60 protein-coding genes (1 of these 60 only partly in view) are annotated in these 54,024 nt (G+C 65.2%); 22 read left to right on the forward strand and 38 right to left on the reverse strand.

Annotated features, from left to right (window positions below):
• Window positions 1-398: 398 nt before the first annotated feature.
• The 8 genes from Q0D31_RS21110 to sdhC form a co-directional block, all read right to left on the reverse strand.
• On the reverse strand, window positions 399-650 hold the full coding sequence (locus Q0D31_RS21110; RefSeq protein WP_291855574.1) for a hypothetical protein: 252 nt from the start codon (window positions 648-650) through the stop codon (window positions 399-401).
• Entirely contained in the window at window positions 647-1,132 is a 486-nt protein-coding gene (locus Q0D31_RS21115) for a pyridoxamine 5'-phosphate oxidase family protein (RefSeq protein WP_291855577.1), read from the reverse strand. Before Q0D31_RS21115 ends, Q0D31_RS21110 begins: the two co-directional genes overlap by 4 nt.
• A 142-nt stretch (window positions 1,133-1,274) precedes the next feature.
• Entirely contained in the window at window positions 1,275-2,102 is an 828-nt protein-coding gene (locus tag Q0D31_RS21120) for an FkbM family methyltransferase (protein WP_291855582.1), read from the reverse strand.
• A 110-nt stretch (window positions 2,103-2,212) separates the two neighbouring features.
• Entirely contained in the window at window positions 2,213-4,180 is a 1,968-nt protein-coding gene (locus Q0D31_RS21125; RefSeq protein ID WP_291855799.1) for an ABC transporter ATP-binding protein/permease, read from the reverse strand.
• A 174-nt stretch (window positions 4,181-4,354) separates the two neighbouring features.
• Window positions 4,355-5,137 (reverse strand): succinate dehydrogenase iron-sulfur subunit, encoded by a 783-nt coding sequence (locus Q0D31_RS21130; protein WP_291855585.1) that lies wholly within the window; start codon window positions 5,135-5,137, stop codon window positions 4,355-4,357.
• Window positions 5,138-5,249: 112 nt separating this feature from the next.
• Window positions 5,250-7,103 (reverse strand): succinate dehydrogenase flavoprotein subunit, encoded by a 1,854-nt coding sequence (sdhA, locus tag Q0D31_RS21135; protein ID WP_291855588.1) that lies wholly within the window; start codon window positions 7,101-7,103, stop codon window positions 5,250-5,252.
• A gap of 3 nt (window positions 7,104-7,106) precedes the next feature.
• Complete coding sequence (sdhD, locus tag Q0D31_RS21140) at window positions 7,107-7,481, reverse strand: succinate dehydrogenase, hydrophobic membrane anchor protein (RefSeq protein ID WP_291855802.1); 375 nt, start codon at window positions 7,479-7,481, stop codon at window positions 7,107-7,109.
• A gap of 32 nt (window positions 7,482-7,513) precedes the next feature.
• On the reverse strand, window positions 7,514-7,912 hold the full coding sequence (gene sdhC / locus Q0D31_RS21145; RefSeq protein ID WP_291855591.1) for a succinate dehydrogenase, cytochrome b556 subunit: 399 nt from the start codon (window positions 7,910-7,912) through the stop codon (window positions 7,514-7,516).
• A 259-nt stretch (window positions 7,913-8,171) separates the two neighbouring features.
• Here sdhC and Q0D31_RS21150 point away from each other — a divergent pair, with 259 nt between their 5' ends.
• The gene (locus tag Q0D31_RS21150) at window positions 8,172-9,026 is read left to right on the forward strand and encodes a sulfite exporter TauE/SafE family protein (protein WP_291855594.1); all 855 of its coding nucleotides are present in this window, start codon (window positions 8,172-8,174) and stop codon (window positions 9,024-9,026) included.
• Between the two features lie 59 nt (window positions 9,027-9,085).
• Here the strand turns inward: Q0D31_RS21150 and Q0D31_RS21155 are convergent, their stop codons facing one another.
• Window positions 9,086-10,612 carry a malonyl-CoA synthase gene (locus tag Q0D31_RS21155; protein ID WP_291855598.1) on the reverse strand — a complete coding sequence of 509 codons (1,527 nt, stop codon included), beginning with the start codon at window positions 10,610-10,612 and terminating at the stop codon, window positions 9,086-9,088.
• 84 nt (window positions 10,613-10,696) lie between these two features.
• On the opposite strand from Q0D31_RS21155, the gene Q0D31_RS21160 reads away from it, so the two are divergent.
• From Q0D31_RS21160 to Q0D31_RS21175, 4 genes are all read left to right on the forward strand, one after another.
• Window positions 10,697-11,458, forward strand: a complete 762-nt coding sequence (locus Q0D31_RS21160; RefSeq protein ID WP_291855601.1) for an SDR family oxidoreductase — start codon at window positions 10,697-10,699, stop codon at window positions 11,456-11,458.
• Window positions 11,459-11,647: 189 nt separating this feature from the next.
• Entirely contained in the window at window positions 11,648-12,202 is a 555-nt protein-coding gene (locus tag Q0D31_RS21165; RefSeq protein ID WP_291855604.1) for a fasciclin domain-containing protein, read from the forward strand.
• A gap of 172 nt (window positions 12,203-12,374) precedes the next feature.
• Window positions 12,375-13,004: a cytochrome b/b6 domain-containing protein gene (locus Q0D31_RS21170; protein WP_291855607.1), complete on the forward strand. Its 630-nt coding sequence runs from the start codon at window positions 12,375-12,377 to the stop codon at window positions 13,002-13,004.
• A 23-nt stretch (window positions 13,005-13,027) separates the two neighbouring features.
• Window positions 13,028-13,813: a molybdopterin-dependent oxidoreductase gene (locus Q0D31_RS21175; protein WP_291855609.1), complete on the forward strand. Its 786-nt coding sequence runs from the start codon at window positions 13,028-13,030 to the stop codon at window positions 13,811-13,813.
• Window positions 13,814-13,860: 47 nt separating this feature from the next.
• Here Q0D31_RS21175 and Q0D31_RS21180 read toward each other — a convergent pair whose 3' ends face one another.
• Window positions 13,861-15,063 carry a YbfB/YjiJ family MFS transporter gene (locus Q0D31_RS21180; RefSeq protein WP_291855613.1) on the reverse strand — a complete coding sequence of 401 codons (1,203 nt, stop codon included), beginning with the start codon at window positions 15,061-15,063 and terminating at the stop codon, window positions 13,861-13,863.
• 90 nt (window positions 15,064-15,153) lie between these two features.
• Window positions 15,154-16,017 (reverse strand): EamA family transporter, encoded by an 864-nt coding sequence (locus Q0D31_RS21185; RefSeq protein ID WP_291855616.1) that lies wholly within the window; start codon window positions 16,015-16,017, stop codon window positions 15,154-15,156.
• Window positions 16,018-16,266: 249 nt separating this feature from the next.
• Between Q0D31_RS21185 and leuB the strand changes: the two genes are divergently transcribed.
• On the forward strand, window positions 16,267-17,379 hold the full coding sequence (gene leuB, locus Q0D31_RS21190; protein ID WP_291855619.1) for a 3-isopropylmalate dehydrogenase: 1,113 nt from the start codon (window positions 16,267-16,269) through the stop codon (window positions 17,377-17,379).
• 70 nt (window positions 17,380-17,449) lie between these two features.
• Here leuB and Q0D31_RS21195 read toward each other — a convergent pair whose 3' ends face one another.
• Window positions 17,450-17,821 carry a hypothetical protein gene (locus Q0D31_RS21195; protein WP_291855622.1) on the reverse strand — a complete coding sequence of 124 codons (372 nt, stop codon included), beginning with the start codon at window positions 17,819-17,821 and terminating at the stop codon, window positions 17,450-17,452.
• A gap of 426 nt (window positions 17,822-18,247) precedes the next feature.
• Between Q0D31_RS21195 and Q0D31_RS21200 the strand changes: the two genes are divergently transcribed.
• The gene (locus Q0D31_RS21200) at window positions 18,248-19,282 is read left to right on the forward strand and encodes an aspartate-semialdehyde dehydrogenase (RefSeq protein WP_291855625.1); all 1,035 of its coding nucleotides are present in this window, start codon (window positions 18,248-18,250) and stop codon (window positions 19,280-19,282) included.
• Window positions 19,283-19,321: 39 nt separating this feature from the next.
• Window positions 19,322-19,864, forward strand: a complete 543-nt coding sequence (locus Q0D31_RS21205) for a TIGR00645 family protein (protein ID WP_291855803.1) — start codon at window positions 19,322-19,324, stop codon at window positions 19,862-19,864.
• A gap of 25 nt (window positions 19,865-19,889) precedes the next feature.
• On the opposite strand, the gene Q0D31_RS21210 is transcribed toward Q0D31_RS21205, so the two are convergent.
• Window positions 19,890-20,540 carry a carbonic anhydrase gene (locus tag Q0D31_RS21210; protein ID WP_291855628.1) on the reverse strand — a complete coding sequence of 217 codons (651 nt, stop codon included), beginning with the start codon at window positions 20,538-20,540 and terminating at the stop codon, window positions 19,890-19,892.
• Window positions 20,541-20,640: 100 nt separating this feature from the next.
• Between Q0D31_RS21210 and Q0D31_RS21215 the strand changes: the two genes are divergently transcribed.
• Window positions 20,641-21,519, forward strand: coding sequence for a CoA ester lyase (locus Q0D31_RS21215; protein ID WP_291855631.1), 879 nt, complete (start codon window positions 20,641-20,643; stop codon window positions 21,517-21,519).
• Here the strand turns inward: Q0D31_RS21215 and Q0D31_RS21220 are convergent.
• The 5 genes from Q0D31_RS21220 to Q0D31_RS21240 form a co-directional block, all read right to left on the reverse strand.
• On the reverse strand, window positions 21,516-21,869 hold the full coding sequence (locus Q0D31_RS21220; protein WP_291855634.1) for a cytochrome c: 354 nt from the start codon (window positions 21,867-21,869) through the stop codon (window positions 21,516-21,518). The genes Q0D31_RS21215 and Q0D31_RS21220 overlap by 4 nt on opposite strands.
• 34 nt (window positions 21,870-21,903) lie before the next feature.
• Complete coding sequence (locus Q0D31_RS21225; protein ID WP_291855636.1) at window positions 21,904-22,317, reverse strand: DUF6455 family protein; 414 nt, start codon at window positions 22,315-22,317, stop codon at window positions 21,904-21,906.
• Window positions 22,318-22,382: 65 nt separating this feature from the next.
• Entirely contained in the window at window positions 22,383-23,177 is a 795-nt protein-coding gene (locus tag Q0D31_RS21230) for a hypothetical protein (protein ID WP_291855639.1), read from the reverse strand.
• A gap of 59 nt (window positions 23,178-23,236) precedes the next feature.
• Window positions 23,237-23,842, reverse strand: coding sequence for a 3-isopropylmalate dehydratase small subunit (leuD, locus tag Q0D31_RS21235; RefSeq protein ID WP_291855642.1), 606 nt, complete (start codon window positions 23,840-23,842; stop codon window positions 23,237-23,239).
• A gap of 132 nt (window positions 23,843-23,974) precedes the next feature.
• Window positions 23,975-24,373, reverse strand: a complete 399-nt coding sequence (locus Q0D31_RS21240) for a metallopeptidase family protein (RefSeq protein ID WP_291855645.1) — start codon at window positions 24,371-24,373, stop codon at window positions 23,975-23,977.
• Window positions 24,374-24,544: 171 nt separating this feature from the next.
• Between Q0D31_RS21240 and Q0D31_RS21245 the strand changes: the two genes are divergently transcribed.
• From Q0D31_RS21245 to Q0D31_RS21260, 4 genes are all read left to right on the forward strand, one after another.
• On the forward strand, window positions 24,545-24,883 hold the full coding sequence (locus tag Q0D31_RS21245; protein WP_291855648.1) for a hypothetical protein: 339 nt from the start codon (window positions 24,545-24,547) through the stop codon (window positions 24,881-24,883).
• Between the two features lie 211 nt (window positions 24,884-25,094).
• Window positions 25,095-25,334, forward strand: coding sequence for a hypothetical protein (locus Q0D31_RS21250; RefSeq protein ID WP_291855651.1), 240 nt, complete (start codon window positions 25,095-25,097; stop codon window positions 25,332-25,334).
• A 131-nt stretch (window positions 25,335-25,465) separates the two neighbouring features.
• Complete coding sequence (locus Q0D31_RS21255; protein WP_291855655.1) at window positions 25,466-25,792, forward strand: hypothetical protein; 327 nt, start codon at window positions 25,466-25,468, stop codon at window positions 25,790-25,792.
• Window positions 25,793-25,954: 162 nt separating this feature from the next.
• On the forward strand, window positions 25,955-26,521 hold the full coding sequence (locus Q0D31_RS21260) for a hypothetical protein (protein ID WP_291855659.1): 567 nt from the start codon (window positions 25,955-25,957) through the stop codon (window positions 26,519-26,521).
• Between the two features lie 63 nt (window positions 26,522-26,584).
• Here the strand turns inward: Q0D31_RS21260 and Q0D31_RS21265 are convergent, their stop codons facing one another.
• The 7 genes from Q0D31_RS21265 to ffh all read right to left on the reverse strand — a co-directional run bounded on the left by Q0D31_RS21265 (window position 26,585) and on the right by ffh (window position 32,575).
• The gene (locus tag Q0D31_RS21265; protein ID WP_291855662.1) at window positions 26,585-26,791 is read right to left on the reverse strand and encodes a hypothetical protein; all 207 of its coding nucleotides are present in this window, start codon (window positions 26,789-26,791) and stop codon (window positions 26,585-26,587) included.
• Between the two features lie 105 nt (window positions 26,792-26,896).
• Window positions 26,897-28,303: a 3-isopropylmalate dehydratase large subunit gene (leuC, locus tag Q0D31_RS21270; protein ID WP_291855665.1), complete on the reverse strand. Its 1,407-nt coding sequence runs from the start codon at window positions 28,301-28,303 to the stop codon at window positions 26,897-26,899.
• A 331-nt stretch (window positions 28,304-28,634) separates the two neighbouring features.
• Window positions 28,635-29,015 (reverse strand): 50S ribosomal protein L19, encoded by a 381-nt coding sequence (rplS, locus tag Q0D31_RS21275; RefSeq protein ID WP_291855668.1) that lies wholly within the window; start codon window positions 29,013-29,015, stop codon window positions 28,635-28,637.
• A gap of 110 nt (window positions 29,016-29,125) precedes the next feature.
• Entirely contained in the window at window positions 29,126-29,848 is a 723-nt protein-coding gene (trmD, locus tag Q0D31_RS21280; RefSeq protein ID WP_291855671.1) for a tRNA (guanosine(37)-N1)-methyltransferase TrmD, read from the reverse strand.
• Between the two features lie 105 nt (window positions 29,849-29,953).
• A complete protein-coding gene (gene rimM, locus Q0D31_RS21285) occupies window positions 29,954-30,478 on the reverse strand; it encodes a ribosome maturation factor RimM (protein WP_291855674.1) in 525 nt (174 codons plus the stop codon).
• Between the two features lie 13 nt (window positions 30,479-30,491).
• Window positions 30,492-30,821 carry a 30S ribosomal protein S16 gene (gene rpsP, locus Q0D31_RS21290; RefSeq protein WP_291855677.1) on the reverse strand — a complete coding sequence of 110 codons (330 nt, stop codon included), beginning with the start codon at window positions 30,819-30,821 and terminating at the stop codon, window positions 30,492-30,494.
• Between the two features lie 218 nt (window positions 30,822-31,039).
• A complete protein-coding gene (gene ffh / locus Q0D31_RS21295) occupies window positions 31,040-32,575 on the reverse strand; it encodes a signal recognition particle protein (protein ID WP_291855681.1) in 1,536 nt (511 codons plus the stop codon).
• 497 nt (window positions 32,576-33,072) lie between these two features.
• Here ffh and Q0D31_RS21300 point away from each other — a divergent pair, with 497 nt between their 5' ends.
• On the forward strand, window positions 33,073-34,137 hold the full coding sequence (locus tag Q0D31_RS21300; RefSeq protein ID WP_291855683.1) for an MBL fold metallo-hydrolase: 1,065 nt from the start codon (window positions 33,073-33,075) through the stop codon (window positions 34,135-34,137).
• A gap of 3 nt (window positions 34,138-34,140) precedes the next feature.
• Here Q0D31_RS21300 and Q0D31_RS21305 read toward each other — a convergent pair whose 3' ends face one another.
• Together Q0D31_RS21305 and Q0D31_RS21310 are read right to left on the reverse strand one after the other, a co-directional pair.
• Complete coding sequence (locus Q0D31_RS21305) at window positions 34,141-34,848, reverse strand: SIMPL domain-containing protein (RefSeq protein WP_291855686.1); 708 nt, start codon at window positions 34,846-34,848, stop codon at window positions 34,141-34,143.
• Window positions 34,849-34,853: 5 nt separating this feature from the next.
• Window positions 34,854-35,561, reverse strand: coding sequence for a GyrI-like domain-containing protein (locus Q0D31_RS21310; protein ID WP_291855690.1), 708 nt, complete (start codon window positions 35,559-35,561; stop codon window positions 34,854-34,856).
• A 181-nt stretch (window positions 35,562-35,742) separates the two neighbouring features.
• Between Q0D31_RS21310 and dapF the strand changes: the two genes are divergently transcribed.
• Window positions 35,743-36,621, forward strand: a complete 879-nt coding sequence (gene dapF, locus Q0D31_RS21315; protein WP_291855696.1) for a diaminopimelate epimerase — start codon at window positions 35,743-35,745, stop codon at window positions 36,619-36,621.
• Entirely contained in the window at window positions 36,618-37,886 is a 1,269-nt protein-coding gene (mtaB, locus tag Q0D31_RS21320; RefSeq protein WP_291855699.1) for a tRNA (N(6)-L-threonylcarbamoyladenosine(37)-C(2))-methylthiotransferase MtaB, read from the forward strand. The genes dapF and mtaB overlap by 4 nt, the downstream gene beginning before the upstream one ends.
• Window positions 37,887-38,052: 166 nt before the next feature.
• Here the strand turns inward: mtaB and Q0D31_RS21325 are convergent, their stop codons facing one another.
• Window positions 38,053-38,688: an RluA family pseudouridine synthase gene (locus Q0D31_RS21325; protein ID WP_291855703.1), complete on the reverse strand. Its 636-nt coding sequence runs from the start codon at window positions 38,686-38,688 to the stop codon at window positions 38,053-38,055.
• A gap of 199 nt (window positions 38,689-38,887) precedes the next feature.
• On the opposite strand from Q0D31_RS21325, the gene ftsY reads away from it, so the two are divergent.
• Window positions 38,888-39,832, forward strand: a complete 945-nt coding sequence (gene ftsY / locus Q0D31_RS21330; RefSeq protein ID WP_291855705.1) for a signal recognition particle-docking protein FtsY — start codon at window positions 38,888-38,890, stop codon at window positions 39,830-39,832.
• Entirely contained in the window at window positions 39,832-40,434 is a 603-nt protein-coding gene (locus Q0D31_RS21335; RefSeq protein ID WP_291855708.1) for a septation protein A, read from the forward strand. The genes ftsY and Q0D31_RS21335 overlap by 1 nt, the downstream gene beginning before the upstream one ends.
• A 217-nt stretch (window positions 40,435-40,651) precedes the next feature.
• Here the strand turns inward: Q0D31_RS21335 and Q0D31_RS21340 are convergent, their stop codons facing one another.
• The 6 genes from Q0D31_RS21340 to ccmA form a co-directional block, all read right to left on the reverse strand.
• Window positions 40,652-41,017, reverse strand: a complete 366-nt coding sequence (locus Q0D31_RS21340; RefSeq protein ID WP_291855712.1) for a helix-hairpin-helix domain-containing protein — start codon at window positions 41,015-41,017, stop codon at window positions 40,652-40,654.
• A 243-nt stretch (window positions 41,018-41,260) separates the two neighbouring features.
• Window positions 41,261-41,848, reverse strand: a complete 588-nt coding sequence (locus Q0D31_RS21345) for a DsbE family thiol:disulfide interchange protein (RefSeq protein ID WP_291855715.1) — start codon at window positions 41,846-41,848, stop codon at window positions 41,261-41,263.
• Window positions 41,848-42,024 carry a heme exporter protein CcmD gene (gene ccmD / locus Q0D31_RS21350; protein ID WP_291855720.1) on the reverse strand — a complete coding sequence of 59 codons (177 nt, stop codon included), beginning with the start codon at window positions 42,022-42,024 and terminating at the stop codon, window positions 41,848-41,850. Before ccmD ends, Q0D31_RS21345 begins: the two co-directional genes overlap by 1 nt.
• Before the next feature lie 4 nt (window positions 42,025-42,028).
• Window positions 42,029-42,760, reverse strand: a complete 732-nt coding sequence (locus tag Q0D31_RS21355) for a heme ABC transporter permease (RefSeq protein ID WP_291855721.1) — start codon at window positions 42,758-42,760, stop codon at window positions 42,029-42,031.
• Window positions 42,761-42,863: 103 nt separating this feature from the next.
• The gene (gene ccmB / locus Q0D31_RS21360) at window positions 42,864-43,532 is read right to left on the reverse strand and encodes a heme exporter protein CcmB (protein ID WP_291855724.1); all 669 of its coding nucleotides are present in this window, start codon (window positions 43,530-43,532) and stop codon (window positions 42,864-42,866) included.
• Window positions 43,529-44,128 (reverse strand): heme ABC exporter ATP-binding protein CcmA, encoded by a 600-nt coding sequence (gene ccmA, locus Q0D31_RS21365; protein WP_291855727.1) that lies wholly within the window; start codon window positions 44,126-44,128, stop codon window positions 43,529-43,531. Before ccmA ends, ccmB begins: the two co-directional genes overlap by 4 nt.
• A gap of 221 nt (window positions 44,129-44,349) precedes the next feature.
• On the opposite strand from ccmA, the gene acnA reads away from it, so the two are divergent.
• From acnA to Q0D31_RS21380, 3 genes are all read left to right on the forward strand, one after another.
• A complete protein-coding gene (gene acnA, locus Q0D31_RS21370; RefSeq protein WP_291855730.1) occupies window positions 44,350-47,070 on the forward strand; it encodes an aconitate hydratase AcnA in 2,721 nt (906 codons plus the stop codon).
• A 149-nt stretch (window positions 47,071-47,219) separates the two neighbouring features.
• A complete protein-coding gene (locus Q0D31_RS21375) occupies window positions 47,220-47,975 on the forward strand; it encodes a thioredoxin family protein (protein ID WP_291855733.1) in 756 nt (251 codons plus the stop codon).
• Window positions 47,976-48,415: 440 nt separating this feature from the next.
• Window positions 48,416-48,787, forward strand: coding sequence for a DUF2794 domain-containing protein (locus Q0D31_RS21380; protein WP_291855736.1), 372 nt, complete (start codon window positions 48,416-48,418; stop codon window positions 48,785-48,787).
• A gap of 38 nt (window positions 48,788-48,825) precedes the next feature.
• Here the strand turns inward: Q0D31_RS21380 and Q0D31_RS21385 are convergent, their stop codons facing one another.
• The 4 genes from Q0D31_RS21385 to Q0D31_RS21400 form a co-directional block, all read right to left on the reverse strand.
• Entirely contained in the window at window positions 48,826-49,362 is a 537-nt protein-coding gene (locus Q0D31_RS21385; RefSeq protein WP_291855739.1) for a GNAT family N-acetyltransferase, read from the reverse strand.
• An 86-nt stretch (window positions 49,363-49,448) separates the two neighbouring features.
• Window positions 49,449-50,240 (reverse strand): Bax inhibitor-1/YccA family protein, encoded by a 792-nt coding sequence (locus tag Q0D31_RS21390; protein ID WP_291855743.1) that lies wholly within the window; start codon window positions 50,238-50,240, stop codon window positions 49,449-49,451.
• Window positions 50,241-50,515: 275 nt separating this feature from the next.
• Complete coding sequence (locus tag Q0D31_RS21395; protein WP_291855746.1) at window positions 50,516-53,086, reverse strand: ABC transporter permease; 2,571 nt, start codon at window positions 53,084-53,086, stop codon at window positions 50,516-50,518.
• Complete coding sequence (locus Q0D31_RS21400; RefSeq protein WP_291855749.1) at window positions 53,083-53,796, reverse strand: ABC transporter ATP-binding protein; 714 nt, start codon at window positions 53,794-53,796, stop codon at window positions 53,083-53,085. The genes Q0D31_RS21395 and Q0D31_RS21400 overlap by 4 nt, the downstream gene beginning before the upstream one ends.
• On the opposite strand from Q0D31_RS21400, the gene Q0D31_RS21405 reads away from it, so the two are divergent.
• Window positions 53,795-54,024 carry the start of an arylesterase gene (locus Q0D31_RS21405; RefSeq protein ID WP_291855752.1) on the forward strand. 475 nt of this gene lie beyond the right edge of the window, so only the first 230 of its 705 coding nucleotides appear in the window; the start codon lies at window positions 53,795-53,797; its stop codon lies beyond the right edge, outside the window. The two genes, Q0D31_RS21400 and Q0D31_RS21405, sit on opposite strands and share 2 nt — an antisense overlap.

Raw genomic sequence — 54,024 nt, forward strand, 5'->3', positions numbered from 1 at the left:
CGGTGCAGCGGCTGGAGGGGGTGGCGGGGGCGGAGCCGCAGGGCGCGCCGGCACAGCGGCGGGCGGCGCGCCAGGTGCGCCTGGCCGCGCCTTTGGCTTTCCATCCGAGTCAACCTCCTCCTTGGCCTGGGCCACGACGAGCGGCGCGGACTGGGCTTGCGGTGCGGAGGTCGCGAACTGCGCAACCGTCAAGGCGGTTGTGGCAAGTAGCATGATACGGAGGTGGGTCATGATGTATTTGGTCCCTCGAAAAAGCCTGGCAGCGGGATCGCTTTCATCGACTTATTTGCCGACAATCAACTGGTAATCATTAGGCCGGATTGTGGCCGCCTACAAACCGCCGATGGTTTTTATTTCATCGGCGCAACGGGTTGCATGCACCATTATTCACTGCGGGTTCAGGCTCGCACCGGCGCTCCCGCCGGTTGCTTTGCGATCGCCGGGTTGGGCGCACCGGGACCATCCGGCCCGCGCACCGGCACTTCTTCCGGAGCCTGGCCCGGCAATTCCTGCGGCTGCGGGGTGTCTCCAGGTTCGCGCATAGGGGGCGGTACCTCCGGACGCGGACTGCCCGGTGGCTGCTCCTGCGGCGGCTCGGTCGGTTGTCCCGGGGTTGCCGGCGGTATCTCCGGCGGATCAATCGGCGTCACATCGAGACCTTTCGGTTCTCGCCGATTTCCGGGCGCGTGCCGGTCGCCGCGGCCACGGCCATTTTTACATAACTGATGACGGTGCCCGGCGAATCCCAGAATTCCGCGTCGTCCGGGGTGATGGTCAACACCCTGATATTCGGATCATCTGCGCTATTCCACCAGGCCTTGGCCGGGGTCGAAAACAACTGCTTGATCTTGGCGCGGTCGTTGGAAACGGCGGCAGTACCGGTGACCGAAACATATTTCTGGCTGCCGGCATCGGCAAACGAAAGGTTGACGGCGGGATTGCGGGCGATTTCGTCGTCCTTGTGGTTTCGCGCGTCGGTCAGGAAGAAGATCGCGTTGCTGCCGCGCTCGACATGGGCGCTCATGGGACGCGCGCGAAGCTTGCCGCCGTCATAGGTTACCAGCATCGCGAAACCGATCTTCTCCATCAGCTGCCAAGCGTGCTCCTGGTGGCGCGCGTTGTCGTCGTTCATGTCAATCTCCCTGAACCTTGAGTTCCGGGAACGACAACGGCGGCCTTGGTGCGAAGTTCCCGCGACCGAGGGATGCGGCGGCCGGGACCGGCAAGGGAAAACGGCTAGAGGTTGAGACCGCCGGTTTGCAGGATCTGGCGGCTCAGCTGCGGACCAGCAGCGTGTTGCTGCGGGTCTTGCCGGTTTCAATGTAACCTCGGGCGCGCATGTCGGCCAGGCAATCGTGCAGCCATTCACCACGAGACAGATGCTCGATGACAACCGCGCCCGGCCACAGCGCTTGCGGGGCGTTGGAAAAGAAGCCGGTCAATACCCGATCCTCGAATCCTTCGACGTCGATCTTGAGTGCGTTAATGCGCGACGCGCCGGCGTTTTCGAGAATGCGCTGCAGCCGCAGCGCCTGAACCCTGATCGCCTTGCGATGGCTCGCTCCCGACACGATGTGGCTTGCGCCGAGATTCTCCCCGTCGGTTTCGATCATCAACTCGCCATCGACGGGGCCGGCGGCGGCTGCGACCAGCCTCACCTGGCCAAAGCCTGACGCCGCGGCGTTGAAGGCAAGGCGCGCATGGGTGACGGGATGCGGCTCGATCGCGATCACCTTGCCTTCAGGGCCGATATGGCGCGCCAGCGCCAGCGCGTAGGTGCCGACATTGGCGCCGACATCGACGAATACGCCGCCTGTCGGGGCATGCGCCCGCAGGAAATCCAGTTCCTCCAGATTATAGTCGGGATTGAACAGCGCGCCGCGCTCGGTTGCGCTGGCCTGATGGTAGAAGCGGAACGACGCGCCCTGATAATGCACGTCCACCGGCCCGGCGCGCAAAAGATTGACCAGCCGCGACAGCATTGGACGGAACGCCCCGCGCCTCAGCCGCGAGCGGTGCGCCAGCGAAATGACCGCGGCCTGCGCGGCGTTCGGGGCAAAGGCGCCGAACGGCGCGGGTGAGGGGTCATTGTCGGGTATCAAGCGGCGTTCCTATGCAGAGTGGCATGCATAGCCGGTTTTTCCGCGACGATACAACGCCAGATGCCGGTGCATTGCCGGACTGCTCTGCAGCCGGAGTATCATCTGCACCCTTACGCCAGCTTCGTTGTCACGTTGCGCTGGCGAAGGAAGCGGCCAAGCAGGCGGCGCTTGCCCGTGCGCGGGATCAGGGCGACGTCGCTGACAAGCCTGGCGCCGCCCTTGCGCCGCTCCAGCACGATCTTGCGGCTGTGGAACGCCTCCAACTCGACGCGGTGGGCGACGCTGACGATGGTGGCGTTCGGCAGCTCGTTGACGACGATCTCCATCATCTTGTCCTGGCTCTTTTCGTCGAGCGCGGACGTCGCCTCGTCGAGTACCACGATATCGGGCCTGTGCAGCAACAGCCGCGCAAAAGCCAGCCGCTGCTTCTCACCGCCGGACAGGGTCTGGTCCCACGGTCCTTCATCCGGAATCTTGTCCTTGAGATGTTCGAGGCCGACCTTTTGCAGGGCCTGGCCGATCTGTTCCATGTTCCAGTCCTCGGCTGCGCCGGGATAGGTAATCGCACGACGCAACGTGCCGAACGGGATGTAGGGCTTCTGCGGCAGCATGAAGAGCCGGCGGTCGGGATGGAAATTGACGGCGCCGCCGCCCCATGGCCACAGGCCGGCCAGTGCGCGAACCAGCGTGCTCTTGCCGGTGCCGGACTCGCCGGCCACCAGCAGGCGCTCACCGGGCCCGACTACCACCTCGGTTTCGCCGACGACCGCGGTGCCGTCGTCCAGCGTCACCGACAGGTCCTTGAGGCTCAACATGGCGCCGCCCTCGGTCACGCCGCGCTTGATGCGGCCGACGCCATCGCCTCGCTCGGCGCGTTCGAGGCCATCGAGCGACATCATCAGCGATGCGATGCGCCGCGCGCAGGCGTTCCAGTCGGCAAGCCGCGGATAATTGTCGACCAGCCAGCCGAACGCGGCCTGCACGATGGTGAAAGCGGACGCCGCCTGCATCACCTGGCCCAGGGACATGCTGCCGTCGAGGAACTTCGGCGCACACAACAACAGCGGCACCACGGGTGCGATCAGGCTGGACCCCTGCGACACCACGGTGGTTCGCATGTGCTGACCGGCGAGACGGGCCCATTGCCGCAGCACCTTGGTGAAGGTCTTGTCGATGCCGTCGCGTTCTTCCTGCTCTCCGCCCAGGAGCGCAATGCTTTCGCCGTTTTCCCGCACCCGCGTCAGCGCGTAGCGGTATTCGGCCTCGGCCTGGTTCTTGGCTTCGGACACCTGCACGAAGCTGCGTCCGATGGTCATGATCGAACCGGAGGCGATCGCCGCGTAGATCACGGCGGCAATCACCAGAAAGCCGGGGATCGTGATGGTCGAGCCGCCCAGCGTCAACGTCAGCGCGCCGCCGATGGTCCAGAGCACCACGATGAAGGTCGCGGCCGAAAGAAAGGCCGAGGTCACGCCAGCCATGAAATCGACCGGCGAGTCGGTCGATATCCGCAGATCCTCGGCAATGCGGTACTCCGGATTCTGATGGTCGCCGCCGACCAGATTGAGCTGGTAGTAGCGGCCGCTGGAAAGCCAGCGCGACACCACCGAATTGGTGAGCCAGGCGCGCCAGCGGCGCTGGATGCCCATGCGCGCGAACACCTGCGCGACGCCGAGCATTACGCTGCCGATCGCGAGCGGAAAGAACACGACAGCGAGATAGTACACGGTGGCGGAATCGCGCTTCTCGATGGCGTCGAAGATCGCGCGATTCCACAAGTTGATGCCGTATTGAACGCCGACATTGGTGATGATCAGGAGCAGAAGCCCGATCGAGAACGGCCATGCGAGCCGGTCGCCGTGCCTGCCCCAGTATCCCCGCGCGCTGATCCAGAATCGCGTCAGCAGATAGTTCTTGCGTGCCTGTTCGGCTTCTTCAGGCGACAATGCCGGGTCGGGTTCGACGACCTCCGGCGGAGGCGGTTCAACATGATCGCCGCTTTCGGCGATGACTTCGACGAACTCCGATTTCCCGTCGGAAGCCGACGTGCCCACGGGCGGGCCGGAATCTCGGGGCATCTCGACGGTTGCTTTGGCCATGCCGGCATAACGGGAGCCAAATCAAAAGGTTCCCTCCGGTTCCCGCGCGCCTGAAGATTTGGCGGAGCACGAAATCAGCGCCCGGGGGGCGCTGTCGTCGTGCGATCCGGTCAGGCCAACTGGTTCGAGGACACAATCGTTGCGGCGCTCCGTCTAGATCTGCCGCTCCACCATCTTCAGCTTGAGTTCGGCGATGGCTTGCGATGGATTGAGCCCCTTCGGACACGCCTTGGCGCAGTTCATGATGGTGTGGCAGCGGTAGAGCCGGAACGGGTCCTCGAGATTGTCGAGCCGCTCGCCGGTGGCCTCATCACGGGAATCCTTCACCCAGCGCGTCGCCTGCAGCAGCGCGGCCGGCCCGAGGAAGCGATCGCTGTTCCACCAGTAGCTCGGGCACGAGGTTGAGCAGCAGGCGCAGAGAATGCACTCGTAGAGGCCGTCGAGCTTCTCGCGGTCCTCGTGGCTCTGCTTCCATTCCTTTTGCGGCGTCGGCGTGGTGGTTTTCAGCCACGGCTCGATCGAGGCGTATTGGGCGTAGAAATTGGTGAGGTCAGGCACCAGGTCCTTGACCACCGGCTGGTGCGGCAGCGGGTTGACCTTCACCGCGCCGTCCTTCACGTCGTGCATCGACCTGGTGCAGGCCAGCGTGTTCTGGCCGTCGATGTTCATCGCGCAGGAGCCGCAGACGCCTTCGCGGCAGGAGCGGCGGAAGGTCAAGGTCGGATCGATGTTGTTCTTGATCCAGATCAGGCCGTCGAGCACCATCGGCCCGCATTCGGCGGTGTCGATGTAAAAGGTGTCGATGCTCGGGTTCTTGCCGTCATCGGGATTCCAGCGATACACCCGGAACTCGCGCGTCTCGGTCGCGGCCGGGGGCTTCGGCCAGGTCTTGCCGCCGGATATCCTTGAGTTCTTGGGAAGTGCGAATTCAACCATTATTCTAACCTTTCGTCATTCCGGGGCGAGGCGAAGCATCGAACCCGGAATCTCGAGATTCCGGGTCTGGTCCTGCGGACCATCCCGGAATGACGGGCTGCTGTAAGCACGCTCAATACACCCGCGCCTTGGGCGGGATGTACTGCACGTCGTTGGTCATGGTGTAATCATGCACCGGACGGTAATCGATCGCGGTCTGGCCGCGCCCGTCGATCCAGGCCAGCGTGTGCTTCATCCAGTTCTTGTCGTCACGCTCGGAAAAGTCCTCGCGCGCATGCGCGCCGCGGCTCTCGGTGCGGTTCGCCGCCGAATCCATGGTGACCACGGCCTGCACGATCAGATTGTCGAATTCGAGCGTCTCAATCAGGTCGGAATTCCACACCAGCGAGCGGTCGGTCGTGGCGAGGTCGCCGATGCCGCCATGCACCTTGTGGATCAGGTTCTGGCCTTCGTTCAGAATCTCGCCGGTGCGGAACACCGCGCAATTGTTCTGCATCACCTGCTGCATGCCCTCGCGCAGTTTTGCGGTCGGCGTGCCGCCGGAGGCATAACGGAAATGATCGAGCCGCCCGAGCGCCTTGTCGGCCGAGTCCGCCGGCAGTTCCGGCTGCTTGCCATTCGGGGTCAGCTTCTCGGCGCACCGCAGCGCCGCGGCGCGGCCGAACACCACGAGGTCGATCAGCGAGTTGGAGCCGAGGCGATTGGCGCCATGCACGGAGACGCAGGCGGCCTCGCCGAGCGCCATCAGGCCCGGCACGGTGGCGTTGTCGTCGCCGTTCTTCTTGGTCAGCACCTCGCCGTGATAATTCGTCGGGATGCCGCCCATGTTGTAATGCACGGTCGGCAGGATCGGGATCGGCTCGCGGGTGACGTCGACATTGGCGAAAATCTTCGCCGATTCGGAAATGCCCGGCAGCCGTTCATGCAGCACCTTGGGGTCGAGATGATCGAGGTGCAGGTAGATGTGGTCCTTCTTCTTGCCGACGCCGCGGCCTTCGCGGATCTCGATGGTCATCGAGCGCGAGACCACGTCGCGCGAGGCGAGGTCCTTGGCGGACGGCGCATAGCGCTCCATGAAGCGCTCGCCCTCGGAGTTGACGAGATAGCCGCCTTCGCCGCGGGCGCCCTCGGTGACGAGACAGCCCGAGCCGTAGATGCCGGTCGGGTGGAACTGAATGAATTCCATGTCCTGCAGCGGCAGTCCGGCGCGCAGCACCATGCCGCCGCCGTCGCCGGTGCAGGTATGCGCCGAGGTGCAGTTGGCGTAGGCGCGGCCGTAGCCGCCGGTGGCCAGGATCGTGGTCTGGGCGCGGAAACGATGCAGCGTGCCGTCGTCGAGCTTGAGCGCGATGACGCCGCGGCAGACGCCCTGGTCGTCCATGATCAGATCGATGGCGAAGAACTCGATGAAGAATTCCGCGGCGTGCCGCAGCGACTGGCCATACATCGTGTGCAGCATGGCGTGGCCGGTGCGGTCGGCGGCCGCACAAGTGCGCTGCGCCTGGCCCTTGCCGTAGTCCAGCGTCATGCCGCCGAACGGGCGCTGGTAGATCTTGCCGTCCTCGGTGCGCGAGAACGGCACGCCCCAATGTTCGAGTTCGTAGACCGCGTCGGGCGCGTTGCGTACCATGTACTCGATCGCGTCCTGGTCGCCGAGCCAGTCCGACCCCTTGACGGTGTCGTACATGTGCCAGCGCCAGTCGTCCGGATGCATGTTGCCGAGCGAGGCCGATATGCCGCCCTGTGCCGCGACCGTATGCGAGCGGGTCGGAAACACCTTGGTGATGCAGGCGGTGCGCAGGCCGGCCTCGCTGCAGCCGACCACCGCGCGCAGGCCGGCGCCGCCGGCGCCGACGACCACGACGTCGTAGGTGTGGTCCTCGATCGGGTAGGCTCTGGCGCCGGCCGGGCCGCTGCCGTTGGCGGCCTTGCCGTTGCCTTGAGCAGCCCTTTCCTGAGCGGCCATGGGCTAGACTCCCGATGACAGTTTGAGGATCGCGTAGATCGAGGCCAGCGCCACAGCTACGCAGAAGAAGTTGTTGGCCATCACGCTGGCGAGCTTCAGTTTCTCGTTATGGATATAGTCCTCGATCACCACCTGCATGCCGATCTTCATGTGCCAGGCGCTGGCGATGATGAAGAGAATCAGGATGATCGCGATCAGCGGCGCGCCCAGGATTTGCGCCGCGCCGGCCTGGTTGCGGCCGATCAGCATCAGCACGATCACGACGACCGGAGCGATCAGCAGCGCGGTCGCCACCGCCGTGAGGCGCTGGCGCCAGAAATCGGAGGTGCCCGAATGCGACGCGCCGAGATTGCGCACCCGCCCGAGCGGCGTGCGCATCGAAGTCTTTTGCATCGAAGCCTTGGGCGCGGTCATCGTCCGCCTCCGACCGTGTAGGCGACGATCCAGACCAACAAAGTGAGCGCGATGCCGCCGATCAGCGCACCCCAGCTCAGCGCCTCGCGCTCGCTGGCCTTGAAGCCATAGCCGAGATCCCAGACCAGGTGCCGAAGGCCGCTGAGCAGGTGATGCAGCAGCGCCCAGGTGTAGCCGAACACGATCAGCCTGCCGATGAAGCTACCGGTAAAGGCCTGCACATTGGCGTAGGCGCCGGGGCCCGAGGCGGCGGCGATCAGCCACCAGGCCAGCAGCAAGGTGCCGAAATACAGCGCCACGCCGGTCGCGCGGTGGATGATGGACAAGGCCATCGTCAGGGTCCAGCGATAAGTCTGCAAATGCGGCGAGAGCGGTCGTTCGATCCTGGTGGTCATCAGCGACTTTAACGGTTTGCGGGGCCAGGTGCGGCCCATCGGGGATCGCAGAATAGCAATTCTGTTTCCGAATCTATTTACGAAGTCGAAACAGCGAGCGCAACGGCCAAAACAGTCATTTGCGAATGCCAGTTCATAGCTACGGGGGAGGCCTGCAAACGCAGGCGTTGACAAACCATGGCGGCCGTCCGTGGGATAGCGCACCTGAAGCATGATTCAGAAAAAGCGCGGAACCGGCGCGGGACGAGGATAGTATCCGATGGCGATCGCCGGGCTTGACGTTGCTGCGCTGGTCGAGCTGGCGCTGATGCTGGTCGCGGTGGGCGCGGTATCCGGGTTCTTCGCCGGAATTTTCGGAATCGGCGGTGGCGCGATTTTGGTGCCGGTATTCTATGAATGCTTTCGGCTCGCTGGGGTGCCGCTCGAGGTCCGGATGCCGCTCTGCATCGGCACCTCGCTCGCGATCATCATTCCGACCTCGATCAGCTCGTTTCGCGCCCATTACGTCAGGGGCGCGGTCGATATCGGCATCCTCAAGCTGTGGTGGCTGCCGATCTTGATCGGCGTAATCGCCGCAAGCGTCACCGCGCGCTACGCGCCGGAACGGCTGTTCAAGATCGTGTTCGTCGCCGTGGCGTGGTCCGCCGCGGCCCGGCTGCTGCTGGCGCGCGACCACTGGAGATTCGGCGACGTGGTCCCGACCGGACCGCTGATGCGGCTCTATGGCTTCTTCATCGGGCTGCTCTCGACCCTGATGGGCGTCGGCGGCGGCCTGTTCGCGAACCTGCTGATGACGTTCTACGGCCGGCCGATCCACCAGGCGGTCGCGACCTCGTCGGCCCTGGCAGTGCTGATCTCGATTCCCGGCGCGATCGGCTACGTCTATGCCGGCTGGCCCGCGGCGGCGCGCTTTCCGGATGTCGCCGCGCTGCAATGGCCGTTTTCGATCGGTTACGTCTCGCTGATCGGGGCGGTGCTGGTGATGCCGACCAGCCTGTTGACGGCGCCGCTCGGCGTGCGCGCCGCGCATGCAATGTCGAAGCGCGCGCTGGAGACGGCGTTCGGCTGCTATCTCTTCATCGTCGGCGGCAGGTTCGTGGTCAGTCTGCTGTAGTCTGGGAATCCGAAGACAGTTGGAGTTGTCGCCCCTGCGTTCGCAGGGACGACACCAGACTACTTCGCGTAAATATTCGCGTAGGTGTCGCGCAGGATATTCTTCTGCACCTTGCCCATGGCGTTGCGCGGCAGTTCGTCGACGACGATCACACGCTTGGGCATCTTGAACTTCGCCAGCCGGCCGTCGAGCGCCTTGAGCACGTCCGCCTCGGTGATCCCCGCGCCGTGGTTGCAGACAACCACCGCAGTGACGCCCTCGCCGAAATCGGCGTGCGGCACGCCGATCACGGCGGATTCAGCCACGCCCGGCATGGCGTCGATCTCGCTCTCGATCTCCTTGGGGTAGACGTTGAAGCCGCCCGAGATCACCAGATCCTTGCCGCGGCCGACAATGTGCAGGTAACCTTTGGCGTCGATCTTGCCGAGGTCGCCGGTGATGAAGAAGCCGTCGTCGCGAAACTCGGCCTTGGTCTTTTCCGGCATCCGCCAGTAGCCTTTGAACACGTTCGGGCCCTTGACCTCGATCATGCCGATGGCGTCGCGCGCCAGTTCCTTGCCGGTCTCGGGATCGGTGACGCGGATCGAAACGCCCGGTAGCGGAAAACCGACAGCGCCGGGGACGCGCTCGCCATCATAGGGGTTGGAAGTGTTCATGTTGGTTTCGGTCATGCCGTAGCGTTCCAGCACCGCATGTCCGGTGCGCGCGGCCCATTCGCGGTGGGTATCGGCAAGCAGCGGCGCCGAACCCGAAATGAACAGCCGCATATGCCGGGTCGACTCTCTCGTCAGCGCCGGGCTCTGCAGCAGCCGCGTGTAGAAGGTCGGCACCCCCATCAGCACGGTCGCGCGGGCCATCAGCTTGATGATGCGCTCGGAATCGAGCTTCGGCAGGAAGATCATGGCAGCGCGGGCGAACAGGGTGACGTTGCTTGCGACGAACAGGCCGTGGGTGTGGTAGATCGGCAGGGCGTGGATCAGAACGTCGTCGCGGGTGAAGCGCCAGTAATCGACCAGCGAGAGCGAGTTCGACGCCAGATTGTCGTGGGTCAGCATCGCGCCCTTGGAGCGGCCGGTGGTGCCTGAGGTGTAGAGGATCGCGGCCAGGTCGTCGTCGGCGCGCGCGACCGTCGCGAACGCGGTATCAGCCATGGAGGCGGCGTCGGTCAGCGAACCCTTGCCGTCGGCGTCCAGCGTCTCGACCTTGGCCTTCACCTTCGCGGCGATCGCGCCGATGCCTTCCGCCCTTGACGGGTCGCAGACCACCAGCGACGGCTCGGCGTCTGCGATGAAGTAATCAAGTTCGTTCAGCGTGTACGCAGTGTTGAGCGGCAGATAGACCGCGCCGGCGCGCACCGTGGCGAGATAGAGCACCAGCGCCGGCACTGACTTTTCGGCCTGCGCCGCGACGCGGTCGCCGGGCCTGACGCCGCGCGAAACCAGCAGGTTCGCCATCTGCCCGGTGCGGGCCACCAGTTCGCCATAGCTGATCTCAACACCGTCGATGGTTTCGATCGCAAGTCGGCCCGGCTCGTCGAGATTGTCGAACAGGCGGGAAAACAGGTTGGCGTTGGCGGCGGTGTTCATGCAACATTCCCTGAAGGGCGAAGCCTGCGTGTCGCGGGCTGGCATAGCAAGAACGCCCTTCAAAAAGCAACGGAGACAGTTTGCATGACAAAAAGCGGGAAACGCGTGGCCTGGGTGACGGGCGGCGGCAGCGGGATCGGCGAGTCCGGGGCGGAATTCCTGGCGGCGGACGGCTGGATCGTGGTGGTTTCGGGACGGCGCAAGGACGCGCTGGACCAGGTGGTCGGCAACATCACGAGGAAGGGCGGCACGGCCGAAGCCATCGCGCTCGACGTCAGCAACAAGGCCGACGTCCACAAGGCGGCCGAGCAGATCCTCGCCCGGCACGGGCGGATCGACCTGCTGGTCAACAGCGCCGGCGTCAACGTGCCGAAGCGCAGCTGGGCCGACATGGAGCTGGAAGGCTGGGACAAGCTGGTCGAGATCAACCTCAACGGCGTCCTGTATTGCATGCACGCGGTGCTGCCGGCGATGCGGAAACAAAAGGACGGCTGCATCATCAACGTGGCGTCCTGGGCCGGCCGCCACGTCTCGAAAATGCCGGGTCCGGCCTACACCACCACCAAGCATGCGGTGCTGGCGCTGACCCATTCCTTCAACATGGACGAATGTGTCAACGGCTTGCGCGCCTGCTGCCTGTCGCCCGGCGAGGTCGCGACCCCGATCCTGAAACTGCGCCCCGTGGTGCCGTCGGAAGCGGAGCAGGCCAAAATGTTGCAGCCGGAAGATTGCGGCCGCACCATCGCCTTTGTCGCCAGCATGCCGCCGCGGGTCTGCATGAACGAGATACTGATCAGCCCGACCCACAATCGCGGCTTCATCCAGACGCCGGCGAACCGGGACTAGCGGCGCGAGTTCCCCACGTTCGGCATTTCAGAAAGTTTCAGCCATCACGATAATTTTTCCGCCGAAACCGGCGGAAAAATTTCTCGTAGCTCCTCCTAACGATGACGGAATGAACCGGTCAATCGACTGGCGTCGTTGTCGCCACCGGCGGATGCCCGCCGGCCATCGCCATTCCCAGGAGAAGAATCCATGTCGAAACGTCTTGCACTTCTTTCCGCCGCCGCCTTCGGCGCGCTGGCCCTTACCGCCACCATCACCGCGCCGGTCAGCGCGGAAGAAAAGACCGTGATGGTCGGCGGCGCGGCGATGTTCCCGTCCAAGAACATCATCCAGAACGCCGTCAACTCGAAGGACCACACCACGCTGGTTGCGGCGGTGAAGGCTGCCGGCCTGGTTGAAACCCTCGAAGGCAAGGGCCCGTTCACTGTATTCGCGCCGACCAACACCGCGTTCGGCAAGCTGCCGGCCGGGACCGTCGACACGCTGGTAAAGCCCGAGAACAAGGCGACATTGACCAAGATCCTCACCTACCATGTGGTGCCCGGCAAGCTAGCGGCCGCGGACCTCACCGACGGCATGAAGCTCAAGACCGCCGGCGGCCAGGAACTGACGGTCAAGAAGGCCGACGGCAAGGTCATGATCATCGACGCCAAGGGCGGTTCATCGACGGTGACGGTCGCCAACGTCAATCAGTCGAACGGCGTGATCCATGTGGTCGACACCGTGCTGATGCCGGCGTCCTGACCGGTCCCAACAGGGCGTATGGCTGGCGAGCCGGGGCAACCCGGCTCGCTTTTTCGTGAACGCGATACGTGCCGGGCATCGATCTGATAGCGTCATGGCAGTAACAGGAACCCGGCTTCCGGCGTATAAATCAAATAGCAGATTGCAAGCAGGAAACAGCCAGGAAATAGCCATGTCGGCCCTCTCAGCCACCGATGAGCACGCCACACCGACCAGGGCAAAAGCCATTCAGCCGGCCTGGGTGCGGGCGGTGCACTGGACCAATGCCGTCGCCATGGTTGTGATGATCATGTCGGGGTGGCAGATCTACAACGCCTCGCCGCTGTTCGGCTTTACATTTTCCCGCTCGATCACGCTGGGCGGCTGGCTCGGCGGCGCGCTGCTCTGGCATTTCGCCGCGATGTGGCTGTTGATGGTCAACGGCCTCATCTATCTGACGGTTGGCCTTGCCACCGGCCGCTTCCGCAGGAAGCTGCTGCCGATCACGCCGGAGGGCGTGATCTCGGATGCCAGGGCGGCGCTGACCGGCAAGCTGTCGCACGACGATCTCACCCGATACAACCACGTGCAGAAGCTGCTTTATGCCGGCGTCATCGTCATCGGCATCCTCGTCGTGCTGTCGGGGCTCGCTCTCTGGAAGCCGGTGCAGTTGCAATGGCTGACGGCGCTGTTCGGCGGCTACGAGGCCGCCCGTTACGTCCACTTCTTCTGCATGGCCGGCATTGTCGCCTTCATGGTGGTCCATGTCGCGCTCGCCCTTCTGGTGCCGAAGAGCCTGCGCGCCATGATCATCGGCCGCTGATTCTAACCTAAGGGAGCACGGTCATGGGCCGCATGCGCAAGCTTCTGATCCCCGGCGTCGACAAGGATCTTCTGGCCAGGGATGCGGCCAAGGCGATGCCTGACGTCACGCGCCGGCGCTTCATCACGGGGGGCGCCAGTCTCGGCGCGCTGACGCTGCTGACCGGCTGCGACGTGACCGACAGTTTCTCGGCCGAGGAGATGCTGAAGCAGGTCTCCAAGTTCAACGACGGCGTGCAGGCGTGGATGTTCAATCCCAACGCGATGGCGCCGACATTCCCGGAGAGCGCGATCACCAAACCGTTCCCCTTCAACGCCTATTACAGCCTCGACGAGGCGCCCGAGATCGACGGCAACGCCTGGAAGCTCGAAGTGCGCGGCCTGGTCGACAACAAGAAGCCGTGGACGCTGCAGGAGCTCTATCAATTGCCGCAGGTCAAGCAGGTGACGCGGCATATCTGCGTCGAGGGCTGGAGCGCGATCGGCAGCTGGACCGGCACGCCGCTGCGCGATTTTCTGAAATTGGTCGGCGCCGACACCACAGCGAAATATGTCTGGTTCCAGTGCGCCGACAAGGACGGCTACAATTCGCCGCTGGACATGCCGACGGCGCTGCACGCGCAGACCCAGATGACGTTCCGGTTCGGCGACGAGATACTGCCGCGCGCCTACGGTTTCCCGATGAAAATCAGGGTGCCGACCAAGCTCGGCTTCAAGAATCCGAAATACGTGATGTCGATGGAAGTCACCAACGACTACAAGGGCGGCTTCTGGGAAGACCAGGGGTATAATTCGTTCAGCGGAAGTTGAGGTTGCGAATGGCGAATAGCGAGTAGGAAAAGGTTATTCGCCACTCGCTATTCGCTACTCGCCGCTTTCTTGCCCACCTTGCCCTGAAACGCCGCCAGCACCGCGCCCAGCGCCAACATCGCGGCGGACGCATTCAGCGCAAACGACAGGCTGCCCATCGCGTCGGTGATCGCGCCGACGGCGATCGGGCCCAGCGTCTGCCCGATGCCGAACGAGATCGTCAGCGCCGCGATTGCGTTCGGCCAGGCCTGCGGCGGGTAGTTGAAGCGCACGAAGGCGGTGGTGGAGCCGACCACGGCGAAGAACGCGACGCCGAACACCAGCGCCGACGCCGACAGCAGCCAGACCGAATGCCCGAGAATCGGCATCGCCGCGCCGACGGCGTTGGCGCCGAGAATGATCGCGGTGGCGAGGCCGCCGCGGTCGAGCGCGAGCACGCGACGCCACACCCAGGGCGTCACGAAGGCGCTCAGGCCGATCAGGCTCCAGAACGCGCTCTGCGCCGCCGCACCGCCGCCGGCGTCGCGAACATAGGCGATCATGAAGGTCATGTAGGCGATGTAGCCGGCGCCGAACAGGAAGTAGCCGGCCAGATAGACCAGCACCGGGGCCACGGCGAATCTGGCGATTTCCGTTCCGGTACTGGTCGCGCCGGCCTGGAGCGGCGCGAGCAGGAGCGGGACCGTCATCGCGATCGCCAGCGCTGTCATCGCCCACCAGACGATCCACCACGAACCGGGCCCAATTTCCTGCAGCACGAACGGCGCGATCAGCCCGGACGCCAGGATTCCGATTCCCGGGCCGGCGTAGAACAGGCTCAGCAGGAAGTTCGCCCCTTTGGGGTGCGACTGCGCGATCCTCGCCGCCAGCGCGCCGCCCCCGACGAATCCTGCCGCCGCGCCAAGCCCGGCCAATAGCCGAGCGAAACTCAGAAGGTAGAAATTGCCTGTCATCGCGCACAGCGCCAGCGACAGCACGCAGGCCAGCGTTCCCCACCGCACCGTCGCGGACAGTCCAAATCGCCGGATCATGCGCGAGGCGAGTAGCGCGCCGGCGAGATAGCCGGCCGCGTTGACCGTGTTCATGAAACCGGCCGCCGAATATGACCAGACCAGCGCCTCGCGCATGTCGGGCAACACCAGCGCATAGGCAAAGCGGCCGATGCCGATGCCGACGGTCGGCGCCAGCGACAAGATCAGGATCAGCCGCGCGGGATGCGGGTAGGGCTGATGACGGTCGGCGGCGTTCACGGAAAACTCCGGCAGGGGTTTGTCACTCTGGCAGGCCGGGGGAGGCTTGCACAGGCTTGGGCCGGCAATACTGTCTTGCGAACGGCGCGGCTATGCGATCAGCACCAGCGCGACGCCGGCGGCCGCAAGCGCCGTGCCGGCAACGATCCGCGCCGTGATCCTGACGTGCCGGAGCACGAGCGCGCTCAATCCCACCACGACCAGCGGGTAGATCGCGAGCAGCGGCGCTACCAGCGTAATCGGCCCGTTGCGCACGGCGGCGAACAACGTCAGCGCGGAGAGGCCGTTGCTGATGCCGGTGAGGGCAAACCAGAAGCGGCCCGACCACGGCGCGTTCTCGACAAAGCGCCCCGTGCGGACGCGCTGCACGGTCAGCACCACCAGCGACGACATGAGATAGCCGATCAGGCAGGCCCATAGCGGGCTCGGCCAGATTTCGAGGCCGAGCTTTGCGATCGGCGGCGCCACGCCGCGGATCAGCGCGCCGCCGAGCGGTAATAGCAGCGCCCAGCTTCGCCAATGGCCGAGATCGCGCGGCCGGGTGAGGGTGATGATGACAGCGCCGATCACGGCCAACACAAGCCCGGCCAGTTGCAGCGACCGCAGCGGTTCGTGCAGCAGGACGACCGCCAGCGCCACCGCGAACAGGGGCGCAAGGTTGCCGAGCGTCGAGGTGATCACCGGCCCGAGCGCCCGGTTGGAGGCAAAGGTCATCAGCGTCAGCGCGGCCGGAAAGATCAGGCCGAGGGCGGCGAAGATCGGCAGCCCCTGCCAGACCACCGGCTCGCCCGCCAGGATCAGCGGCGACAGCAGCAGGAACAGCACCGTGAAGGAGGGGACGCTGATGGCGGCACCGGCCAGCGGGTCGACGGTGCGCAGTCCCAGCTGCGCCAGAACGACCCCGGCGCCGAGGAAGAACGCCGAAGCAAAGGCGAAGACGATGGCTGCGGTCATGAGGTCCGTCTTGATGCCCTGTTGGGGCGCGGGTTGCTCGCTGGCTGCCTTTGTGGCCTGTCCCGGCCGGCTTGCCAATCCGCCTTGGGCGTTTTAGCACTCCGCCCGACCCGTCATTCCGGGGCGTGGCGCAGCCACGAACCCGGAATCTAGTCGTCCGCTTGCGCCCGTGGCTGGCATGGATTCCGGATCGCCTCGCTCACGCTCGACGTCCGGAATGACGACCAGAGAGCCTAGAAGGACCAGACCATGGCGACCCACAAACTGCTGCTTCTCCCCGGCGACGGCATCGGCCCCGAAGTGATGGCCGAGGTGAAACGCCTGATCGACTGGCTGAACAGGCAGGGGATCGCCTCATTCGAGACCGACCAGGGTCTGGCCGGCGGATCGGCCTATGATGCGCACAAGGTCAGCATCAGCGAAGGCGATATGGCGAAGGCAAAGGCCGCGGACGCCATCATCTTCGGCGCGGTCGGTGGCCCGAAATGGGACGGCGTGCCCTACGAAGTGCGCCCCGAGGCCGGCCTGCTGCGGCTGCGCAAGGAGCTCGGCCTGTTCGCCAATCTGCGGCCGGCGGTGTGCTATCCGGCGCTGGCGGACGCCTCCAGCCTGAAGCGCGAGGTGGTCGAGGGCCTCGACATCATGATCGTGCGCGAGCTCACCGGCGGCGTCTATTTCGGCGAGCCGAAAACCATCACCGATCTTGGCAACGGCCAGAAGCGCGCGATCGACACCCAGGTCTACGACACCTACGAGATCGAGCGCATCGGTCGCGTCGCCTTCGACCTGGCGCGCAAACGCCGCAACAAGGTGACCTCGATGGAAAAGCGCAACGTCATGAAGTCCGGCGTGCTCTGGAACGAGGTCATGACCGCGGTGCATGCGCGCGAGTACAAGGACGTGACGCTCGAGCATCAGCTCGCCGATTCCGGCGGCATGAACCTGGTCAAGGCGCCGAAGCAGTTCGACGTCATCGTCACCGACAATCTGTTCGGCGACATGCTGTCCGACATCGCGGCGATGCTGACCGGCTCGCTCGGCATGCTGCCCTCGGCCTCGCTCGGCGAGGTCGACGCCAAGACCAGGAAGCGCCGCGCGCTGTTCGAACCGGTGCATGGATCGGCGCCCGACATCGCCGGCAAGGGGCTGGCCAACCCGATCGCGATGATCGCTTCCTTTGGCATGGCGCTGCGCTATTCATTCGACATGGGCGCGCTGGCGGACAAGCTCGATGCCGCAATCGCCGCCGTTCTCGACAGCGGGCTTCGCACCGCCGACATCAGGTCCGAGGGCACCACGGCCGCCTCGACCACCCAGATGGGCGAAGCGATCCTGAAAGAACTGCAGAAGCTGCACGCGTAAGCCGCGCGCGCATCACAAAAGAAAATGCCCGGTCAGGACCGGGCATTTTTTCGTCAGGCGGCGACGTCCTTCAATACAGCGGGAACCGCTGCGGATAGCCGCCCATGTCGGAGGCCGGGTTCATCGGCTGGCGGTCCAGCGAGCGGTTCTTGTTCTCCTGCCCGAACGACTGCGACGGCGGGAACGCGTAATCGGTAAACTTGCGATCGCCCGGCAGGACTTCGGTGCCGGCGTCGAGCCACGAGCGCGTGGTGACGTAGACGCGGGTGCGCGGGCCCTGCTGGTAGGACCGGTTCGGACCGTTCGTCCCGTAATAGGGCCGTCCGTCGCGGTCGTATTGCTGCCTGGACTGCGCGCCTGCGGAGGTTGCGCCGACCGCGAAGAGCGTAGCCGCGGCAAGCAAGGTCGCGAGCTTGCTCGCAGCGGGGGACATTCGGGTCATCGCATCCTCGTCATTTTGGCCCAACACGGGCTGGCCGGTCGCCATCCGATTTTGTCAATTGTAGCCCCGGCGGAGCCACCATCGCTAGGTCAATTGGGCCACACCACGCCGCGATAATGCGCGGCAAATCGAGAAAGTTTCATGAAAACCAGTGTCTTGGCCGGTTGTTGCCACAATTGTAGGGGTCTGCGGGTTCCGGCATCACCCCGGGCCACGCCTTGAGGGCAACGCGCCGGCGGCTCCCCACGCTCGGGATATCCCTTAAACATCTGTTCGATCGACAAAATCCCCCTCTTGCCGGCTAAGGCCGCAGTCCGCCGCCCGACGCCAAACATTGTCTCGACGGCGTTTCTCGCCTAGAAGCGCTGCCTCTTCCCCCTTCCGCTGACAGCGGGGGGGCGGCGCATTTTCCTCGGAGATTGAACGATGGGATACAAAGTCGCGGTCGTCGGTGCGACCGGCAATGTCGGGCGGGAAATGCTCAACATTCTCGACGAGCGCAAATTCCCTGCCGACGAGGTCGTGGTGCTGGCCTCGCGCCGCAGCGTCGGCGTCGAGGTGTCCTATGGCGACCGCACCCTGAAGGTCAAGGCGCTCGAACATTACGATTTCTCCGACGTCGACATCTGCCTGATGTCGGCGGGCGGCGCGGTGTCGAAGGAATGGTCGCCGAGGATCGGCGCCGCCGGCGCGGTGGTGATCGACAATTCGTCGGCCTGGCGGATGGACCCGGACGTGCCGCTGATCGTGCCCGAGGTCAACGCCGACGCGGTCGCGGGCTTTGCCAAGAAGAACATCATCGCCAATCCGAACTGCTCGACCGCGCAACTGGTGGTCGCGCTGAAGCCGCTGCACGACAAGGCGGTCATCAAGCGCGTCGTGGTCGCCACCTACCAGTCGGTTTCGGGCGCCGGCAAGGATGCGATGGACGAGCTGTTTTCGCAAACCAAGGCGGTCTACACCAACAGCCCGCTGGTCAACAAGAAATTCCCCAAGCGTATCGCCTTCAACGTGATCCCCGAGATCGACGTGTTCATGGAGGACGGCTACACCAAGGAAGAGTGGAAGATGATGATGGAGACCAAGAAGATCCTTGATCCCAAAATCAGGTTGACCGCCACCTGCGTGCGGGTGCCGGTGTTCGTCGGCCACTCGGAAGCCGTCAACATCGAGTTCGAGCATCCGATCACGGCCGACGAAGCGCGCAACATCCTGCGCAACGCGCCGGGTTGCCTTGTCATCGACAAATACGAGCCCGGCGGTTACGTCACGCCGTATGAGGCGGCCGGCGAGGACGCGACCTACATCAGCCGCATCCGCGAGGACAACACCGTCGAGAACGGCCTGTCATTGTGGTGCGTGTCGGACAATCTGCGCAAGGGCGCCGCGCTGAACGCGATCCAGATCGCCGAATGCCTGATCAACCGCAAGCTGATCACCGCCAAGAAGAAGGCGGCGTAAACAGGGGGCGATGGCGTGGGTGCAACGGAGCCGGATCGCATAGCCGGGCAGCCGGCTTCCTACGGACCCAATCCGGCGCTGAAGCGTGTCGGGCGCGGCCTGGAGAGGGTGCTTTTCAACAGCCGTTGGCTGATGGCACCATTCTATTTCGGCATGGTGATCTGTCTCGCGGTGTTGCTGTTCAAGTTCGGTGTGGTGCTGTGGGAGTTCATTGTCCATGCCCCGGGAGCCAAGGAATCCGACATCATCCTCGGCGCGCTCTCGCTGATTGACCTTACGCTGACCGGCAATCTGATCCTGATTGTGGTGTTCTCCGGCTACGAGAATTTCGTCGCCAAGATCGATCATGCCGGGCACCCGGACTGGCCGGAATGGATAACCAAAGTCAATTTCGGCGCCTTGAAGCAGAAGCTGATGGCCTCGATCGTGGCGATTTCGGCGATCCAGGTGCTGAAGGCGTTCATGAACATCGACACCGCCTTCGACCCGGCAAAGCTCGCCTGGCTGGTCGGCGTGCATCTGGTGTTCGTGTTTTCGGCCTTGATGCTGGCGATCTCGGACCGCTGGGGCGGCGGCGAGTAGACGCGCGGCGGAAACGTTCTGGCCGCTACCGGACTGCCGGTTCGCCGACGCTCTGGAATTCCTTTGCCTCTTGATCGAGCACGAACAGCGAGCCCTCGGCGACGCCGAAATAGGCGCCGTGCAGGCTGATCTCGCCGCGCTCGACCCGCGTCCGCACGAACGGAAACGTCATCAGGTTTTCCAGCGACCGGAACACCGCGGCCTTCTCGATCCTGACCGTGAAATCCAACATCGTCTCGTGCTCGCGCCGCTCGACCACCTCGCCCGGCTTGATGAACATCGCCATCCAGCGTCCGATGAAGTCGCCGGGCGAAAGCGGTTCGATATTGTCGATAAAGGCGCGGATGCCGCCGCATTGGGCGTGGCCGAGCACCACGACATGCCTGACGCGGAGGACGTTGACTGCATACTCCAGTGCGGCGGAAACACCATGGGCGCCGCCGTCGGGCTGGTACACCGGCACCAGGTTGGCGACGTTGCGGACTACGAACAGCTCCCCCGGTCCGGCGTCGAAAATCACCTCCGGCGAGACGCGGGAGTCGCAGCAGCCGATCACCATCACCTCCGGCGACTGGCCGCGCTCGGACAGTTCCCGGTATCGCGACTGTTCGGTCGGCAGCCGCTGCGAGGTAAAGGCCCGGTAACCGTCGAGGAGATTCTGGGGAAAGGCGTTCATGACGCCATGGCTAACCATAAGCCGACGATGGGAACAAGGCTTTCAGGCGAACGCGTGAGATGATATCGCGGGGCGTTCGATGCACCCGAGGAATGCGCCCATGATCCGACCGCGCCGCAGCCTGTTGTTCATGCCGGGATCGAATGCGCGGGCGCTGGAAAAGGCGCGCAGCCTGCCCGCCGACGGCCTCATCCTCGACATCGAGGATTCGGTGGCGCCCGACGCCAAGGCGATGGCCCGTGACCAGATCGGCAAGGCGATCGCGGCCGGCGGCTTCGGCAAGCGCGAAGTGCTGATCCGGGTCAACAGCCTGGATACGCCCTGGTGGATCGACGACATCGACATGGCCGGCAAGGTCCGGCCGGACGGCATCCTGGTCCCCAAGATTTCCACCGTGGACGACCTCAATGCCGTCGCCGATCGCCTGGGCAAGGTCAACCCCGACGCGTCGATCCGGGTCTGGGCCATGATCGAAACCGCGCGCGCGGTGCTGGACGCCGACAGGCTTGCCGCGGCGGCGAAGGATTCGAGAACCAGGCTCGCGGGCTTCATGTTCGGGCCCAACGACATTTCGCGCGAGACGCGGATCCGCATGCTGCCCGGCCGCGCGGCCATGATTCCCATGATGACGCACTGCATCCTGGCGACGCGCGCGCACGGGCTGGAAATTCTCGACGGCCCCTACGGCGACATCAGCAATATCGACGGCTTCGCGGTCGAATGCGCGCAGGGCCGCGATCTCGGGTTCGACGGCAAGACCCTGATCCATCCGAGCCACATCGCGGCCTGCAACGCCATCTTCACGCCGCCGGCCGAGGAGGTCGCGCAGGCGCGCAAGATCATCGCGGCCTTCGAACGACCGGAAAACGCCGGGCGCGGTGCCATCCAGCTTGACGGGCGGATGGTGGAGCGGCTGCATGCCGAGATGGCGAAGCGAACGATCGCCATGGCCGACGCGATCGCGGCGATGGGCAGTTAACCGCGTCTCAGGCTCAGGATGTAATTGGCGAGATCGTCGGCCTGTTCCGGCGCGATGATCAGATTGGGCATCTGTTGATGGCTGGTCCTGAAGAACACTTTCAGGGACAGCGCCGTGGTCGACGGCCGATTGGCGATCGCGACGAAATCCGGCGGACGACCGCTTTGGCCGGCGGTCGCGGCGTCGATCGCGTGGCAATCCTTGCACCATGCGTCGGCCAGCCGATGCCCGGCCGCAACACTGTCCGATCGCAGCGGCGCCCCGCTCGCATCGCGCACCCGCAGGAACACCAGGACGGCGAGGCCGCACAGAACCGCGACGAAAATATGCAACCAGGTCAAGCGGGTCATTGGCACGGACTCTTGCGACTGAAGCGACCGCGCCCTACCGGCTGACCCGCTGGCCGAGACCATCGATCGTGGGCGCGTTGGCGCAGTACTCCTCGTAGTGCGCGGCGGCGGTGCCGGCGGCGAGATCATGGTTGCATTCGCGCTTGTGACTGCAAATCGCGCAAACCCGCTCCATGTCGCGCAGCACCAGCGGCTCGGTGCGCGCCAGATCCTCCAGATCGATACCGAGCGCGGCCAGCATCTTCGGCAACTCGTCGGCGGCATGCGGTCCCCGGCGCACCAGTGCCTCCAGTTCGGCGGCGGACATCCGCAATTCGCTGGCGATCCGGCCGAAATTGGCGGTGTCCATCTCGCGCATCTCCCGCAGTTCACGCCGGTGCTTCAACCATTCGCCGAAGATGTCGACGACACGGCCAATGCCGGGATAGGGCTTGTCCTGAACGATCATGGCACGGCTCCCTTGGTAGACAATGCAAGGTAGGCGCGAATCCGGCGTGGGGTCGTTGCGCTAGATCAAACGGGAACGCCGAACCTCTCCGTCGCCCAGGCGTAAAGGCTGCCCGGCACAGGCTTCTCGCCGCCGCGGCCTTTGGGCGAAACGTGCAGCCCGATGGTCCTGTCATCGGCGAGCAGGCCCGAGAAATCCGCTGGCTCGAAGAATAGTTCCGGTTGGGCATGGACGGCGTAGAAGGATTGCCTGGGCAGCGCGCAGCCCAGTTCGCCGGCGCGTCGCGCCAGCGCGGTAAGCGCGGCGGGGCCATAGATCGCCACCCTGACGTCGGCGAGGCGGTTGGAGCGGCCGCGCAACCGGCGCAGCGCAAAGCTCAGGCGGTGACGCCACGCCAGCCAGTCCGGCGTCAATTCGTCCTGCCGCATCAGGTTCTCGAACGCTGTAACGATCGGATGGTCCGGCGGCAGATACAGCACCGAATTGCCCAGCTGCCGCGGCCGTTCCCAGGCGAAATAGGGTTTCGCCGGATCAATCTCGACCGGCTTGAGCAGCAGCACGTCGGCGTCGAGCCATAGCCCGGCCCGCGCCGCCATCAGCCGCATGCGGAAGAAGTCGCTGAACTGCAGGATGGTCCAGTCGCGCCAGCTGCCATCCGGCTGCGGCGGCCGGAGCCGCTCGGAAAAGGCATGTGGCAGGATCGCCTCGGCCTCGGCGTTGCCGACGCCGTCGGGCAGGCCCGGCAACGGATCGAAGCTGTAGACGGTGACCTTGTGACCGGCCGCCACCTGCGATCGCAGGCAGATGCGCCGCAGCGCATCGAGCCGGCCGTGCCAGAAGGTGACGACGTCAGGCCGCATCGGCGTCAGCTTCCCAACGGTTGCATCGCGCAAGAAAGCGCGTCAAGCAAGCGGCGTGCTTACGCCCAGGCGCGCTCTTTCCTCGCCTTGGCCTCGTAGTCGTCGATCGCGGATTTCTTTTCCATCGTCAGTCCGATGTCGTCGAGACCGTTCATCAGGCAATGCTTGCGGAAGGCGTCGATCTCGAACCTGACCGTGCCGCCGTCGGGGCCGCGGATCTCCTGGTTGGCGAGGTCGATGGTTAGCGTCGCGTTGGCGCCGCGCTCGGCGTCGTCGAACAGCTTGTCGAGGTCGTCCTGGGTGACGCGGATCGGCAAAATGCCGTTCTTGAAGCAGTTGTTGTAGAAGATGTCGCCGAACGAGGTCGAGATCACGCAGCGGATGCCGAAATCCAAGAGCGCCCACGGCGCGTGCTCGCGGCTGGAGCCGCAGCCGAAATTGTCACCGGCGACCAACACCTTCGCCTTGCGGTAGGCCGGCTTGTTGAGGATGAAGTCCGGATTGTCGCTGCCGTCGTCGCGGTAGCGCTGTTCCGCGAACAAGCCCTTGCCAAGGCCGGTGCGCTTGATGGTCTTCAGGTACTGCTTTGGGATGATCATGTCGGTATCGACATTGATGATCTTCAGCGGCGCCGCGACGCCCTCAAGGGTGGTGAACTTTTCCATCGATCGCGCTTCCGGTTCGAAGGTGGACAGGCCGGTGATTTATCGCGAATAGGGCGCCGGCAAAAGGCCAAACTTGGGCGAGGGCGGTTCGTTTTCAGGCACGCCGCTGGGCGGCAGGCCTGATCCAATGGCCTAGCCTGCGTCGGCCTCGATCGCATCCATATCGGCGTCAGACAGCCCGAAATGGTGCCCGATCTCGTGAATCAGGACGTGGCGGACGATATGGCCCAGCGTTTCCTCGTGCTCGGCCCAGTAGTCGAGGATCGGCCGCCGGTAGAGCCAGACCATGTTCGGCAGGCGGGCGATGTCGGCGTGGCTCTGATGCGGCAGGCCGATACCCTGGAACAGGCCGAGCAGGTCGAATTCGCTTTGCGCCTGCATCTCCTCCAGCACCTCGTCGGTCGGAAAATCATCGACGCGAATGATCACGCCCTCGCACAGGGCTCGAAAGCCCTCCGGCAGGCGCTCAAAAACCTCGTGCGCCATGGCTTCCATTTCGGCGAGCGAGGGGGCTTTGGTGTCGGTCCACATCGCGGTTGTTTAGAGCATGACGCCGAAAACATGCCAGCGATTTTCGACGCGGCAATGAGGGGCATTTGTGTGGGCATCCGGCTGGCGGAGCGATCTTCCGGCGAGGCGCGCAGTTGACCTTGGCGCGCCAATCGGAGAGCGTAGGCCGGACATCAGACGTGGATGGAGTCGATGAAGCGGATTGTGACGGTCGCGATATCTGCCGTTTTCGCCGGGTTCCTGCTCCCCGGGAGCGTGGCGCAGGCGCAGGCGCAGACGGTGCCGGTGCCGCTAGGCTTGCCGATCGCGCAAGCGCCCGCCGCGGTCATCAGCGATGCCTCGGCGCAGCGCCGACGGCCGCTGCGGCGCGTGCCGATCTATCGCGAGGATCAGTGGGTGCCCGACGTCTATCCGCGCTACAACCCCGGCCCCAACGCCGTGCGGGACTGCACCGCGACCTATGTGCAGGAGTACCGGCCGAGCGGCACGGTGATCACCCCGCGCATGAACTGCTTCTGGCGCCGCGGCTAGATCTTCTCGCCTGTCGTTCAGAACATTCTTCCCGCGCAAATTTTTTCGCGCGCGTCCGATCGAACGACGGTCCGTCCGTTCATGTTCGTGAAGCATTCATTCACACCCTATTCAAGTCGTTCGCATCAATCTGCGGACGCGTCGCGGCGATGCGGTTTGCTTGATGCGTGCCCATCGGTTGCGGACGTGGCGACCACCCAAGGAGACACACATGCAGGTAACGAAAGTTCTGGGGCTTGCAGCCGTGGGCGTATGGCTCGCGCTCGGGGCGCCGGCCAACGCGCTATCGCTGAGCCATCCCGGCGCCGCTGCCGCGATCCAGGATGACGCCCGGCTGGTAACGACGGAGGTGCATTGGCGCCACCACCGCTACCATCGCCACCACCACCGTTGGCACCGCTGGCACCATCACCATCACCGTCATCACCATCGCCATTGGCGCCGCTGGTAAATGCGGCAACCGGGCGCAGCAAGCGGGCCCGTTCATCGCGGGCCTGTCTTCGCCTCGCCGGTCGCCATGAAACCGGCCAGATTGCTGCGCGTTATCTGGCCATCTGGATGTTGATAAAAGGGGAGTCTGTCATGAAGAGCTTGATCGCGGCAGTCATTGCCGCAGCCGCGCTTTTGGTTGTCGGCCCCGCAGCGGTCAATCCGGCGACCGCTGCGCCGCCGGCGAAGTCGCAAACCGCCGGCACATCAGATGCCACCGATTTCAGTGCGCACCGTTATCACCGGCGTTACTACCGCCACTACGGGTATCGGCCGCACTATCGGCACTACCACCGTCCCTACTACCGGCCCGTGTACCAGCCCTATTATTACGGACGGCCCCATTACTATCGGCCATACCCATACTACGCGCCGGCGCCGTTCTCCTTCGGCATCGGCTTTGGGCCGGTCTGGTGGTGAGGGATGGTTCCCGCGGTCGTTGCGCGCGTTCATCGTAGCGCATTCACAGCGTGTTCAGGTGGCCGTTTTTAGCATCACGCCGGGTGCGACTGTAAATGAACGCGACGATGGCCAGCCGCCTCGACCTGCAAGGCGTCGTCGCCGCTTAGGGAGAGTTCATCGGTGGTGATATCCGATTCCGGACGCGGCCTGGTCCGCCGTCTGGGTGTCACGGCTGCGGCCGTGTTTGCGCTCGCGGCGGTTTCCCAGCAGCGCGCCGAGGCAGTTTCGCTTTCAAGTCCCGGCGCGGCTGCGGCAGCGAAATCCGCGACCGATGCATTGACCACTGAAGTCCGGCGCGGCGGCCGTGGTCATGGCGGCGGTGGGTTTCGCGGTGGCGGCGGCTTTCGCGGCGGCGGTTTCCACGGCGGCCATGGCGGCTTGCGTGGCGGTGCGGCGTTTCACGGCGGTCATGCGTTCCGCGGCGGCGGCTATCGTGTGGCGCCGGCCTTCCATGGCGGTTATCGCCACGGCTATCGTCACGCCTATCACCGACCGCACTTCCACCACCACCGGCCCCACTTCCATCGTCGGGTTTACTACGCGCCGGCCTACTACGGCTATCCGCGCTACTATGCTCCCCGTTATCGCTACTGCCGGGTGATCTGGACCTATTACGGGCCGCGCAAGATCTGCAAGCATCGGCCGTTCTACCGGCACCACTGGCGTCACCGCTATTACGGATGGTGACCTTCGAATCCAAAAGGCGCCGGTCGGGCGCCTTTTCTGGTTGCGGGAATACGGTCGGGGCAGTCAGTCTCGATCCTTGCCCCACGGCTTGATCCGCCACGGCATCAGCGTCTGCAGCCGCCACTCCTTCCAGCTCCCGGGTGGCCAGCGGCTGAGGCGCGAGACTTCCTTCGACGCGGGCATGAGATCGACAACGTTTGGCTTCGCGCGTCGTCGTGACTGCCGCGTCGCCTCGCCGATCATGTCGACAAACTCAGACTTGTCTGCCACGGCTGGACCTCGCGAAAGAGTTCCGCAAAGCAACAGTCTGCGCCTGCCCGCTTAACGGGGCGTTTCGAATCGCCCGCCTTACCCGGCGGTCTCGACAAAGAAGCGTTAACGCCACTCCCTGATGTCGACAAAATGGCCGGCGATCGCCGCGGCCGCCGCCATTGCCGGCGATACCAGGTGGGTGCGGCCCTTGAAGCCCTGACGGCCCTCGAAGTTGCGGTTCGAGGTCGAGGCGCAACGCTCTTCCGGGGCCAGCTTGTCGGGGTTCATCGCAAGGCACATCGAGCAGCCTGGCTCGCGCCATTCGAAGCCCGCCTTGATGAAGATCTTGTCGAGGCCTTCGGCCTCCGCCTGCGCCTTGACGAGGCCCGAGCCCGGCACGATCATCGCGTTGACATGGGCATTGACGGTCCTGCCCTCGGCGACTTTCGCCGCGGCGCGCAGGTCTTCGATGCGGCCGTTGGTGCAGGAGCCGATGAAGACACGGTCGAGCTTGATGTCGGTGATCTTCGTCCCCGCTATCAGCCCCATGTATTTCAGCGCGCGATGCTTCGACAGCCGCTTGGCCTCGTCGGCGATCTTGTCGGGGTCCGGCACAACGCCCGATATCGACACGACGTCCTCGGGCGAGGTGCCCCAGGTCACGATCGGCGGCAGCTTTGCCGCGTCCAGCCTGATTTCGTGGTCGAAATGCGCGCCCTCGTCGGAACGCAACGTCTCCCAGTAACGCATCGCAGCATCCCACGCCTCGCCCTTCGGCGCCTTCGGGCGTCCCTTCAGGAACTCGAACGCCTTTTCGTCGGGGGCGATCAAACCGGCGCGCGCGCCGCCCTCGATCGACATGTTGCAGACCGTCATGCGGCCTTCCATCGAGAGCGCGCGGATGGCTTCGCCGGCATATTCCAGCACATAGCCGGTGCCGCCGGCGGTGCCGATCTCGCCGATGATGGCCAGGATGATGTCCTTGCCGGTGACGCCGTCGGGCAATTTGCCGTCGACCACCGCGCGCATGTTCTTGGCCTTTTTCTGGATCAGCGTCTGGGTCGCCAGCACGTGCTCGACCTCGGAGGTGCCGATGCCGTGCGCCAGCGCGCCGAATGCGCCATGGGTGGAGGTGTGGCTGTCACCGCAGACGATGGTGGTGCCGGGCAGCGTAAAGCCCTGCTCGGGGCCGATCACGTGGACGATGCCCTGCCGCCGGTCATGCTCGTCGAAATACTCGACCCCGAACTCCCGGGCGTTGTCAGCCATCACCCGCATCTGCTCGATGCTCTCCGGGTCCGGATTGGGCTTGGAGCGGTCGGTGGTCGGGATGTTGTGGTCGACCACCGCCAGCGTCTTCTCCGGCGCGCGCACCTTGCGTCCGGTCGCCCGCAGGCCCTCGAACGCCTGAGGCGAGGTCACCTCGTGGACCAGATGGCGGTCGATATAGAGCAGGCAGGTGCCGTCGTCGGCTTCGTGAACCAGGTGGTCGTTCCAGATCTTGTCGTACAGCGTGGTCGGTTTGGACATGAGCGCAAGCTCCAAAAGGCATTCTGTGAGGGGCGGTCAGGCGCAGGTTGCGTAAGCAGGCGAAAGCATCGGTGCAGCGTCAGGCTGCGCGCGTAAGCTCTGACGTCGCCGAGGTGGCAAAGCGCCCGAAAAATCGTCCGGGCAGCCGCGAGCGGTCGTCGATCACGACGGGCGCGACGCGCAGGCATGCGGAACATGTCTGATCCAGAACCATTCCAGCCTCTTAGCACAGGAGGTATCGAAGCGCGATATGCGCTGGCAATGACGGGGGAGCAACAAAAAAGCGCGGGAGCAAGCCCCGCGCTTTTCTTCACATCCCCTTCGGGACGAACTACTCGCCGACGGCGACGGCGCGGTCCTGCTTTTCGACGATGCGGGCCGACTTGCCGCGCAGCTGGCGCAGGTAATACAGCTTGGCGCGACGCACCTTGCCGCGGCGCACCACCTTGATCGAGTCGATCATCGGCGACATCACCGGGAAGACGCGCTCGACGCCTTCGCCGTAGGAGATCTTGCGGACGGTGAAGCTCTCGTTGAGCCCGCCGCCGGATCGGCCGATGCAGACGCCTTCATAGGCCTGCACGCGGGTTCGCTCGCCTTCGATCACCTTGACGTTGACGATCACGGTGTCGCCGGGGCCGAATTCGGGGATCGTCTTGGTCGCTGACAGCTTTTCGAATTGCTCTTTTTCGAGCTGTTGAATGAGGTTCATTGAGATCTCCATCGGCAGCGCGCCCAGCCGGTCCAGCGCGGGCTGCGCGAACGTCCGTATCCTGCCATTGCGCGGATTTGGCGTCCGTATAGGGCAAAGGAGGGCGGTTGTCACCCGTCTGTCGTGCCTTTTGCGGCTTTTTGGCCGGCGGCGATAGCGGCCCACAAATCGGGACGGCGCAGTCGGGTCAGGGCCTCGGCCTCCGCCCGCCGCCAGGCCGCAATCTTGGCATGGTCACCGGAAGTGAGGATATCAGGAATGGTGCGGCCCTCGAACGCCTGCGGACGGGTGAATTGGGGGTATTCGAGTAATCCGGCGGAAAAGCTCTCGTCGGCGCCAGAGGCCGGCTTTCCCATCACGCCCGGCAGCAGCCGCACGCAGGCGTCGATCAGCGCCATCGCGGCGATCTCACCGCCGGACAGGACATAGTCCCCGATCGATATTTCCTGGAGACCGCGCGCCTCGATGACCCGCTGATCGACCCCCTCGAACCGGCCGCAGACGATCAGCGGGCCGGGTCCGGCCGCCAGTTCGGCTACCAGCGACTGGGTCAATGGCCGACCCCGCGGGCTCATCAACAGGCGCGGCCGATCGAGGGCGGGCTCCGCGGCGTCGATCGCCGCCGCCAGCACGTCGGCCCGCAGCACCATGCCCGGGCCGCCGCCGGCCGGGGTGTCATCGACGCTGCGGTGGCGGTCGGTTGCGGAATCCCTGATGTCGCGCGCCTCCAGCCGCCACAGGCCTGACGCCAGCGCCTTGCCCGCCAGGCTGACGCCGAGCGGCCCGGGAAACATCTCGGGAAACAGCGTGAGAACGGTGGCGCGCCAGGTCATGGTTGAGTGATCACGGTTGAGCTCAGGCCGTCATACGCGGGCCTGACCCGCGTATCCATCTTCTTCGAAAGGATGGATCGCCGGGTCAAGCCCGGCGATGACGAGCTAGGATTGGGCGTCGTCGCCTTCGATTTCCTGCGGCAGCTCGATCACGACGCGGCCGGCGGCAAGATCGATGATCGGCACCACCGCATGGGTGAACGGCAGCAGCAGGGTCGGACCTCGCGCGGGCGCGATCTCGATGATGTCGCCGGCGCCGAAATTGTGAACCGCAACGACGCGGCCAACCGGGGCGTTGGCGGCATCGACGGCGGCCAATCCAATCAGGTCGGCGTGGTAGTATTCGTCGTCACTGGTTTCGGGCAGTTGGTCGCGCGCGATGTAGAGTTCGATGCCGTTGAGCCGTTGGGCGTCCTCGCGGGTGGCGATGCCTTTCAGCGTCGCCACCAGATGATCCCCGGCCGCGCGGATATCTGCCACCTCGAACCGGCGCGAACCGTCCCTGGTCGTCAGCGGGCCGTAATCCTTCACGGCGAACGGATCCGCGGTGAACGTCCACAGCTTCACCGCGCCCCGCACGCCATGCGCGGCGCCGATCCGGGCGACGCAAATCGGTGCGGTCACCGTCATGCGCCGCGACGCTTTACGCCTTCGCGGCTTCGGCGGCGGCCTTGCGCTCCTTGCGCGGCACGGCCTTTTCCGGATTGTTGCGGGCGGCGCGCTTGACGATTCCAGCCGCATCCAGGAAGCGGTTGACGCGATCCGACGGCTGCGCGCCCTTGGCGAGCCAGGCCTTGACCTTGTCCAGGTCGAGCTTCAGCCGCGATTCATTGTCCTTCGGCAGCAGCGGGTTAAAATGGCCGAGACGCTCGATGAAGCGGCCGTCGCGGGGAAAGCGCGAGTCGGCGACGACGACGTGATAGACCGGGCGCTTCTTGGTGCCTGCGCGAGCAAGGCGGATGACGACTGACATCTGGTTCTCCTGTTGAATGCGAACTTAGTGAAGTGAATGACGTGAATTAGCGTCGTTGCGAGCTGGCTTTGCATCGCACCCGTCATGCCCCGCGAAGGCGGGGCATCCAGTAATCGCAGGCGTCAGCGATTCAGCCGAGGGAGCGCGGAGTACTGGATCGTCCGCCCAGTGCGCAATTGCGCACAAGGCGGACGATGACAGCGAGTTCTGATGAGAGGTCATTTCTTCTTCCCCGGAAAGCCGCCGAGGCCCGGCAAGGTCGGCTTGCCGCTGAGGCCGGTCAGGCCCGGCAAATTCGGCAGGCCCTGGCGTAGACCGACGGGAATATCTTTCGGCAGCGCGGGCAGGCCGCCCGGCATCTGCTCGGCCAGCGCCTTCAACTGCTCCGGCGTCGGCGCCGGCATCCCGCCGCCAAAGCCCATCGCCTGCGCGATGCCGGCCATCGGGCCGCGCTTGCCCGAGCCCATGGCCTTCATCATGTCGGCCATGTTGCGGTGCATTTTCAGCAGCTTGTTGACTTCCTGCACCTCCAGCCCGGCGCCGGCGGCGATCCGCTTCTTGCGGCTGGCCTTGAGGATATCGGGGCTCTTGCGCTCCTGCCGCGTCATCGAATCGATGATCGCGACCTGGCGCTTGATGATCTTGTCGTCGATCCCCGCGGCGGCGATCTGGTTCTTCATCTTGGCAACGCCGGGCATCATGCCCATCAGGCCGCTGATGCCGCCCATGGTCGCCATCTGCAGCAACTGCTCGCGCATGTCTGACAGGTCGAACTGGCCCTTGCGCATCCGCTCCGCGGTGCGCGCGGCCTTTTCGGCGTCGATGTTGGCCGCCGCCTTTTCGACCAGCGAAACCACGTCGCCCATGCCGAGGATGCGGCCGGCGATCCGGCTCGGGTGAAAATCCTCCAGCGCGTCGGTCTTTTCGCCGGTACCGATCAGCTTGATCGGCTTGCCCGTCACCGCGCGCATCGACAGCGCAGCACCGCCGCGGCCGTCGCCGTCCACCCGCGTCAGCACGATGCCGGTCAGGCCGACGCGCTGATCGAAGGCGCGCGCGAGGTTGACCGCGTCCTGGCCGGTCAGCGAATCCGCGACCAGCAGCACTTCATGCGGATTGGCCGTGGCTTTGATGTCGGCCGCCTCGCTCATCATCTCTTCGTCGAGCGTGGTGCGGCCGGCGGTGTCGAGCAGCACCACGTCGAAGCCGCCGAGCCTGGCGGCTTCAAGCGCGCGGCGGGCGATCTGCGCCGGTTTCTGGCCGGCCACGATCGGCAGCGTCGGGATGTCGAGGTCGCGCCCCAGCACCGCCAGCTGCTCCATCGCCGCCGGGCGGTAGATGTCGAGCGAGGCCATCAGCACCTTGCGCTTGTCGCGCTGGGTCATGCGGCGCGCCAGTTTCGCGGTCGTGGTGGTTTTGCCCGAGCCCTGCAGGCCGACCATCATGATCGCAACCGGCGGCACCGCGTTGAGGTCGATGGTCTGGCCGTCGGACCCGAGCATCGCGACCAGCTCGTCATGGACGATCTTGACCACCATCTGGCCCGGGGTGACCGACTTGACGACGGTGGCGCCGATCGCCTGCTCGCGAACGCGGTCGGTGAAGCTCCTGACCACCTCAAGCGAGACGTCGGCCTCCAGCAACGCGCGGCGCACCTCGCGCATCGCCGCGTCGACATCGGCTTCCGACAGCGCGCCGCGGCCCGTCAGCCGGTCGAGTATCCCACCAAGCTTTTCCGACAGACTGTCGAACAATGCCGTTGTCCTCTGCCCTTGCAGGCGCTGCCAAGTTCACCACCGTCATACCCCGCGAAAGCGGGGTATCCAGTACGCCGCGGCCTCTCGGTCTAACACCGGGCTGCTCTGGGATACTGGATCACCCGCCTTCGCGGGTGATGACCATCTAAGTCCCGGCGCAGCACGCCAAAACGATCATTCAAACACTTTTGCGCCCGAGGGCGCATCGCGCTGTCGGGCGTTGGCCTCCGGCCTCAGGGGCCGGGCGGCGGGTCGAAAAGAAAATCTTTCCGAGAAGTGCGGATGTTAAACGCCGACAGACGCCGGAAGTCAAGGAAAACCGGGTCAAAATGTCCCTGCGAAAACCACAAGATGTTGAAATCAGGGGACTTTCGGAAGCAAGGCGAGGTCCGTAAATATCGCCGCAGGTTCAAAACCGAGCCCGCACACCCATATCACGCGGACGATATGGCTATGCACCACGACCTTGGTTCCCTCCCTCTTGTGATCCCCCCGTGCCCATCACCCGCCGCCGTGTTCTTGGAGTGCTTGCCGGCGCCGCCGCGGCCGTCGGCGTGCCGTCCGTGTGGATCAGCAACATGAAGACCTATGCCGGCCCGGTCTCCGATCATTTCGACGGAACGCGCTTCTTCGACCCCGACGGCGCGCCGCCGAAATCGCTGGCGGAGCTGCTGCGCTGGCAGTTCGGCCCCGACCGGAAACGCGAACGCTGGCCGAATTGGGTTGCGAATACGTACAGCGATACCCCGCCGCCGCGCGTGTCCGGCGACACGGTCCGGCTGTCCTTCGTCGGCCATGTCACCTGGCTGATCCAGACCAAGAATCTCAACATCCTGGTCGATCCGGTGTGGTCGATGCGGGTGTCTCCCGTCTCGTTCGCCGGGCCGGAGCGGCACCACGACCCCGGCATCGCGTTCGACGCGCTGCCTGACATCGACGTCGTGCTGGTCTCGCATGGCCATTACGACCATCTCGACCTACCGACGCTCTCGAGGCTCGCGGCCAAGTTTTCACCGCGCGTGATCACGCCGCTTGGCAACGACGTCGCGATGCGCGATGCCGACAGCGCGATCAAGGCCGAGGCGTTCGACTGGCGGGATCGCGTCGAACTCGGCAACGGCATCGCGGTGACGCTGGTGCCGACACGGCACTGGTCGGCGCGCGGATTGTTCGACCGCAACAAGGCGCTGTGGGCGAGCTTCGTGCTGGAGACGCCGGCCGGGAAGCTCTACATCGTCTGCGATTCCGGTTATGGCGAAGGCAAGCATTTCCGCCGCGTCGCCGAGCGGCACGGGCCGCTGCGGCTGGCGATTCTGCCGATCGGGGCCTATGAGCCGCGCTGGTTCATGAAGGACCAGCACATGAACCCGGCGGACGCGGTGAAAGCACTGGCCGATTGCGGCGCGCCGCAAGCGCTGGCGCATCACCACGGAACCTTCCAGCTGACGGACGAGGCGATCGACGCCCCTGTTATCGCGCTGGGCGAGGCGCTCAAAGAAGCACAGATTCCGTCCGAACGGTTCGCGGCGCTGAAGCCGGGGCAGGTGGTGGAGATATAGGCGTTATTGGGCTTTCGCTTTGATCGTCCACGATATGCTCACGGTCACAGACAGGGTTTCTTCGCCTTGCGCTACCGGCGGAGCCCCTGCGGCCATCGAAGCCGCCATCCTGCCGCGAAGAAGCGGCGCGGGCGCACCTTCCTCCGAAATGCTGATGGGCTCGCCGAGCGTCACGCCGGCGGCCCTGGCGTAGATTTCCGCCTTGCGGCGGGCGTCCGCGATCGCCTTTTCGCGCGCCTCGTCGAGTACTTTGGAGGCCTGCGTTACCGTGAAAGCGATGCCGCCGATTTCGTTGGCGCCGGCGCCCACCAGCACGTCGATCACGTTGGCGACCTTGGCCACATCACGGATCTTGACCGTGACGCGGTTGCTGGCGCGGAAGCCAACGATGCCGGCGCGCTCCGACACCTTGGATGAATTCGCATATTGGGGCTGCAACGACAGCCGCGATGTCTGGTAGTCCTTCTCCTCGATGCCGGCGCCCTTCAGCGCCTGCAGCACCTTGCCCATCGCCGCGTTGTTGGCGTCGGACGCCTCGCGCGCGGTCCTGCCGTCGGAGGTCACCCCGCCATCGATCTGGGCCTGGTCCGGCGGCAGCGACACGGTGGCCTCGCCGGTGACGGAAATCGCCGGCGGCGGCACCGTCTGGGCCGGGAGGGGCGCGGCGGACAGGGTGACCGCGGCGACGGCAGGGAAGAGCGCAGATCGCATGCGTCTCACTTCAGCGGCACATAGACGTTGATGACCAGCCGGTCCTCCGCCGTCTTCAGGGGATCGGTGATGTATTCCTCGATGAAAGTGTCCTTGGCCTCGAGCTTCTTGTCGTCGAGGTGGTTGGTGATCGCCTCATAGGTGTTGTCCATGTTGTCGTAGGAACCGCGATGGACGAACTTCAAGGCCTTGCCCTCGGGCGACTTGCCCATGCTCATGTCCTTGGCCAGGTTCTTCGGATCCTGGTCGACCGGAATCTGGGCCAGGTAGGTGAAGCCGGTATCATCGGTCGAGGTGTAGACGATCATCGAATTGCCTGTCGGCTTGATCCCCTGCTTGTCGAGCAGCGCGGTCAGCGCCTTGAACGACTCGATCAGGGTGTCGAACGCGGCGTCCCAATTTGCGGTGCCCTTCATCACCACCACCTTTTTCGGCGCGAGCGAAAGCTCTTCGCCGAAGGGGTCGGCGGCCTGGACGCCGGCGGCCGGCGGCGCGGCCGGCTGCTGAGCCGTCGATGGCGCATCCGCGGGCGATTTGGTTTCGGCAGGCGTCGGCGCCGAGTTTGCCGCAGGCGGTGCGGAAACCGCGGGAGGGCTTGCGGCAGGCGGGGTTGCCGGTGCCGGCGACTGCGCCAGCACGGCAGCGCCAAGCGCGAATGTTGCCATCGGGACCATCGCTACCAAGGCTGCGCGGAATCTGCTGCTGCGATTCATCCAGGTCTTCTCCATCCCGCCCCAGGGCGGTCGCGGCAGGCCCGTTCACGCCCGCGGGGACTCAGCCATTTCTACCACGCAAAATTTGCCTTCGTCCCATGACAGATGCGTCATTTGCCCGCCAGTACTAGGCAATCAGGCATCATTCGCCATATAAGGCAGGCATAATTTGGGAAATTCCATGAGTGCGCTCGCCAACCACGCCTTTGCCAAGATGAACGGAGCCGGCAACGAAATCGTCGTGGTGGACGTGCGCGATTCCCGGGCCGCCGTGACGGCCGAAGAAGCGCGTGCGGTGGCCTCTCCCGCGGGCGTGCCCTACGACCAGATGCTGGTGCTGCAGCCGCCGCGGCTCGCCGGCACCGAGGCCTTCATCCGCATCTACAACAGCGACGGCTCGGAAGCCGGCGCCTGCGGCAACGGCATGCGTTGCGTGGCGCGCCGCCTGTTCGAGCAGACCGGCCGGACCGCCGTGACCTTCGAGACCCGCGCCGGGCTGCTGAATTGCTGGCGGGGCCCGGCGCCCGATCTCTACACCGTGGACATGGGGGCGCCGAAATTCGGCTGGCAGGACATCCCGCTGGCGGAAGAGTTTCGCGACACCCGCTATATCGAACTGCAGGTCGGGCCGATCGACGCCCCGCTGCTGCATTCGCCCTCGGTGGTCTCGATGGGCAATCCGCACGCGATCTTCTGGGTCGATGACGTTGATGCCTACGACCTCGCCCGGTTCGGGCCGCTCTTGGAAAACCACCCGATCTTCCCTGAGCGGGCCAACATCACGCTCGCCCATATCGTCGATCGAGATCACATCACGATCCGCACCTGGGAGCGCGGCGCCGGCTTGACCCTGGCCTGCGGCTCGGCGGCCTGCGCGACCGCGGTCGCCGCGGCGCGGCTCAAGCGCGCCAATCGCACCGTCGAGATCACGCTGCCGGGCGGCAGGCTTGCGATCGAATGGCGCGAGCGCGACGACCATGTGCTGATGACCGGGACCGCCGACTTCGAGTATGAAGGCCGCTTCGATCCGGCGCTGTTTGCCGACGTCGTCGAGGGATGAGCGTCGACGTCATTACTTTCGGCTGCCGCCTCAACGCCTTTGAATCCGAGGTGATCGCCCGCGAGGCGGAACGCGCGGGGCTTTCAGATACTGTCGTCATCAACAGCTGCGCCGTCACCAGCGAGGCCGTGGCGCAGGCGCGGCAGTCGATCCGGCGGCTGAAGCGCGCGCGGCCGGGCTTGCGCATCGTCGTTACCGGCTGCGCGGCGCAGACCCAGCCGGAAATGTTCGCCGCCATGGCCGAGGTCGACCGCGTCATCGGCAATGACGACAAGATGCGCAGCGAAACCTGGCGCGGCGCGCGCGCGGCGTTCGACGCGCGGCTGGGCATCGCGACAAGCGAGAAGATCGCGGTGGCCGATATCATGGCGGTCAAGGCGATGGCGCCGCATCTGCTCGACGGGTTCAAGGCGGGCCTGCCCAGGGTGTTCGTCCAGGTGCAGAACGGCTGCGACCATCGCTGCACCTTCTGCATTATCCCCTACGGCCGCGGCAATTCGCGCTCGGTGCCGATGGGCGCGGTGGTGAATCAGGTTCGTGCTTTGGTCGAGCGCGGCGGCCATGCCGAGATCGTGCTGACCGGCGTCGACCTCACCAGCTATGGCGGCGATCTGCCGGGCGCGCCGAAGCTCGGGCAATTGACCAGGCAGATCCTGCGCCACGTCCCGGAGCTGAAGCGGCTGCGGATATCCTCGATCGATTCAATCGAGGTCGATCGGGACCTGCTCGACATCATCGCCAATGACGAACGGCTGATGCCGCATCTGCACCTGTCGTTACAGTCCGGCGACGACCTGATCCTGAAGCGGATGAAGCGCCGGCATTCGCGGCAGGATGCGGTCGCCTTCTGTGCCGAGGTGCGGCGGCTGCGCCCGGACATCACGCTTGGCGCCGATATCATCGCGGGCTTCCCGACCGAGACCGAGGACATGTTCTTGCGCTCGCTGGACCTGGTGCAGGCATGCGGTCTCACCTTCCTGCACGTGTTTCCTTATTCGGCGCGGCCGGGCACCCCCGCAGCAAGGATGCCGCAGGTGGCGGGCGAGGCGATCAAGTCCCGTGCGAGGCGCTTGCGCGCGGCAGGCGAGGCGGCGTTGCGGAAGCGGCTGGCGGCCGAGGTTGGTTCAATGCGTCATGTCCTGATCGAGAGCGCGACGCAGGGCCGGACGGAGCATTTCCTGCCGGTGGCGATAGCAGGGGAAACGCCGGGCGTGGTGATGCCGCTCGCGATCAGCGGTCACGATGGCGCGCGGTTGACGGTGTAATTTCTCCCTTCTCCCCTTGTGGGAGAAGGTGGCGCGAAGCGCCGGATGAGGGGTTCTCTCAACGAGCAAGACTTGCGGAGGCAGACCCCTCATCCGGCTCGCCGCCGCTTCGCGCCGTCGACCCACCTTCTCCCACAAGGGGAGAAGGAAGTAAGCAGGCGCTACGTCACTCCCCGTCCCACCCGCACGCCCTCAACCGCGCGTGCATATGCGCCGGTGCCGGCGCGACCACGCGTACCGGCTCCTTGTTCTTCGAAATCGGGATCACGATCTCGCGGGAATGCAGATGCAGGACCGGCTCGCCGAAACGCGGTCCGTTGCCGTAGATGTTGTCGCCGACGATCGGCCAGCCCGTCGCTGAAGTGTGCACGCGCAGTTGGTGGGTGCGGCCGGTGACCGGCTCCAGCGCGAGCCAGGCGAGGCCGCCGCCGCGTCCCAATACCCACCAGTTGGTGACCGCCTTCTGACCCTCCGGGTCGGGCTTCTGCCACCAGCCGCGCTCGACGTTCAACCGTCCCAGCGGCATGTCGATGGTGCCTTGGTCCTCGGCAGGTCCACCCTCGACCACGGCCCAATAGGTCTTGCCGATCTTGCCGTGCTTGAACAAGAGGCCGAGCGAGGCGGTGGCCTTGCGATGGCGTCCCAGCACGAGACAGCCGGAGGTGTCCTTGTCGAGCCGGTGCGCCAGCACCGGCGGCCGCGGCAGGCCGAACCGCAAGGCGTCGAACGAAGCCTCCAGGTTGGCGCCACCCTTGGGGCCGCGATGCACCGGCAGGCCGGCGGGCTTGTCGATCACCAGCATCAATCCGTCGCGATGGAGTACGCGGGCCTGGATTTCCTCCGCCGTCAGTCCCGGGCTGTCAAACGACGCCCCGGGGACATCAAGCGATGCCCGGAGGACATCAACAGATGCCCGGGGGACACCAATGGATATCCCGGGAACAGCGCTGGATTTGTTGTGACTTTCGCTCATGGCGCGAAACCGCTAACACGTCCCCGACATGAGCGAAACCACTCCCGGAACCTCCAAACTGAGCTGGTGGCGGCGCCTTTCCAGCGGGCTGAAGCGGACCTCGAGTTCGCTCGGCACCGCCGTCGCCGACCTCGTCACCAAGCGCAAGCTCGATCGCGCCATGCTCGACGAGATCGAGGATGTGCTGCTGCGCGCCGACCTCGGCGCCGCGGTGGCGGCCAGGATTGCGGACGCGGTCGGCGCCGGCCGTTATGACAAGGCGATTTCGGCCGATGAGGTGAAGTCGGTGGTTGCAACCGAGGTCGAGAAGGTGCTGGCGCCGGTGGCGCAGCCGCTGCAGATCGACGCTGCGCAAAAGCCGTTTGTCATCCTGGTGGTCGGCGTCAACGGCTCGGGAAAGACCACCACCATCGGCAAGCTCGCGGCGAAACTGGGCGCCGAGGGCCGCAAGGTGATGCTGGCGGCCGGCGACACCTTTCGCGCCGCGGCCATCGAGCAGCTCAAGGTCTGGGGCGAGCGCACCCATTCGCCGGTCATATCAGGCGCGCAGGGCTCGGATTCGGCAAGCCTCGCCTTCAACGCGCTGAGCGCGGCCAGGGAGCAGAAGCTTGACGTGCTGCTGGTCGATACCGCCGGCCGACTGCAGAACAAGGCCGAACTGATGAACGAGCTCGAAAAGGTCGTTCGCGTCCTCAAGAAGGTCGACGCGTCGGCGCCGCATGCGGTGCTGCTGGTGCTCGATGCCACGGTGGGCCAGAATGCGCTGTCGCAGGTCGAGGCCTTTCATCGCAGTGCCGGCGTCACCGGCCTGGTGATGACGAAGCTCGACGGCACCGCGCGCGGCGGCATCCTGGTGGCGCTGGCGGAGAAGTTCAAGCTGCCGGTGCATTTCATCGGCGTCGGCGAGGGCGTCGACGATCTCGCGCCGTTCACTGCGCAGGATTTCGCCAACGCGATTGCAGGAATCGAGTGATGGACAAGAAGCTGCCGCACCCGCTGTTCAAGCTTGCGACCGAGCTTGGTCCGCTGATCGTGTTCTTTGCCGCCAACGCCAAATTCAATCTCTTCGTCGCCACCGGCGCGTTCATGGTGGCGATCGTCGCCGCCATGATTGCTTCCTACGTGGTGACGCGCCACGTGCCGATGATGGCGATCGTCACCGGAATCATCGTCATCGTGTTCGGCGCGCTGACGCTGATCCTGCACGACGAGACCTTCATCAAGATGAAGCCGACCATCGTCTATGCGCTGTTCGCCGCCGTTCTCGGCGGGGGCCTGCTGTTCGGCCGCTCATTCATCGCCATCATGTTCGACCAGATATTCAACCTGACTCCGCGGGGCTGGCGCATCCTGACCCTGCGCTGGGCGTTGTTCTTCCTGGGGATGGCGGTGCTGAACGAGCTGGTCTGGCGCACGCAATCGACCGATTTCTGGGTCGCCTTCAAGGCATTCGGCGCGATCCCGCTGACGATGATCTTCGCCATCGCCCAGATGCCGCTGACCAAGCGCTACCATCTGGAGCCGGCCTCGCTCGAGGCCAGCGAGGCGGGCGCGGGGGATGTCAGCAAGGGCTGAGTTGTGTGAGCGCGGTGCGCGTTGCACTCCCTCTCCCGCTTGCGGGGGAGGCGTAGGCGGCCTACGGCCGCCGTCCTTGGTTTAAGAACGCCGATGCGCAGCATCGGCTATGGGTGGGGGTTTCTCCGCACAGTGTACTCGTGGATGAATTTCCCCCACCCGCCGCGCTTGCGCGCGTCGACCTCCCCCGCAAGCGGGAGAGGTCAGCAAGACCAGTTCAGCTCTTCTGCTTGGCGATGATCTTGTCCTTGATCTTGTCGTAGGTCGCCTGCGGCAGGATGCTCTTGTTCACGAGGTCATCCTTGCCCTTGTAGGGGCGGCCGGCGATGATCTTGGCGGAGTAGGCCTTGCCGACACCCGGCAGCGCGTCGAGCTGATCGGCGGTTGCGGAATTGATGTCGAGCAGTTCGGCCTTGGCGTCCGCCTTCGCCGGCGCCATCTTCGATTCCGAGGCCGAAGGGGGAGCCATCTTGCTGTCGGATTTGGTGGCGGGCTGGGCGGTCTGGGCCATCGACGGGGTCGCCGTCATCAGGCCGAGGGCGAGCGTGGTAGCGAGCAGAGAAGCGAGCGTGAAATGACGCATATGGGTGTCCCTCCAAGGACGGTTTAAGTAACGCGGTCAAGCTAGCTTCGAATTCGTGGCGGCGAAATGGCCGAGAAATGAACGGCAGATAAAAGCGGAGAATTATTTGGAGCCGATCTTTCGTCCGTCATTCAGGGATGGTCCGAAGGACCAGACCTCAGATGCGCAATTGCGCATCGGGGAATCTCGAGATTCCGGGTTCGATGCTTCGCATCGCCCCGGAATGACGACTACGTCGTCACTTCAGCGCAGCGCCTTTTCGATCTCGACCTTCAGCACGGTGTCGAGATTTGCCGGCGTCACCGGCCCGACCATTTTGTAGAGAATGGTGCCCTCGCGGCCGACCACGAAGGTCTCGGGCACGCCATAGACGCCCCATTCGATCGAGCCGCGGCCGTTGCTGTCGACGCCGACCATGCTGAACGGATTGCCGTAGCGGCCGAGGAAGCGGCGGGCGTTTTCGGCGGAATCCTTGTAGTTGATGCCGACGATCTGCAGCCGGGTGTCCCGGGCAAGCGCGGTCAGGAGCGGGGCTTCCTCGTGGCAGGGCACGCACCAGGAGGCCCAGACATTGACCACGGAAACCTTGCCCTTGAACGCCGCAGGGTCGAGCCCGGGCACCGCAGCCCCATTCTGGACAAGGCCCGGCAGCGGCGGCAGCGCCGTTTGCGGCGCCGGGCGGCCGATCAGCGCGGACGGTATCTTCGAGGGGTCTCCGCCATAGAGCCGGACGAGGAAAAGCGCGGCAACCGCGATGAAGCCGATCAGCGGCAGCGCCACCACCCAGCGCCGGCTGCGCGGCGATCCGTCAGAGCTTGCCGGCGCGCGCATCATAGGTCCGTCGCCTGGCGGCCGGAGCGCCGGGTCACGCCGCTGGCTTCGAGGTCGCGCAGCCGCGCCTTCTGCCGGCGATAGTCCAGCGCGATCCAGGTGACGAGAAGCAACACGGTGGCGGCCACCAGCGTGTAGGACGTCACGACAAAGCTGGCGTAGGGACCGAGCGACATCGTCTCAGGCCGCCTGCCGGCTGGCTTGCATCATCTGCAAGCTGCGCACGCGGCGGCGCAGGATCTCGTTGCGCATCGCCGCCAGATGCAGCGTGACGAACAGCAGTGAAAATCCGATCGCCATCACCAGCAAGGGAATCAGGAACGCGCGATCGAGCGATGGGCCGCCCATCCTGAGCACCGAGGCCGGTTGATGCAGCGTATTCCACCAGTCGACCGAGAACTTGATAATCGGCAGGTTGATCGCGCCGACCAAAGTGAGGATGGCGGCGGCTCGCGCCGCCCGCGAGGGGTCTTCCACCGCGCGCCACAGCGCGATCAGGCCGAGATACATCAGGAACAGGATCAGCACCGAGGTCAGGCGGGCGTCCCATTCCCAGTAGGTGCCCCACATCGGCCGTCCCCACAGCGAGCCCGTGACCAGCGCCAGGAAAGTAAAGGCGGCGCCGATCGGGGCGGCCGCTTTCGCCGCGACGTCGGCCAGCGGATGCCGCCATACCAGCGTGCCCAGCGCGGCGAGACTCATCACGCCCCAGACGAACATCGAAAGCCACGCGTTCGGCACATGGACGAACATGATCTTGACGGTGGCGCCCTGCTGATAGTCGTCGGGCGCCATCGCCGACTGATACAGCCCGACCAGCAACAGCATAGTGGTCGCGCCAGCGAGCCAGGGCAGCACGCGCGCCGTCAGCGACAGGAAGCGGGTGGGGTTGGCGAGGTCGATCAGCGTCATGGCATCCTGATAGTCGTCAGATGCGGGGCAGGCAATGCGGCCAGCCCGGTTTTCGAGTCGGTTTCTTGCCCGGCTCCGCGAGAGTTGATGGACTCGATCACGCTCAGTCCAGGCCGTGCCGCAGGCTGGCCGCGGCAGCAAACGGGCCGATGACAAGACTGGCCAGCGAAAGCGCGCAAAGAATCGAAAACGGCGTGCCGAACGCCAGCGGCCCGGTGATGGCGGCCTGCGAAGCGGCGACGCCGAAGATCAGCACCGGGATCGAGAGCGGCAGCACCAGCACCGCCAGCAACAGACCGCCCCGGTGCAAGGTCACGGCGAGCGCCGCGCCGATCATGCCGGTGAACGTCAACGCCGGCGTTCCCGCCAGCAGCGTCAGCGCCACCGCCGAGGTCGCGGCGGCGTCGAGATTGAGCAATAGTCCGAGCACGGGCGTCGCCACGACCAGCGGCAGGCCGGCGGCGAGCCAGTGCGCCAGCGCCTTGGCGGCGCAGGCCAGTTCCAGCGGCGTGCGGCCCATCACGATCAGGTCGAGCGAGCCGTCCTCGTGGTCGGCCATGAACAGCCGGTCGAGCGTGAGCAGGCTGGCGAGCAGCGCGCCAAGCCAGAGGATCGCCGGCCCCAGCCGCGTCAGCAGCGCCAGATCGGGGCCGATCGCAAACGGCATCAGCACGGTGACGGTGAGGAAGAACAGCACGCCGATCAGCGCCCCGCCGCCGACGCGAAGCGCGATCCTGATATCGCGCCGAATCAGCGCGGCGAGGGCGGTCATGCCGCGCCTCCCATGCGCAATTCCCGTGTCGCGATCCCGAGTGGGGTGTGGGTGGCGGCGAGGATGATGCCGCCGTCTTCGAGATGGTCGCGCATCACCCCGGCGAACAGGTCCTGCCCGGCCGCATCGAGCGCCGAAGTCGGCTCGTCCAGCAGCCAGACCGGCCGCCGCACCGCGAGCAGGCGGGCGATCGACAGCCGCCGCCGCTGGCCGGCGGACAGATAGGCCGCCGGCAGATGCGTGGCATGGCCGAGCCTGACGGCGGCCAGGCATTGGCCGATATCTTCGATGCCGCCGCCGAAATCCCGCCAGAACGACAGGTTTTCGGCCACGCTGAGAGCGGGTTTCAGCGCGTCGCGATGGCCGAGATAATGGGCTTGCTCCGGCAGCGTCAGTTCGGCCGCGCCGCCGTCGAGGCCAATCGATCCGCCGGCCGGCGCCAGCAGGCCCGCGACAAGCCGCAACAGCGATGTCTTGCCCGATCCGTTCGGACCGACCACGGCCAGCGCCTGGCCGGAATCGGCCTCGAAATCAAGGCCGGAGAACACCTCGCGACCGCCCCTGATACAGCTGACATGGCGTCCCGAGAGCCGCATTTTGCCCCTTCAAACCTGTCGAAATTGACTGGCGAACGCGCCAGAATTTGTGGGCGCATCGCTGCAGCGCCATTGTCGGTGTGGCGGCGCTTCTGGAAAGATTCTATAAGCCCGGAACTTGATGCAGCACACAACCGGCGGCTGCAAGCCAATAGGCCAGCCTTGATCAACGGTGTTTAAATACCCTTTCGGGGTGTCGCCGATAATTGGGATTTCCTGACATGACCTCGCTCGACAGCTTCAAATGCCGCAAGACCCTCAAGGTCGGTGGCAAGACCTACATTTATTACAGCCTGCCCACCGCCGAGAAGAACGGTCTGAAGGGAATTTCGAAGCTCCCCTATTCGATGAAGGTGCTGCTGGAAAACCTGCTGCGCAACGAGGACGATCGCACGGTCAAGAAAGCCGACATCGTCGCGGTGTCGAAATGGCTGAAAACACGCAAGCTCGAGCACGAAGTCGCCTTCCGCCCGGCGCGGGTGCTGATGCAGGATTTCACCGGCGTGCCGGCGGTCGTTGATCTGGCCGCGATGCGCAACGCGATGCAGGCGCTCGGCGGCGATGCCGAGAAGATCAATCCGCTGGTGCCGGTCGATCTCGTCATCGACCACTCGGTGATCGTCAACTTCTTCGGCGACAACAAGGCGTTCGGCAAGAACGTGGTCGAGGAATACAAGCAGAACCAGGAGCGCTACGAGTTCCTCAAATGGGGCCAGAAGGCGTTTTCGAATTTCTCGGTGGTACCGCCCGGCACCGGCATCTGCCACCAGGTCAACCTCGAATACCTGGCGCAGACGGTGTGGACCAGGAAGGAGAAGATGACGATCGGCAACAAGACCGGCACCTTCGAGGTCGCCTATCCGGATTCGCTCGTCGGCACCGATTCGCACACCACCATGGTCAACGGCCTTGCCGTGCTCGGCTGGGGCGTTGGCGGCATCGAGGCGGAAGCCTGCATGCTCGGCCAGCCGCTGTCGATGCTGTTGCCGGAAGTCGTCGGCTTCAAGCTCAAGGGCCAGCTCAAGGAGGGCGTCACGGCCACCGACCTGGTGCTGACCGTGACCCAGATGCTGCGCAAGCAGGGCGTGGTCGGAAAGTTCGTCGAGTTCTTCGGCCCCGGCCTCGATTTTCTCTCGGTCGCGGACAAGGCGACCATTGGCAACATGGCGCCGGAATATGGCGCGACCTGCGGCTTCTTCCCGGTTGACGCCGCGACCATCGACTATCTCAAGACCTCGGGCCGCAAGGCCGACCGCGTCGCGCTGGTTGTAGCCTACGCCAAGGCGCAGGGCCTGTTCCGCACCGCCAAGGCGGCCGATCCGGTGTTCACGGCAACGCTGACGCTCGATCTCGCCGACGTCGTGCCGTCGATGGCCGGGCCGAAGCGCCCCGAAGGCCGCGTCGCGCTGCCGGCCGTTTCCAGCGGTTTCGCCATGGCGCTGGCCGGCGAATACAAGAAGCCGGAGAACGGATCGCAGCGCTACCCGGTCGAGAGCCGCGATTTCGATCTCGGTCATGGCGACGTCGTGATCGCCGCGATCACCTCCTGCACCAACACCTCCAACCCCAGCGTCCTGATCGGCGCGGGGCTGTTGGCGCGCAACGCCGCCGCCAAGGGCCTGAAGGCCAAGCCGTGGGTGAAGACCTCGCTCGCGCCGGGCAGCCAGGTGGTGGCGGAGTATCTTTCCAACTCCGGCCTGCAGAAGGATCTGGACAAGGTCGGCTTCAACCTGGTCGGCTTTGGCTGTACCACCTGCATCGGCAATTCGGGGCCGCTGCCGGAGGAGATTTCGAAGTCGATCAACGACAACGGGATCGTGGCCGCGGCGGTGTTGTCGGGTAACCGCAATTTCGAGGGCCGCGTCAGCCCGGACGTGCAGGCGAACTATCTGGCATCGCCGCCCCTGGTCGTGGCCTACGCGCTGGCAGGTACGGTGACCAAGGATCTCACGGTCGAGCCGATCGGCACCGGCAAGGATGGCAAGCCGGTGTTCCTGAAGGACATCTGGCCGACCACCAAGGAGATCAACGCCTACATGAAGAAATTCGTGACCGCGACGATCTTCAAGAAACGATACGCCGACGTGTTCAAGGGCGACGCCAACTGGCGCAAGATCAAGACCGTCGAGAGCGAGACCTACCGCTGGAACATGAGCTCGACCTACGTGCAGAACCCGCCCTATTTCGAAGGCATGAAGAAGCAGCCCGACGCGATCAGCGACATCGTCGATGCGCGGATTCTGGCGATGTTCGGCGACAAGATCACCACCGACCATATCTCGCCGGCGGGCTCGATCAAGCTGACCTCTCCGGCCGGAAAATTCCTCAGCGAACACCAGGTGCGCCCCGCCGACTTCAACCAGTACGGCACGCGGCGCGGCAACCACGAGATCATGATGCGCGGCACCTTTGCCAACATCCGCATCAAGAACTTCATGCTCAAGGGCGCCGACGGCAACATTCCCGAGGGCGGCCTCACCAAGCATTGGCCCGACGGGGGGCTGATGTCGATCTACGACGCGGCGATGCGGTACCAGGCCGAGCAGGTGCCGCTCGTGGTGTTCGCCGGCGCTGAATACGGCAATGGTTCATCGCGCGACTGGGCCGCCAAGGGCACCCGGCTGCTCGGCGTTCGCGCCGTGATCTGCGAGAGCTTCGAGCGCATCCACCGCTCCAACCTGGTCGGGATGGGCGTGCTGCCGCTCACCTTCGAGGGCGGTACGTCGTGGACGTCTCTGGGCCTGAAGGGCGACGAGAAGGTGACGATCCGGGGGTTGCAGGGCGACCTCAAGCCGCGCCAGACCCTGACGGCGGAGATCGTGTCCGGCGATGGCGCGCTGCAGCGCGTGCCGCTGTTGTGCCGCATCGATACACTCGATGAACTCGAATACTACCGTCATGGCGGCATTCTGCACTATGTGCTGCGCAAACTGGCGGCCTGACGCCGATTTGCGATCAGCGCCTCACTGCTAAGTGAGTGGCGAGCAAGGAGAAGGCGGCCTATGAAAGGCCGCTTTCGCGCGTCTGCGGCGCGCTTTTGGGACCAGATCATGTTGAGTGAGAACACCACGCGCTATCGCCAGGCGGCGGCATGACGGCGACAGCGGCTTATCGCTGCGTTCCGGGATGGTCCGGGGCGCTCGGCTTCTGCGCGATGGTGGCCATCGTCAGCCCGGCCCATGCCGATCCCCGCGCCGTGGTCGAACTGTTCACTTCCCAAGGTTGTTCGTCATGTCCGCCGGCTGACAGGATCATCGGCGAACTCGCCAAGGATCCCTCCATCATCGCGCTGAGCATGCCGATCGACTATTGGGATTATCTGGGCTGGAAGGACACTCTGGCGGATTCGCGGTTCAGTGCGCGTCAGAAGGCGTATTCGCTTATGCGCGGCGATCGCAACGTCTATACGCCGCAGGTGATAGTCAATGGTTCGGCACATGTGCTGGGCAGCGACCGCGGCGGCATCGAGGGCGCCATCAGCAATACCCAGAAGACCGATGGCGTGATGTCGGTGCCGGTGACGATGACGTTGACCGGCAAGCTGATCAACATCTCGGTGGCAAACGGCAAGGCGGCGTCGCGCGGCGAGGTGTGGATCGGTTCGGTCTCGAAGGCGGTTCCGATCACGATCGGACGCGGCGAAAATCGCGGCCGGCGCGTGACCTATCACAACGTGGTGCGCGATCTCGTAAAGGTGGGCGAGTGGAACGGCAGTTCGGAAAGCTGGACCGTGCCGCTTGAGAGCATTTCCCGCGAGGGTGTCGATGCCGCGGTCGTCTATGTCCAGGACGGCAATATCGAGAAGCCAGGCGTCATGCTGGGCGCCGCCTACACCGCGCTTCGCTAGGGCATGATCCCATCGCGGGTAAACTCGATCCCAGCAAACGAAAAAGGACCAACTTTCGTTGGCCCAGTGTGTCGAGATCAAATCCCTCTGCGTTGGGAATTCACTCCCCCTGCGAACAGGCCCGGTCCCGACGGCCCCGGGGGGCTGGGGGCTGAGGAATCCGGAACCGAAAGAACCGGGCCATCGCAGTGATTCTTTATGCCAAGTCAGCGGGGCGGTCGGTGGGCAGAAGTGGGGCAGCAATAAGATTCCGCTAACGATCCCGTGAATCGTCTGTTTCTGCCAGATCGGAGGAGTCGGGAGGGCCTCAGCCGTTTCCCCTGCGTTTACAATCCACTTGCAGCGCCCGGCGGTTGGCGCGATCATGGCTTCTTTGGCGCGCTCCCGGACCGGGATCCGTTTCGGAACGCGAGGGCGCCGGTCACGCCAGGAGACGCGCCATGAGCTCGATGTCGGAGGACGCCGATCCAAGCGAGAGTCGCGCGGCGGCGCGCGCCGTCGCAGCGATCCCGCCGCCAAATCGCGTCACATTCAACCGTCTCGAACTCAACCGAATCCTGAACCTGTACGGGCGAATGGTTGCCGATGGCGAGTGGCGCGACTACGCCATCGACTTCCTGAAGGACCGGGCGGTGTTCTCGGTGTTCCGCCGCGCTTCCGAAGTTCCGATCTATCGCATCGAGAAGGACCCGCGGCTGGCGCGCAAGCAAGGCATGTACAGCGTAATCTCGGCGACCGGCCTGATCATGCGCCGCGGCCACGAGCTCGAGCGGGTGCTGCTGGTCATCGACCGCAAGCTGGCCGTGGTGTGATCGCGCCACCCCTGCAACAAGGAATCGGCCGGGCGTAGCTATGCGCCGTCGCTCGGCAGGGTGGTCGAGCCTTCACCGAGCGGGCGCTGCATCATAACCGTGTCAAGCCAGCGGCCGAACTTGAAGCCGACATCGGGGTGGGTTCCGATCATCTGAAATCCGGTCCTGGCGTGCACACCGATCGAGCCGGCGTTGGCGGAATCGCCGATCACGGCGATCATCTGCCGATAGCCGCGGGCCTCGCATTCGGCGATCAGCCGCTGCATCAAATGCAGGCCGATGCCGCGGCGCTGGATGGCGGGCTGCAGATAGACCGAGTTCTCCACCGTGAAGCGGTAGGCCGGCCGCGGCCGGTAGGGGCCGGCATAGGCATATCCGATCACGCGGCCGTCGACCGTGGCGACAAGATAGGGAAAGCCGCCGTCCACCAGCGCCCTGAACCGACGCGTCATCTCGGCCAGATCGGGCGGGATCAGCTCGAAGGTGGCGGTGCCGTAGCGCACCGCGTGTTCGTATATTTCAGTGATGGCGGCGAGGTCGGCCTCGGTGGCGGGCCGGATTTCGGGAGCAGTCATGACTGCAAGATATCAGCATACCCGAACAAAGAAAAAGCCCCGGTCGCAAGACCGGGGCTTCAACTCGCAAACCGGGCAGGCAGCGCCTATTCGCGCTGTCCGAGCAGCTGCAGCAGCAGCGTGAACAGGTTGATGAAGTTCAGGTAGAGCGACAGCGCACCGGTGATCGCCGCGCGCTCCGCCACTTCGCCACCCTGGGAGGCGTAGCCGTAGATATAGTCGTTCTTCAGCCGCTGGGTGTCGAAGGCGGTGAGGCCCGCGAACACGAGGACACCGACCACCGAGACGATGAACTGCAGCATCGAGCTGGCCAGGAACAGGTTGACCACGCTGGCGATGATGACGCCGACCAGGCCCATGAACAGGAACGACCCGAGGCCGCTCATGTCACGCTTGGTGGTATAGCCATAGAGGCTGAGCGCGCCGAAGGTCGCCGCGGTGATGAAGAACACCCGCACGATCGAGGTGTGGGTATACACCAGGAAGATCGACGACAGCGAAATGCCCATCAGCGCCGCGAACACCCAGAACAGCACCTGGGCTACGGCCGGCCGCAGCCGGTTAATGCCGGCGGAAATCGCGAACACCATCGCCAGCGGGGCGAGGATGAACAGCCACTTCAGCGGGCTGACATACATCGCGTAGCCGAACGGGGTCAGGAACGCGTTGCCAAATTTGGCGGCGGCCCCGGCCTGATCGGTGGTCACGGCGGCCATGTAGACGCCGAGCGCCGCAAAGCCCGTGATGGCCAGGCCGATGCTCATGTAATTGTAGATGCGCAGCATATAGGAGCGCAGGCCGGCATCGACGGCGGCGGCATCGACGCGCCCGGCGGCCCGGCCGAAAGGAGAAGCGTAGTTGCGGTCTAGGTCCGACATGGTCGAATTCCCGTTGGTTGCCCGGCGGAGCGCAAGGAGTTTGCGGCGCCGGTTAGATTTTAACTCAGGTGGCCCGGTCTGCCGACACCAGCCGAACTGACACCCCTTAGCGGCGTCATCCAAACTGACTCGTCAAACCCACCAACTGAACCTTGGTTCGTATGTGGGAAACTAGCACATTTCGCGCAAGCTTCCACGCGCGGCTGAATGTCGCTTCTGGCTGCTATTCTGTCGCAAGCCCAAGGTTAACGCCGTCCGCCGTCCGCTACAAATTGTCACAAATTCCGCAGCACGCCGGCCGGTTTCTGGTTCAGGGCCAGCAAGGTCCCGGCCAGGCCGAGGCCGACCGTGACGATCAGGGCGACCATGACCACGACAGCCGCACTGCCGGCCTGCCAGATGAAGCTCAGCGTCATCAGCCGGCTAACGATCAGCCAGGCCGCGATCGAGCCGGCGATCACGCCAAACACCGCGGTCGCCAACCCGATCATCAGGTATTCCAGGGCATAGGCGCCGAGCAGGCGGGCCCTCGTTGCGCCCAGCGTCTTCAGGATGACTGCGTCGTAGACCCGGTGGCGGTGGCCGGCGGCCAGCGCGCCGCCGAGCACCAGGACCGCCGAGATCAGCGTCACCGCACTGGCGCCGCGGATCGCGACCACCAGGTTGGTGACGACCGTGCCGACGGTTTGCAGCGCCTCGCGCACCCGTACGCTGGTCACCATCGGGAAGGCGTCGGCCACCTGCCGGATGATCCGGGCGTCGCCGGCCGGGTCCGGCTCTTTCTCGGACAGCGTCGCGACATGGCTGTGCGGCGCGCCCTTGAAGGCGTTGGGCGAGAACGCCAGCACGAAATTGATGCCGAGCCCCTGCCAGTCCACCTCGCGCAAATTGCTGATTCGAGCCGTGATGTCCCGGCCGAGCACGTTGACGACGAGTTCGTCGCCAATCTTGAGCCGCAGACCGTCGGCGATCTTCTTTTCCATCGACACCAGCGCGGGGCCGGCATAGTCGGCGCTCCACCATTGGCCCTCGACGATCCTCGAACCCTTCGGAATTTCGCGCGTATAGGTCAGCCCGCGATCGCTTTGCAGCACCCATTCGGTATCCTGCGACGGCTTCAGTTCGTCGGCCTTGACGCCGCGGGCGGCGACGATGCGCCCGCGCAGCATCGGCACGTCTTCGACGGTTGATTGCGGCGCGATCTGCTTCAGGAAGGCGCCGAAGCGGTCAGCGTCGGCGGTCGGAATGTCGATGAAGAAGAACGAGGGCGCCCGCTCCGGCAGCGCGGCGAGGAATTGCCGGCGCAGATTGCCGTCGATCTGGGTGATCGTGACCAGCACGGCGAGCCCGAGGCCGAGCGACATCACAACCGAGGGCGTCAATGCGCCGGGCCTGTAGATGTTGGCGATCGCCAGCCGCAGCATGGTGATCCGGCTCCGGGGCAGCCGGCGTGCCAGCGCCATCAGGCCAGCGGCGACGCCACGCAGCAGCGCGAATACGGCGACCGAAGCGCCGACGAACACGGCCGCGATCCGCTTGTCGTAAGCGAGCCCGATGGCGACCGCGACCAGCAGCGCGATCACCACGGCCATCAGCGCAAGGTAGCTCCAGCGCGGGCGGCGCCATTCACGGGCGACCTCGTCGCGAAACAGCGCCGCGACCGGCACGTCGTGCGCCCGGCCCAGCGGCCACAGCCCGAACGCCAGCGCGGTGAGCAGGCCGTAGATGAACGACAGCGCCAGTTCACCGGGATGCAAGGCAGGGATCACCGGCAGCGGCAGCAGTTTGCCGAACAGGGCCACGATGAGGAACGGCAAGGCGGCGCCGAGCGCCAACCCGATCGCCGAACCGATCCCGGCCAGCACGACCACCTGGGTCAGATAGATCGTGAAAACGTCGCGTCCGGTGGCGCCCAGCGCCTTGTAGGCGGCGATGACATCGCGGCGGCGATCGATGTGGCTTTTGACCGCGTTGGCGACGCCGACGCCGCCGACCAGCAGCGCGGCAAGGCCGACCAGCGTCAGGAACTGGGTGAAGCGCTGGATGGTGCGTTCGAGCTGCGGCGAGGCATTGTTGCGGCTGCGGATCCACCAGCCGGCTTCCGGCAGGGCGCTCCGGGCGCTTTCTTCCAGGCGGGCCGCGCCGCGTTCGTCGGCCGCATTGTCGGGCAGTTTCACCCGGTACATCCAGCGAACCAGGCTGCCGGGTTGCAGCAAGCCGGTGGCGCGCAGGCTCGCTTCGCTGACGAGGACGCGCGGACCCAGCCCGACATTGCCGGCGAGTTTGTCCGGCTCGGCGCCGACCACGCTGCGGATCTGGAAGGTGGCGTTGCCGATGCCGATGCGGTCGCCGAGATTGAGGTCGAGCCGCGCCAGCAAGGTGGTATCGACCGCCGCGCCGAACGCGCCATCGCGCTCGGCCAGCAGATCCGCCATCGGCATCTGGGGCTGGAGCGTCACTTCCCCCAGCATCGGGTAGCTGCCGTCCACGGCCTTCAATTCAACCAGCGCCAGCCTGTCGTCCTGGCCGCGGGCCATGACGCGCAACGCCGCCGCCACCGACACCTGGCCGCGCGCGCGCAGGAAGGCGATTTCCTCCGGCTTGGCCTCGCGCTGGATCAGCGAAAACGCGACGTCGCCGCCCAGCAGTGTCCGCCCCTCGCGGGCCAGGCCTGCGCTGAGGCTGGCGGCAACCGAGCCGACTCCGGCGATCGCCATCACGCCGAGCGCAATGCAGGCGATGAAGACGTAAAAGCCGCGCAGGCCGCCGCGCATTTCGCGCAAGGCATAACGCAACGCCAGCGCTGACGCGCGGCTGCGGTAAACCGGTTCTGAGATGGCGGTCATGAATGGCCGTCGATGCGGCCCGAACGCAGCCGGACCACCCGGTCGCAGCGCTGCGCCAGCGCGGTGTCGTGCGTCACCAGCACCAGCGTCATGCCGCGCTCGGCGTGTTTGGTGAACAGCAGATCGACGATCTGCCGGCCGGTCGCCTCATCGAGGTTGCCGGTGGGCTCATCCGCGACCAGGATCGCCGGGTCGGGCGCCAGCGCCCGTGCCAGCGCCACGCGCTGCTGTTCGCCGCCGGACAATTGGGTCGGATAATGGTGCAGGCGATCGCCGAGACCGACTGCGGTCAGTTCCTGCGCGGCGCGCTGCGCGGCCGCGGGATTGCCCGCGAGTTCCAGCGGCACCGCGACGTTCTCCAGTGCCGTCATGGTCGGGATCAGGTGAAAGGACTGGAACACGATGCCGACCTGGCGGCCGCGAAAGCGGGCCAGCGCATCCTCGTCGAGGGCATTGAACGGGGTGCCGCTGACCACCACCTCTCCGCTGTCAGGACGCTCCAGCCCCGCCATCACCATCAGCAAGGTCGATTTGCCCGAACCTGATGGACCGACCAGGCCGATCGCTTCGCCGGACGCCACGCGAAGGCTGATATCTTTCAGGATATGAACGCGTGCAGGGCCGGAGCCGAGCGAGAGGTTGACGTTGGAAATGCAAATGGTGTCCGGCCCGAGGCCGGTCAGGGAAGGGGATTCGATGAGACTGTCCATGGCTCGGTCATATGGCACTTCCGCCGCTCGGGTCGAGGGCCGGAGGCGAATGTTTGCGCACATAGCCGTGTTGTTGATGGCCTTGATGACCGCGGGCCCGGTTTTCGCCCAGGCCCCGGCCGCCGCGCCGGGGAGGTCCGTCAAGATGGTCGTCCTCGGCGATTCCTTAAGCGCCGGCTACGGCCTGCCGGCGTCGGCGGCATTCCCGGCTCGGCTGAAAAGCGCTTT

This window comes from Bradyrhizobium sp. (assembly GCF_022844465.1).
In the GTDB taxonomy this organism is placed as follows: Bacteria; Pseudomonadota; Alphaproteobacteria; order Rhizobiales; family Xanthobacteraceae; genus Bradyrhizobium.

Coding starts and splice junctions, on each gene's coding strand:
- Q0D31_RS21115 (WP_291855577.1), bottom strand. CDS start 1,132: ATGAACGACGACAACGCGCGCCACCAGGAGCACGCTTGGCAGCTGATG.
- Q0D31_RS21125 (WP_291855799.1), bottom strand. CDS start 4,180: ATGCCCCGAGATTCCGGCCCGCCCGTGGGCACGTCGGCTTCCGACGGG.
- Q0D31_RS21130 (WP_291855585.1), bottom strand. CDS start 5,137: ATGGTTGAATTCGCACTTCCCAAGAACTCAAGGATATCCGGCGGCAAG.
- sdhA (WP_291855588.1), bottom strand. CDS start 7,103: ATGGCCGCTCAGGAAAGGGCTGCTCAAGGCAACGGCAAGGCCGCCAAC.
- sdhD (WP_291855802.1), bottom strand. CDS start 7,481: ATGCGCACGCCGCTCGGGCGGGTGCGCAATCTCGGCGCGTCGCATTCG.
- sdhC (WP_291855591.1), bottom strand. CDS start 7,912: ATGACCACCAGGATCGAACGACCGCTCTCGCCGCATTTGCAGACTTAT.
- Q0D31_RS21150 (WP_291855594.1), top strand. CDS start 8,172: ATGGCGATCGCCGGGCTTGACGTTGCTGCGCTGGTCGAGCTGGCGCTG.
- Q0D31_RS21155 (WP_291855598.1), bottom strand. CDS start 10,612: ATGAACACCGCCGCCAACGCCAACCTGTTTTCCCGCCTGTTCGACAAT.
- Q0D31_RS21160 (WP_291855601.1), top strand. CDS start 10,697: ATGACAAAAAGCGGGAAACGCGTGGCCTGGGTGACGGGCGGCGGCAGC.
- Q0D31_RS21165 (WP_291855604.1), top strand. CDS start 11,648: ATGTCGAAACGTCTTGCACTTCTTTCCGCCGCCGCCTTCGGCGCGCTG.
- Q0D31_RS21170 (WP_291855607.1), top strand. CDS start 12,375: ATGTCGGCCCTCTCAGCCACCGATGAGCACGCCACACCGACCAGGGCA.
- Q0D31_RS21175 (WP_291855609.1), top strand. CDS start 13,028: ATGGGCCGCATGCGCAAGCTTCTGATCCCCGGCGTCGACAAGGATCTT.
- Q0D31_RS21185 (WP_291855616.1), bottom strand. CDS start 16,017: ATGACCGCAGCCATCGTCTTCGCCTTTGCTTCGGCGTTCTTCCTCGGC.
- leuB (WP_291855619.1), top strand. CDS start 16,267: ATGGCGACCCACAAACTGCTGCTTCTCCCCGGCGACGGCATCGGCCCC.
- Q0D31_RS21195 (WP_291855622.1), bottom strand. CDS start 17,821: ATGACCCGAATGTCCCCCGCTGCGAGCAAGCTCGCGACCTTGCTTGCC.
- Q0D31_RS21200 (WP_291855625.1), top strand. CDS start 18,248: ATGGGATACAAAGTCGCGGTCGTCGGTGCGACCGGCAATGTCGGGCGG.
- Q0D31_RS21210 (WP_291855628.1), bottom strand. CDS start 20,540: ATGAACGCCTTTCCCCAGAATCTCCTCGACGGTTACCGGGCCTTTACC.
- Q0D31_RS21215 (WP_291855631.1), top strand. CDS start 20,641: ATGATCCGACCGCGCCGCAGCCTGTTGTTCATGCCGGGATCGAATGCG.
- Q0D31_RS21220 (WP_291855634.1), bottom strand. CDS start 21,869: ATGACCCGCTTGACCTGGTTGCATATTTTCGTCGCGGTTCTGTGCGGC.
- Q0D31_RS21225 (WP_291855636.1), bottom strand. CDS start 22,317: ATGATCGTTCAGGACAAGCCCTATCCCGGCATTGGCCGTGTCGTCGAC.
- Q0D31_RS21230 (WP_291855639.1), bottom strand. CDS start 23,177: ATGCGGCCTGACGTCGTCACCTTCTGGCACGGCCGGCTCGATGCGCTG.
- leuD (WP_291855642.1), bottom strand. CDS start 23,842: ATGGAAAAGTTCACCACCCTTGAGGGCGTCGCGGCGCCGCTGAAGATC.
- Q0D31_RS21240 (WP_291855645.1), bottom strand. CDS start 24,373: ATGTGGACCGACACCAAAGCCCCCTCGCTCGCCGAAATGGAAGCCATG.
- Q0D31_RS21245 (WP_291855648.1), top strand. CDS start 24,545: ATGAAGCGGATTGTGACGGTCGCGATATCTGCCGTTTTCGCCGGGTTC.
- Q0D31_RS21250 (WP_291855651.1), top strand. CDS start 25,095: ATGCAGGTAACGAAAGTTCTGGGGCTTGCAGCCGTGGGCGTATGGCTC.
- Q0D31_RS21255 (WP_291855655.1), top strand. CDS start 25,466: ATGAAGAGCTTGATCGCGGCAGTCATTGCCGCAGCCGCGCTTTTGGTT.
- leuC (WP_291855665.1), bottom strand. CDS start 28,303: ATGTCCAAACCGACCACGCTGTACGACAAGATCTGGAACGACCACCTG.
- rplS (WP_291855668.1), bottom strand. CDS start 29,015: ATGAACCTCATTCAACAGCTCGAAAAAGAGCAATTCGAAAAGCTGTCA.
- trmD (WP_291855671.1), bottom strand. CDS start 29,848: ATGACCTGGCGCGCCACCGTTCTCACGCTGTTTCCCGAGATGTTTCCC.
- rimM (WP_291855674.1), bottom strand. CDS start 30,478: ATGACGGTGACCGCACCGATTTGCGTCGCCCGGATCGGCGCCGCGCAT.
- rpsP (WP_291855677.1), bottom strand. CDS start 30,821: ATGTCAGTCGTCATCCGCCTTGCTCGCGCAGGCACCAAGAAGCGCCCG.
- Q0D31_RS21305 (WP_291855686.1), bottom strand. CDS start 34,848: ATGCGATCTGCGCTCTTCCCTGCCGTCGCCGCGGTCACCCTGTCCGCC.
- Q0D31_RS21310 (WP_291855690.1), bottom strand. CDS start 35,561: ATGAATCGCAGCAGCAGATTCCGCGCAGCCTTGGTAGCGATGGTCCCG.
- dapF (WP_291855696.1), top strand. CDS start 35,743: ATGAGTGCGCTCGCCAACCACGCCTTTGCCAAGATGAACGGAGCCGGC.
- mtaB (WP_291855699.1), top strand. CDS start 36,618: ATGAGCGTCGACGTCATTACTTTCGGCTGCCGCCTCAACGCCTTTGAA.
- Q0D31_RS21325 (WP_291855703.1), bottom strand. CDS start 38,688: ATGCTGGTGATCGACAAGCCCGCCGGCCTGCCGGTGCATCGCGGCCCC.
- ftsY (WP_291855705.1), top strand. CDS start 38,888: ATGAGCGAAACCACTCCCGGAACCTCCAAACTGAGCTGGTGGCGGCGC.
- Q0D31_RS21335 (WP_291855708.1), top strand. CDS start 39,832: ATGGACAAGAAGCTGCCGCACCCGCTGTTCAAGCTTGCGACCGAGCTT.
- Q0D31_RS21340 (WP_291855712.1), bottom strand. CDS start 41,017: ATGCGTCATTTCACGCTCGCTTCTCTGCTCGCTACCACGCTCGCCCTC.
- Q0D31_RS21345 (WP_291855715.1), bottom strand. CDS start 41,848: ATGCGCGCGCCGGCAAGCTCTGACGGATCGCCGCGCAGCCGGCGCTGG.
- ccmD (WP_291855720.1), bottom strand. CDS start 42,024: ATGTCGCTCGGTCCCTACGCCAGCTTTGTCGTGACGTCCTACACGCTG.
- Q0D31_RS21355 (WP_291855721.1), bottom strand. CDS start 42,760: ATGACGCTGATCGACCTCGCCAACCCCACCCGCTTCCTGTCGCTGACG.
- ccmB (WP_291855724.1), bottom strand. CDS start 43,532: ATGACCGCCCTCGCCGCGCTGATTCGGCGCGATATCAGGATCGCGCTT.
- ccmA (WP_291855727.1), bottom strand. CDS start 44,128: ATGCGGCTCTCGGGACGCCATGTCAGCTGTATCAGGGGCGGTCGCGAG.
- acnA (WP_291855730.1), top strand. CDS start 44,350: ATGACCTCGCTCGACAGCTTCAAATGCCGCAAGACCCTCAAGGTCGGT.
- Q0D31_RS21375 (WP_291855733.1), top strand. CDS start 47,220: ATGACGGCGACAGCGGCTTATCGCTGCGTTCCGGGATGGTCCGGGGCG.
- Q0D31_RS21380 (WP_291855736.1), top strand. CDS start 48,416: ATGAGCTCGATGTCGGAGGACGCCGATCCAAGCGAGAGTCGCGCGGCG.
- Q0D31_RS21385 (WP_291855739.1), bottom strand. CDS start 49,362: ATGACTGCTCCCGAAATCCGGCCCGCCACCGAGGCCGACCTCGCCGCC.
- Q0D31_RS21390 (WP_291855743.1), bottom strand. CDS start 50,240: ATGTCGGACCTAGACCGCAACTACGCTTCTCCTTTCGGCCGGGCCGCC.
- Q0D31_RS21395 (WP_291855746.1), bottom strand. CDS start 53,086: ATGACCGCCATCTCAGAACCGGTTTACCGCAGCCGCGCGTCAGCGCTG.
- Q0D31_RS21400 (WP_291855749.1), bottom strand. CDS start 53,796: ATGGACAGTCTCATCGAATCCCCTTCCCTGACCGGCCTCGGGCCGGAC.